Raw genomic sequence first — 57,671 nt, 5'->3', positions numbered from 1 at the left:
GTGAAACTGACTTCGTAGCTAAAAACGCAGACTTCGTAGCTTTCGCTGAAAAAATCGCAGATCTTGCATTAAACAATAAACCTGCTTCTTTGGAAGAATTAAAAGGTTTAGAACTTGATGGTAAAAACATCGCTGATTCTTTAATCGAGCAAACTGGCGTAATTGGTGAGAAAATTGACGTTTCTAAATACGAAACTATCACAGCTGAAAAAGTTATCGCTTATATTCACGGTAACTACCGCTTAGGTGTGTTAGTAGGTCTTTCTGCTGATGCTTCTGGAGCTGAAGAAGCTGGTAAAGATGTAGCAATGCAAATTGCCGCAATGAACCCAATTGCAATTGACAAAGATGGTGTTGATCAAAACACAATCGAGCGTGAAATTGCTATTGCTAAAGAGCAAATCATCGCTGAAGGCAAACCTGCTGAAATGGCTGAGAAAATCGCTCAAGGTAAATTGAACAAATTCTTCAAAGATACAACTTTGTTAAACCAAGAATTTGTAAAAGACTCTTCTAAAAACATCGCTCAATTCTTGGATTCAGTTTCTAAAGGATTGACTGTAACTGCTTTCAAACGCGTACAATTAGGCGCATAAGCATACCTCCGTTCCCTTCAGAATGGAAATTTTTAAAACGGGAGCTATTCGATGAATAGCTCCCGTTTTTTGTTTATCCATCTACCTCCATTAGTCTCCCACTATTTTTCTCTGCTCCATCGTGGCTTTTATTTTATCCCAAATTTGTGTAACTTAAGGATACATAAAAACTGGACAGCATATGGGCATGTTAAAAGAAAACGCGTTAAAAGGAAAACGAATTTTGATCACAGGGGGTGGTACAGGTCTGGGAAAAGCCATGACAGATTACTTTCTTGAGCTTGGCGCTTCTTGCCTGATCACAAGCCGCAAAGATGATGTTATTCAACATACAGCAAACGAATTGTCGGAAAAACATCAGACAAAATGCCTTGCCGTAGCTGGGGACGTCCGTAATTATGAAGATGTCGAACGCATCGTTTCCTATGGATATGAACATTTGGGGGGGATAGACATCCTCATAAACAATGCCGCTGGAAATTTTATCTCCCCTACAGAACGTTTAAGCCATCGAGCCTTCGAATCTGTTATTGGTATCGTTCTCCAAGGGAGTATAAATTATACCCTAGCACTGGGCAAGCGATGGATTGAAGCCAACGAACATAATAAAGCGATACTAAGTATCGTCACAACCTATGCTTGGACGGGATCGGGCTACGTTGTTCCTTCCGCAACAGCTAAAGCCGGAGTTCTTGCATTAACCCGATCGCTAGCTGTTGAATGGGGAAAAAAAGGGATAAGACTCAATGCTATAGCTCCGGGCCCATTCCAAACTTCAGGTGCTATGGAACGGCTACTTCCGGGTGAATTAGGCGAACTTCTCTCACCTACCAAACGTATCCCACTAGGCCGCCTGGGCAAACTGGAGGAATTGGCCAACCTCGCAGCCTATCTGATATCCGATTATGCCAGTTATATTAATGGGGATGTTATCACGATAGATGGCGGAGAGTGGCTTAAAGGGGCTGGAGAGTTCAATGGATTGGATATTATTCCTGAAGATCAATGGGATGCTATTGAAAAGATGACCAGAAATGCAAAAAGCACCTGATAATCGTTTAAAACAACGAATGATTTATATTTTATGGGAAATACGCAACTGTATTACATATAGATTTAAAAGAGGAAATAGTAAGGTCTTTAATCCATTTTTCTTAGGTTTGTAGCGATTCTTTTCCAATAGGGCTGTACATATGATGAATTTATCTTTCGAATTTCAAAAAATCAAACACAAACAAAAATTAGAACTAACTAAAACGGCTTTTGATTTTGCATTAGTCTATATATCGGAAGGCACACTCGTATCAAAAGAGAATAACTTAAAATTTTCAAAAGAGAATTTACTTTTTTTGAATAGAGATTTCGAAACACTTGAGACAAAAAAAGATTCAATAGCCTTTGTACTCTACTTCTCGAACTCCTATTTTAAAGACCTGCACTTTATACAGCAAAATTTCAGACTTTCTCATAACCCGGTTGATATCTTCAATTCGAAGACTTTATTAAATAAGAGCTTATCGCTTAAAAAGGAAAATAAAAAACTAATTGAGCGGGTTATATCTCTCATTCAACAATATGAAAGTGAAGATGCAGCAGCATCAATTTTTATATTCCACCAAATCATGTCGCTTTTCGCTTTAGTCGAAAATATATTGAAGGACCTAGAGCTACGCATTAACGAGTCTTATGAAATGTCTCAAGAGATCGAGCAATACGTCCAACAAAATATTTATTTCCCGGATAAGTTACAAATTAAGTCGATTGCAGATCAATTCCAGATTTCAGCAAATTATTTTGGGGCATTTTTTAAAAAAAAATATTCAAAAAGCTACAAGGTATATATAGACGATATTCGTATTAAACTGGTTGAGGAGAGATTAACATCCAACAGATACACAATGAAACAAATTGTGGAGGAACTAGGATTTAATGATGAAAGTCACCTGACCAATTTCTACAAGAAAAAAAGAAATATTACGCCTAGCTCTTACAAAAGAGCTAAAAATAGTACTTAATTCTCAAGCTGGATTATACCATTAAGATCATGATTTAAGGAGCGTTGAATAGCCTCATCCAAAATTAGAAACTTCTTTCCTTGAAAGCTCGCAGTAACATCACTTTCAAAATTTGAGCTACTGGAATTAAAAGAATCCAATTTCATTGGGAAATAAATTGGATTTTCATCTTCAGCTCGACCAATGGTCAATAAAATATTGTAGCCCTGTAGGCGTAAACTCTGTAAAGTCTGATAATTTAAGCGCTTGAAGATCATAATTCCCATTTTAAGATAAAACAAACATATAATTACATTGTTTTGCGGCTTTAATCATTTTTTGTGTTTTTATCTTTCCAAAAGATATTCGCCCCCTTGACCTCTTTACACCTTTGGAATAACCGTTTTGCCGAATAAATCCAAAACTTTTTTTTTTGAGAACTGTTTTAAAAATGAATAACATGAGTAGGATTATGTCGAAAAAAGAACGTAAAAATGGGAAAGTCGAAGAAGACTATCCAGACAAAGAGCAGGATCTAGCTTTTAATGAAGAGCTTGACAGTTATGAAATGGATGTTGATGACAATGATCCAGACTATGATCACCCAGCTGACTACGATACAGTAGCTGAGGGTGCAATTGATGATGATTCAACATACGATGATTCCAATCCATTTGTCGGGGATGAGTATGCAACACAAGGTGAACTCGAAGAGGAAGATCTAGATAATGCTAACATGCGAATCGAGACTTTTGATCATGAGCGCTTATCCCCCTTAGACAAGAAATTAGCCCAGAACGAAGAAGATTTGAGAGATGATCTCGATGAAGAGGGATATCCGAAAAACGACAGGTAGTTTTTCTGAAAATAACATAATTTTAAGGGGCTGGAAAGGCCCCTTTTCCATGGATTAAAATAAAGGCCTTCTTCTCAAAATTACAAAGCACCTACTTTTCAATTCGAAACTATAACTCCATTTTTTTATGTAAGTTTACGTTGAAGACTATAATCATATGGAAAGTATATTACCTCTCATCCGGATTGTTGACCTAAAAAAATCATACGGAGAAAAAGAAATATTGAAAGGAATCAACCTTGACATATTCCCAGGCCAAGTTATCGGTTATATTGGTCCAAATGGTGCCGGCAAATCCACTACCGTTAAAATATTAACAGGACTTATCGAGGATTTCACAGGCACTGTAGCAATTAATGGCATCAATATTCAAGAAGATCCACTTGCAGTAAAAGCATTATTGGGATATGTTCCCGAAAACGCAGAATTATATGATGTCCTGACCCCCGTGGAATACTTGGATTTTGTAGGTAAACTCTATGGGATGGAAGATAAAGTCATTTTAGAACGTTCCCTAAAACTTTTAGCAGCCTTTGGCCTTGAATCTAATTCAAATAATAGGATGGATACCTTCTCTAAGGGAATGCGCCAAAAAGTACTTTTGATTTCAGGAATTATTCATAACCCACAAATTATCGTCCTGGATGAACCCTTATCCGGACTTGATGCCAATGCCGTTATCTTTGTTAAAGAACTTATCTCATTACTTGCAAAAGAAGGGAAAACAATTTTCTATTGTTCACATATGATGGACGTTGTTGAAAAAGTGTCTGATCGGATTTTACTGATAAACCAGGGGAGCATCATTGCGGATGGCACGATTGAGGAACTAAAAACAGATCCAAACGAATCATTGGAGCATATATTTGCTAAACTAACCAATACGGGCAGCAGTGCATTAGACGCTTCCAATATCATTACAGCAATTCAATAACATGGAAAAATTTATCTTAAAATTTATCCTTCTTTTTCGTGGGGTTTGGAAAGGCTTAGGCATCAATTATGAACAGTTTAAGATCATCTTAGAAACCAAAATAATCTTAGATAACCGAAAGCCTATTAGCTTTCGGAAACGCAGCTCCGGAAAATCATCTTCTTCGTCATCGATTTTACAATTCTTATTGTATCTCATCTTTGGCCTGATATTCATGGTCATTATTTTGTCGATTCCAGATAGATACTTAGCCATTTCGATCATGCTACTCAGTTTCATTAGCATGTTAAGTATTACACTGGTGTCCGATTTTTCGCCCATACTATTAGATACTCGGGATCAGTATATCATTATGCCCAGACCAGTTAATGATAAGACTTTAGCTATTTCCCGAATAACTTTTATTGCAATCAAGCTTTTTAATCAAGTAATTGCGTTGACCTTACCTGTGCTTATTTATGTATCTTTCAATTGGGATATCGTCTCCGTCCTTCTTTTATGTCTGCAGCTTATACTAAGCACATTGATCGCGCTGATATTTGTCAACGGATTTTATCTGATTAGCATCAAATATCTCCCCATACAAAAGTTTAAAGATGTAATTACTTATATACAGATCGGTCTCTCACTGGTTCTTTTCCTCTCCTATTATGTTGGCCCTAATTTGATTCAATCTATTGTAGAATCTCATTTAACGATGGAACAACTCAGATTTCTTTGGATATTCCCAAGTACCTGGATTGCATCATTTCAACCATTACTCTTTGGCAACCACAGTGTACATATGGTCATCTTATCAATACTGGGAATACTAACTCCTCTTGCTGGTATCTATGCTTGTACTAAGTTGTTTTCACGTGGATTTAATGCAAAAATAGCCGCGCTGGCAAGTGCCGATAACCTACCTAGTGAGAAATCACAATTAACGCGAGATAACCCGTCCAAATTACCGCTATATAAAAGGATCTCTTCGAACGTTTGCACATCCCCCATTGAAGAGGCTGGATTTGGCATTGTATGGCTCATAAGTTCCAAAACAAGAGAATTTAAGCAACAGCTATACCCTTCGTTGGCTTATCTACCTATTTATTTTGTTTTTTTATTTCTACGTTCAGGAGATGATCTCCCAATAGCTGGAAAAATAGCGAAGCTTCGTGATTCAGGCTTGTATATCATTATGTTTTATCTTTCGTTATTAACCATACTAACCGTTTTCCAGCTTATTACGCAAAGCAATAAATATAAAGCGGCCTGGGTCTACCATGTGACTCCCATACAAAAACCGGGACAACTGATGACTGGAGTTCTTAAAGCATGTCTTATCAAATATGTTGTACCGTTCAACATTCTGTTTCTTTCTATCTGCGTACCGCTATTTGGTCTCAGTTCTATTAATGATCTGCTATTATCTTCCGCTATTGGCGGTATCGAAAGTATTCTGATTATGCTTTTTATTGTCAAAAGCTATCCGTTTTCGAAGGCTAGTCAATCCAATTCAAAGGCAATAACTAATCTACTGATATTAGGTCTGTTGGGTCTTTTGGGATACTTACATAAAACCATTTTCCACTATGAAACGCTAATTTGGATCTTAGCTGGACTTGCATGGTTCATTTTCTTTTTAATGCTGAAGTACTTACAGCGAGAAGACTGGAAAGGGGTAGCTTACGACGACAATTGATTAAACAGATAAAAAAAGCTCCATAATGGAGCTTTTTTTATCAAATTCTTCAAAATCTAAGCACAAAATTGCTGTGCTTTTTTCTTTTATCCGGTTATCTTTTATTTATCCGTCCTTTAAATCGGCTAATACCATCCATCAAAACTTCTACGATTATTCTTCCCGAAGGTAAATGACTCACATCATAATTCAGGACAGCCTGTTGAATGGATCTGTATTCGTGTTTTTGCCACAAAACGCCATCAACCATAAAAAGGACAGTCATCTCATTCGGTTTATTGGACACTACGCTCAGTTGCGTTTTATCCACAACCGACCTTGGATAAAGTGAGAAGGCATATTGCGTTGACGTTGTGTTCATCTCAAAACCACGTTTGGCATTGAAACTAAACATTTCGCCATTTCCACAATCGCTTTCAAAAGCATGAATAAGGTTTCCTTTCAGATCGAAGATCCGTAAATGGCCATCACCATTTTCAGGCTGTGCCCAAAACTGCAGTCCATTACCTGCGGTATCAACCAAAGAGAGTGAGTGATTTCCCTCACTAAGGTGTAAAGTATCTCTATACATCGTTACCGCATCCAGTTGAGAGCCGTTCTTACGAAAGACCGTATCCTGCTTGGCATTAATTAGAAATATACGATTATCCGCAGGCTTATTATTGGTCATAAACTCCAGAACAAAGTCAGTTGGAAATTTCTGCAGCGCGGTAAAAATGCTTTCCGCCTTATTGTCCAGAGGCCAGGCATCCGACTTCCCATTAGGTTTTAGAAGTGACACCATAAATACATTCTCCTGATCTTTTTCCTGAATTTCTCCAGGTAGTATAACTTCTGCTACTTGGTTAAAAGAGAGATTACCTTTCCAATGAAAAGTTCTGACAGGAAATCCTTTCGTGCCATAAACAATTTCTAGGGATCGAATCGGGTCAGCACCTAAATTTCTGAAAGAGATTCTTGGGACAGCGCTTGCCGGGTTTAATCGAGAAAAACGCTGTTCATCACTTGGAACCATTATTGACTCGACTGCGACATCTACTTTTTGTTTGGGAGCTGAATATTGAAACAAGTAAGCGGATATATTTTCGACAGCCTGTACATTATCTGTCGCTGTATAGGGCTCCATCTGCAAAGCAACTTGATGAGTTCCAACTTTAGTAAATACATCAATAAAATCAGGCTGCTGCAAATCTCCAGGGCACCAATATGCGCGGTCATGTACCCAGGTTCCACCCTGCGGATAAAGCGGATTACCACCACATTTCTTCCACATATCACGTTTGTCTACAGTTTTTCCATCTAAGGTCAATTCACGCCATCGGCTACAGAATTCGCTACAGCCACGTGGTTTATCCATACCATGCCCCGTATGCTGAATACGTATTCGGCTCAATGCTGCTCCCGGACTCAAGGTATATGTTATCGGCAACAGATGCTCCTCTATCTTCTCATTGGCGTCCCCATAGCTATAGGCTTTATTCCACAGTGTTGTTATTCCTAGTGGCGTAACTACTGGTGGGCCTGATAAAATTTCAAAATCTACAGTAAGTGCCCACCCTACAGTCTTGTCCTCAAAACCAGAATGAGTATAGACAATTTCCACACTATCCCTTAAAAAAGGAGCAAAATCAGTCACATCGACCTGCCACTTCCAACTCCATCCTTTATTGTAGATACTACCATATGGCGTGAGCATTCTTCCTAATTCATAGTTTAGCACAGGTCCGTTTTTCCCTCCTTTACGACGCAACACGATGTGATCCAAATAGTCCCAATGCGCTGTCCGCAAACTATCTGGGCTACCCAGCGTAACGAACATGGTAATCTTTCTTACAGGATAGTTTTCTTTTGGAAATACACCCCAAGCCGGATAAGAATTCTCGCCATTCTGTGCATCACACAGAATGGTTTTCCGTTGATGCGTAACGACATGGCTTATTGTGCCTTGTTGTGCAAATACATGATGGCAGATCAAAAAGCAGAATAGGGCTAGTATAGGTCTTATGTTCATTATTTAAATATTATCCATGAAACAATACAAAGATAGATGTACTCTTGTCAGCGGTAAGAGGTAATGCGATAAAAAGGAGATACATGCAATCATAAAAAAAGCATCAATCTTAACAGACTGATGCTTTTGGTAGCGGGGAGCAGAATCGAACTGCCGACCTTTGGGTTATGAATCCAACGCTCTAACCATCTGAGCTACCCCGCCGTTTCGGTATGCAAATATACCACTTCGTATGTCAATTCAAAAGATTTTTTTATTTTTTTACCAATTCTCGCCTATTTAAAACCCGCATTAAATACAACAAACTCATTTCTAACTCAATAAATTTATCATTGAAAAATAGAAACTAAAGGTGAAAAAATTGATAGCCCTAAAAACAACATGTTTATTAAAAAACAGGGGCAACTTTTTACAAAAAAACTTGCAATAACAAAATAAATATGTATTATTACAAATAATAAGTTGATGCAGTAAAAAGCAATTTTGGAAGAGATTTGTAGCGGGGAGCAGAATCGAACTGCCGACCTTTGGGTTATGAATCCAACGCTCTAACCATCTGAGCTACCCCGCCATTTTGGGAATGCAAATATAGCTTATTTTTGATTTAAACAAACTAAAATTTTAAAAAAACATTTTTATGGCAGATAAAATAAAATTCCAACTAGAATATATCATCAACTCTTCACCTAGAATTTTATTTCCGTATTTGCAAGAACCAAACGAATTGGCACAATGGTTTGCAGATGATGTAAACTATAAAGACACCGTTTATACTTTCATTTGGGATGATGAACCTCACCGAGCAAAAATTGTAGCATCGAGAGAAAATAAATCTGTACGCTTTAAATGGCTCGATGATGATCCCTATTATTTCGATCTGGAGATCGATCAAGACGAGCTAACAAATGATGTTGCTCTTAAGATAACTGATTACGCTAAAGAAGAAGACCTTGAAAATAGAAAGTTAATTTGGAAAAATTCAATAGTCTATCTACAAAGTGTTATAGGTGCATAAAAAAGCCTATCTTTGCAATATATTTCCGCTAAGGGCTCCTGCGGGAGCTCCTTAGGTGGAAGATGCCTTAATGTAAAGGTATCAATTTGCTTTGCGTCACGGATGAAAAAAGTTCATTTACTTATTCTTCAAGCTTTCATAAAACCGTTTATCGTCACATTCTTTATTGTGATGTTTGTCTTATTGATGCTCTTCTTATTCAAGTACATTGATGATTTGATCGGAAAAGGTTTTGAATGGTATACGATCATGGAGCTAATTGGATATCAATGCGTTGTTCAAATCCAAATGGCAATGCCCTTATCCATGCTCCTTTCCTCCATTATGACTTTCGGAAATCTAGGTGAAAGCTATGAATTAGTTGCGATCAAGGCTGCGGGCGTATCTTTACGTAAAGCGATGACCCCGCTATTTATACTCGTTGCAATTTTCGCAACAAGTTCTTTTCTGTTCTCCGACTATATTCTCCCCGTAGTGAACCTAAAAATGGGTACGCTACTTACAGATGTACGTAATAAAAAGGCAGATTTTCTCATCAAACCCGGAATCTTTAATAACACCATTCCAGGTTATTCGATCCGCGCCAAAGGAAAAAACAAAGCGGGAACAATTCTCTATGACTTGATGATCTATGATCACCGTGGCGGTAATACAGCCAATAATGTACTTATGGCTAAAGAAGGGTATATCTATAACTCTCCTGACAACAATTATATGATCCTAAAACTTAAGGATGGTATCCGCTACGAGGAAGCTCGGACTAAAAATTCCAAAACCTACGATCCACGTCAGCAATTTACGCGATTTAAGTTCAAGGAAACAGAGCAGAAGTTTGATATGGGAAGTTTTCAACAAGGTAAAACTGATGAAAATCTCTTCAAGAGCCACCATGCCATGTTAAACCTGAAACAGTTAGACATGTACATCGATTCCAACCATATTAAGATAGACAGTATGGGAAAAGCAATCGTACGCACATTAGACACCAGATATAATATTTATTCGAAATATTTTAGCGCGAATCAACCCGGACAGCCAAAGGTCAAAGAGGCTAAGATCAAACCTTTTAAAAATTTGCTTACCGATCTCGTTCCCCAAGAACAACGGGCACAGATTACCATGAATGCGCTAAACCAGTTGAATTATTTAAAGGAAGATCTGAACGGCCGTACACTTGAATTTAAAGATTACAAATCGAAAGATATCCGCTATCGTATTGAATGGCATCGCAAATTTACCCTAGCCGTCTCCTGTCTTTTACTATTTGCAATCGGAGCTCCACTAGGAGCCATTATCAGAAAGGGTGGACTTGGTCTTCCCGTGGTCATGGCTATCATTTTCTTTCTCATCTATCACATTATTTCTACAGTAGCAGAAAAAACAGCTAAAGATGGTGCTATATCGTCAGCCGTAGGTATGTGGATGGCCATTATTGTCTTAACACCATTGGCGGCTTTTCTAACATACAAGTCCACAACAGATTCCGCCCTATTTGATATTGATCAATATAAATTAAAAGTAGAAGCCGCTTGGAAGTGGATTAAGGAAAAGCTTGTAAAAAAGAATAAATTAAAAGAATCACATTAGATTGTGACAACGCTATTATAAATAAATTTATATTCTACACTAACTTTGTACCAATTACAATATATCAATAAATGGATTTCAAATTAAACACGATCGAAGAAGCGATCGCTGATATACAAGCAGGAAAAGTAGTAATCGTCGTGGATGACGAAGATCGCGAAAATGAAGGAGACTTTGTCACAGCTGCCCGCAATGCAACTCCCGAAATCATCAACTTTATGGCGACTCACGGTCGTGGACTAGTATGTGCTCCAATTACAAAAGAAAGAGCAGATGCATTACACCTTGACTTAATGGTGGGACAGAATACAGCGGTATATGAAACGAACTTTACAGTTTCCATTGATTTACAGGGATATGGTTGTACAACCGGTATTTCTGCATCAGACCGCTCGAAAACAATTAAAGCAATGATCGATCCCAATATTCATTATGAAGAATTGGGCAGACCGGGACATATTTTCCCGCTAATAGCTAAAGATGGTGGTGTATTACGCCGTACAGGACACACTGAAGCTACAGTTGACCTTGCTCGATTAGCAGGATTTGAACCAGCGGGTGTATTGGTTGAGATTCTAAAAGAAGACGGTGAAATGGCCAGACTTCCGGAACTAATGGAAGTTGCTAAAAAATTTGATTTAAAGATCGTTAGTATTGAAGATCTAATTGAATATCGTCTTAAGCACGACTCGTTAATCAATGAAGAAGTCACCGTTAATATGCCGACGCAATATGGTGATTTTAAAATGAAAGCATTTACACAAAAAGACACTGGCGAACAACATTTAGCACTTTACAAAGGCGATTGGAATGAAGATGAACCTATTTTAGTGCGCGTGCATAGCTCTTGTGTTACAGGTGATATTTTTGGTTCCTGCCGTTGTGACTGCGGCCCTCAATTGCACAAAGCAATGGAAATGATCCAGCAAGAAGGCAAAGGTGTTATTGTCTATATGAATCAAGAAGGTCGCGGTATTGGACTCATCAATAAATTACATGCCTACAAATTACAGGAAAATGGCTTAGACACAGTAGATGCTAATGTACAATTAGGATTCAAAGCTGATTTGAGAGATTACGGCGTGGGAGCGCAAATCCTTAGAAATCTTGGCGTTACTAAAATGCGCCTTATGTCAAATAATCCAACCAAACGTGCTGGTTTAGTGGGCTATGGACTTGAAATTGTAGAAAATGTGCCCATTGAAATTACTGCAAATCCCTTCAACGAGGAATATCTAAAAACAAAGAGGGATCGTATGGGACATACGATCATGAAAAATCTATAAAAAGAAAATTACGAAAAAGCGGTGTTCCAAAAAAACACCGCTTTTTTTGGCATCATAGCAAACATAACGTTGCGTGGTAATATAATCGCTCCTTTTTTATGATCTTGTAATGGCAGTACTTTCAACAATTAGAAGTAACTTTATTATATGGAACAACAAGGGAAACATATCATCTTTTTCGATGGTGATTGCTTGGTCTGTAATCGCTTTGTTCAAATACTATTAAGGATAGATCGTAAAAAAAAATTCTTATTTAGTTCGCTGCAATCTGAATTTGCCAGAACCGCGCTAGTAAATATTCCCCAAAACATTGATTCCATCGTTTACCTCTCTCCAACAGGTAGCTTTGTCAAAAGCGAAGCTGTTCTTAAAATATGTGAGCAATTGGGTTTCCCTTATATGACATGTTATTTACTAAAAATTTTACCTCGCGGTTGGAGAGATGCGCTTTATGATTATTTCGCTAAAAACCGCTATCGTTGGTTTGGAAAAAATGAATTTTGTACGATACCTTCAAAATCTGAACGAGAAAGGTTCATTTAAACAAACTACAATCATTTTGAAGTGACATTTAGTTCGGAAATCTTCTAATTATACTTGTGACCATTAAATTTACATCGATGAAAAATACACTTTTAATTGACAGCGCCTATATCAATGGGAAATTTATCAAGTCAAAACACACCTTTGACGTTATAAATCCCGCTACAGGAAAAGTTATTGCTTCATTGCCAGATTTAAAAGTGGCAGATTGTACTAAAGCAATAGATGCTGCTAACAATGCCTGGGAAAGTTGGAAAAATACAACTGTATTGGAACGATGCAACATCACCCGCAAGTGGTACGACCTTATTCAACAGCATAAAGACGATCTTGCGGAAATCATGACCTTAGAAAGTGGCAAACCGCTAAGCGAATCCAAAGTCGAGGTTGACTATGGTAGCTCCTTTGTTGAGTGGTTTTCAGAAGAAGGAAAGCGGGCCTATGGTGAAACGATACCTTCCCATAAAAAAGGAACTAGAATGCTTACTATTAGGCAAGGCATCGGTGTTGTAGCCGCCATTACTCCTTGGAATTTTCCCTTAGCGATGATTACCCGAAAAGTAGCTCCTGCTATGGTTGCTGGTTGTACCGTCGTACTTAAGCCTGCATCACAAACCCCTATTTCTGCTATCGCATTGGCTAAACTCGCTGAAGAAGCAGGTGTCCCGAAAGGCGTGTTTAACGTTATTACAGGAAAAGACAGTGCTGGTATCGGAAAAGAATTAGCGACGAATGGTTTGGTAAGAAAACTTTCCTTCACAGGTTCTACTGAAGTTGGAAAAACGCTACTAGAACAATCTGCTTCAAATATAAAAAAGGTATCCATGGAACTCGGTGGTAATGCACCTTTTTTGGTTTTTAACGATGCCGATATTGATGCTGCTGTTGATGGAGCTATTGCTGGAAAATTTAGGAACTCAGGGCAAACTTGTGTTTCCATCAACAGGTTTCTAATTCAAGAAGATGTCTATGATGAGTTTTCGATGAAACTTAGCCATGCTGTCAGTAAATTGAAAGTTGGCAATGGGCTCGACAAAGGTATTCAGGTAGGCCCCTTAATCAATGCAAAAGGTCTAGAAAAAGTTCAGCATCATGTTCAAGACGCCTTAAATCATGGTGCCGAATTGGCTACTGGAGGAAAGGTCATCAAAGATCTATTTTTCCAGCCAACCGTACTGGCCAACGTCCCAAAAGAAGCGCTTATATTTCGCGAGGAGACTTTTGGTCCGATTTGCGCCCTTTTCAGTTTCAAAACAGAAGCAGATGGAATAGCAATGGCCAATATGACTGAATTTGGCTTAGCCTCTTATTTTTATAGTGCAAATATAAATCGCTGTCTTCGTGTCGCTGAACTACTAGACGCTGGTATGGTTGGTGTCAATACAGGTCTTATTTCAAATGCAGCAGCTCCTTTTGGTGGAGTAAAACAATCTGGTGTAGGCCGTGAAGGATCTAAACACGGGTTGGATGAGTATATGGAATTAAAATATATCTGCTTCGGCGGTGAATAAAAAAAGGAGCAAAATGCTCCTTTTATTTTTTTAAAAAATCAACTAGCTTTTCCCGTGTTGAGCTGAACGATAAGGCCTCTCCTACTCTCTCATAATTCTGTTTATCCACACAGGTTGGATAAGCATATTTGGCAAAAGCCAGTTTATTATCATCTCTTATAAAAAGTTCCATTAAATCAACAATTTCAGTCACACTTAGGCGCATACTTTTTAACTCTTGAGCAGCTACTGCCAGTCTATCCTGATCGTTTTCCTTCTGATTCAACAGGTCATTCAATCGATTGGAGTTTGTCTTATTCATTCCACCGTCATCGGACCGCACATTATCGTCATTGTCATCATATCCGCGTTGATTGGCTACGTCGTCACGATAAACGTTAGGGTTTCCTGACTGTTTATATCGATCATTATTATATCTGTCCCGATTATTATTTGGTAAATCTTTACGACTTTCTGAACGCCTATATGGATCATGATATTGTTCTTCATTATAGCTATCCGGATCATCATACAGTAAATTCTCTCCATAACTACCATTGCTATAACGATCAACAGGACTCATGGATTCCAAGATAATGCCCCTATTTCCCCGTCTGCTACTGACAGAAAACACAACATTCATGTATTGTCCATTTCTATTGACAAGTTGCACGCCACTACCACTCAGTGTACGCCGCTGCCGATCAGCAAATACGATACGCAGATCATAACGCCGACTCTTCAGATTGGATACTCGAATATCCGTTGAAGCCCTATTGTTGTACAAAATGTTGTTGATATAAAGAAAAAAGGGAACATCTGTAGAGTAGATATTTAATGCTCCACCAAAAGGCCTGTAACGCTGACCAAAGCCAGCCGTTGCAACACTAAGCAACAAGACCACAACGAGAATTTTTCTGTACATAATCCAATTCAATTTATATTCCTTCGACTACACAGCATAAAAAAGGATTAAGAAATCAGAGAATTTAACATTTTGTTATACTTTCTTGTTCCGGTACTTTTTATAAAGTTTTACGGCCATCATTAAAGCGATAGATAAAATTAAGAGCCCCAAAACGCCAAATATCCAGTTCAGTGCCGATTTTAAGACAACAGTAAAAACGATCGCGAATAATAAAACTGTCGCAAGTTCATTCCATAGTCTCAATTTTGTTGACGACCACCTAGACGACTCACCCTGTAATTGGAACATGATCCGCTGGCAGGAGAAATGATAAAGAATTAATCCTAATACAAACGTAAGCTTAACATGCATCCAGCCCATCATAAGCAAACCGGGATTAATATAGAGCATAACGAGAGCTGCGACAATAGTGAGGTACATGGAAGGTGTTGTGATGATCCACCACAATTTACTTTCCATTAAGGTAAATTGCCTATGCAAAATCCCGTACTCTTCTGTCGACTTAGATTGTGCTTCTGTATGGTAGATGAATAGTCGAACAATATAGAACAATCCAGCCATCCAACAAACTACAAAGATAATATGAATCGCTTTCGCATACAAATAGACCATAGTTACAAAAATAAGAAAAGTTAGTAGCAATCAATATATTCAATTGCCGATTGAACAAATCTTACATCCAATACACAAAAGTATACTATCAAACCTACTGGATTAGACTATTTTAGAACGAAAAAAGACCCGCCAAAGGCAGGTCTTTTTTCGTTTTAAATAGCAAGCAGTTAATAGCTAAATTCCTTTACCACCTCAATGGCATATTTTACATTATCAAAAGGAATATCGGGCATAATACCATGACCCAAGTTAAAGATAAAACCATTTTCACCTCTCATACGCTCAAATAGTTCGATAATCTTCTTTTTGATAACAGGTTTATCTGCATACAAAACAAATGGATCCAAATTTCCTTGAACAGCAATACCTTGCGGCAAGGATTGTTTAATATTTTTTAAATCTGCATTCCAATCGATAGAAACAACATCAGGTTGCGCTTCGACCATCATTGGTGCAAAAACTGAAGATCCTTTGCAAAAGGAAATGACCGGAATATCCTTACGGTTCAATTTAGCAATAATCTGTTTATTATAATAATGTGAAAAATCACGGTAATCATTCCATGATAATGCCAAGGCCCAGCTATCAAATAATTGAATTGCATTTACTCCAGCTGCGATCTGCATGTTAAGATATTCAACCGTTACATCCGCAATCTTTTGAAGGATCAGGTGGGCCAGCTCAGGTTGATTATTCAACATCAACTTTGTTAACTTAAAATCTTTTGAAGATCCACCTTCAACCAAATAACTTAAAATTGTAAATGGCGCGCCCGCAAAACCAATCAAAGGGATACGGCTGTCAAGACGTTGTTGAATGACCTTGATTGCATCAGCAACATACTGCAATTTATCCAAACAGTTGATAGACAAAGCTTCAGCATCCTTTACAGAGCGCACAGGATTAGAAAAACGAGGACCGACACCTTGCTCAAAGGACAGATCCCCTCCCATAGCTTCTGCTGTAACTAAAATATCAGAAAATAAAATAGCGGCATCAATGCCTAGCAAATCTACGGGGAGCATAGTGACATCCGCAGCAATTTCTGGTGTTTTGCACATCTCCAAAAAGGAATATTTATTCTTGATATCCCAATATTCCTTCATAAAGCGTCCAGCTTGACGCATCATCCACACAGGAGGTCTTTCCGTTTGCTGCGAGAATGCAGCTCTAATCAATAAGTCGTTTTGTAAAGTAGTACTCACTATAAATGTTTTGAAATTTCGTTTTCTATTTTTGTAATAATGCTGTTCTGTCTAGCCGTCAGATGTAACTTATTGGCAACATCTGTATAGGCTCTCGCTCTTTCATAATCCAACTTTCGCAACGCTATATTTGCCAGATTAATCATAACCATCCCCTTTTCATTATCTTTTTTCCAAGGCAGACGAGAAGCGAGCTGAAAATGATACTCAGCTTCATCGACGCGTTCCTCTTTAAGCGCAATATTTCCCATCATAAATTCATAGAAATTGCGTCTGCCTTTACGGAGCGCATCTGGGTTCTTGATCTCAGCTAGCAAGTTTTTTGTCTTCTCATAATCTTGTCTATGAAAAGCCTGCGTTGCCAAAAAAACGGACCCTTCCCTAAAATGACTCCAAATCAAGTAGCCTATTCCTCCTGCTATTAGTACAGCAGTTTGATAATGTCCTTGATACAAGCCATAACCCAAAAATAATGCGGCAATAAAAATAACGGCTATTCTAGCCCTGATTGTCATCATCTCTTTCTATCTCTATGCGTTATTGTCGGTAAACTTATAACCAACACCCCTGATAGAATGGAAATAAATCGGATGCTTTTGATCTGGTTCGAAATATTTTCGGAAGGTTAAGATAAAATTGTCGATGGTACGTGTCGATGGGTAAACATCGTAATTCCATACGGTCTCCAATATTTGTTCCCGCGATACAGCCTCATTACGTCGTTCAATCAACAGTTTCAACAACATGGTTTCCTTCTTTGTCAAAGAAGTAATCGTACCATCCGCATGATGTAGCTCGTATGAATTAAAATAGATCGTTTTATCACCGATTTGATAAGAATTCAGTTCTTTCAAATCGTCTGGTTTCATGCTACGACGCACCAAATTTCCAACACGAAGAATCAATTCTTCTAAGTTGAAAGGTTTTACCAAATAATCATCCGCCCCTTTCTTAAGACCCGTAATTCGATCCTCACTGCTATTTTTCGCAGTTAAAAACATGATAGGAACTTCAGTGTTTTGCAGTCGAATAGTTTCAGCTACTTGGAATCCATCAATTTCGGGAATCATCACGTCCAAAACCACCAAGTTGAAACGTTCCTCCTTGAAGACTTTTAGTGCTTTTTTTCCATCGGTAGCCGTAGTAACACGGTAACCTTCCATTTCGAGATTCAACTTGATAGCTTCTAACAAGTGTTCTTCATCTTCGACAAGTAATATTCTTTGTTTACTTTGCATTTCTTTCAAATGTTACTTCAAAAATACTCCCTTTAGGAGTGTTATCTTTAACTTTTATGGTCGCGTCGTGCTTCTGCAATACGGTTTTCACGATATATAACCCCAAACCTGTACCTTTGGTTTTTCGTGTTGCCTCACTTCCCACGCGATAAAACTTATTAAAGATAAGTTTTTTCTCTTCATCACTGATACCGATACCATGGTCAGCAACAGAAAAAATTATTTTATTATTCTCCGTATATAATTTCACATCCACCATAGCACATGCCGGTGAATACTTAATCGCATTTTCTATCAGATTAGTTACCACATTACTGATCGCAAACTTATCTGCATGAATAATGATATCCGCCTCCACATAAGGTTTCAGTACTTGTGAACTACAGGAATTCTTCTGAAGCCTATCCACAACCTGTTCTACCAAAGCAGTAAAATTAAAATCCTCTTTCGGCATACTGTAATTACGGCTGTCCAACTTGGTTGTCATTAATACATTTTCAACCAGATCATCCAAACGCTCAATATCCTTCAGCGAGTTTCTCAAGAACGTTTGTTGTTGCTCCTTGTCAAGATCACGTCTCAAAATAGTTTGAATATACAATTTGACAGAAGCCAACGGTGATTTAAGCTCATGCGTGATCGCCAAAAGAAAGTTCTGCTGTTGCTGCAGCAGTTTCTGTTCCCTTTCAACCAGTCGCTTCAATCGCCAGGCACCCCACAAGAAAATAATCAAAAAGAATATTCCCTCTCCTATGATCATGTTCTTTTTGCTCGGATCAAAACGAATAAACATCACCCCCCACCATATCAGTTGCATAACCGCATAGAACAATAGGAAATAAAAGAGTAACAGCGCTTTCTTCATGTGACAAAAATAGGTATTCACCCATGTATTCGGAAATATCCGAAGGATTATGACACAAAGAAGAAAATTAACCGATTCGCAATAAGACTAAAATCACCAAACAGTCATATAAACGATCGTAGACCCGATATCGATAAAAGTAACCGTTAATTTCATCACAAGATAACCCAACGGACTTGGAACTTCAGGTTAATTTGTTTTAATTTTGCATATGTTTAATCATGATAAAAAAGACATTTTCTTCGATCTTGATCATACAATATGGGATTTTGATAAAAATGCTGAAGAAAGTCTGCACGAGCTATATTTTAAATACAAGTTTGATCACTTGTTTAATCAAGAGTCATCCACCCGTTTTATAGAAACTTATACGGTTAACAATCATCGACTTTGGGGGCTCTATCATCACGGAAAGATTTCAAAACCAGAACTCAGGAAAGCACGCTTTGCCGATACCTTCACTGATCTAGGTGTAGAGCCGGAGTTGTTTCCCGAAGAATTTGAACTGGAGTATCTCGCTATCTGTCCCCAAAAAACAAATCTATTTCCCCATGCACATGAAACCTTAGCTTATTTGAGCAACAAATACAATCTTCACTTGATATCTAATGGTTTCAAAGAGGCCTGTGAGACCAAACTGGAAAAGAGCAACCTCAACAAATATTTCAAACATATTTTTATTTCAGAAGTCATCGGCGTAAACAAACCGGACCCCCGAATATTTGAGTTCGCAATGACAACTGCTCAAGCGCGAGCGCAGCAATCACTGATGATTGGAGATAACCTTGATGCCGACATCCGTGGAGCCGCAAATGTAGGCATGGACGCCATTTTCTTTAACCCAAATGTTGTTGAAAAACCGGATGATGTAGCACATATGATTATCGACTTAAAAGAATTACAGTCGATACTGTAGAAAATAGAAAAAGCAGCTTTGAGCTGCTTTTTCTATTTTAGAACCTTAACGGTAATATTCTTAAACCAGACATCATTTCCATGATCCTGAAGACCGATAAGTCCCGATTTGCTATCTCCACCGACATGGCTCAACAATTCAAAAGCCAAAGGCCATTTTTCCGCACTGAATTTACTCTTTTGCAATAAATCAATCCACGACTTATCCCATAATGTATATTCAACGACCTTTACACCATTTTGAAAATGCTCCACCTTGCCATTGTTTACTCTGATCTTAACCTTATTCCACTCGCCATAGGGTTTACCATTCTGTGGTTTGGCAGGAATCATATCGTACAATGAAGTCGATTTACGGTTCCCATCTACACCCATTTTAGCATCAGGATGATTTTCATTGTCCAAGACTTGGCACTCTGGAGACGAGATATAAATCGGCTGTCCTTCAACTTCCTTCGCTAGAAAGAAGATACCCGAATTTGCTCCTTTAGCAACTTTCCATTCCAACTCCAATTCGAAATTCTTGAAATCATGAGCAAAAACCAGGTCTCCACCTTCTTCTTTACCAACATTGGCTTGGCTATCAAATTTGATCGCGCCCTCATTGATTACCCATCTTTTTGGGACTACGGTCTTATCATATCCTCTCCAGCCTTCCAGCGAAGTACCATCAAAAATAACATAGGCTCCGGCTTTATTCTTTTTAAATTTTTTGATGTCTACACGGGGTAAATCTAAGATTTTGTAAGCAGGAACCTCCTTTTTTGCTTGTGCTACGGCAGTATTAAGATGTGCTGAAAATGCAATCACCGATACCGCAAGAACTGTTTTTAATAACTTCATTCTTTTTAGTTTTAGGTTTGTTTTAAAATTAAATTTAAGCATTTGAGTGTATAAAGAGGAATATTTTTTAATATTCCTCTCCACCGCCCATTTCATTTGTATTTGACACTTTCTTCTTTGATTTGTTTAAATCTTGGCTACCAAACCGATAGGAAAGGGATAAAGTTACCATCCGCTTCATCCAACGGTGCTCAAAATTGGATATAAGTTGAGCCGTCTCCGTCACACCATTCATTTTTCGCGAATTAAATACATCTCTCACATTCAACATAATTGAAGCTTTCTTCTTCAACACATCTTTTTTCAAGGCTAGATCCATACCTTTCATTGCATTCATCTGTCCCTGAGCCATTACACGGGAAGAATTATACTCGCCGCGCACTTGTGCAGAAAATGTTGGCGTAAAACGATAATTAGCGGTCAGATTAGCATTATAAGCGAAATCCTTTTGTTCTTTAATATCATAGTCCGGGTTTGCATTATACTGAATGTGGATCAAATTGAGATTAAATGTAAAGTCAAAATCCTTCGTTGCGTTGACTTTCGAGATAAACTCAAAACCCGAAAGATTACGACTGGTCATATTTTCCCATCTACTATATGTTCTTCCATCTTCGATTTTGTACACAAACGGCTGAATAACCTCACTGGCGTGATTGAAATAAGCCGAAGATATCAGGTTTACTTTACCGAAGGTTTTGGCAAAGCTCATTTCCAAACTGTGTACATCTTCCGGTTTCAGATTTGGATTTCCCTGACGATAATTCAAATCGTCAGATACATTTAAAAATGGGTTAACTTGCCAACCACGAGCGCGTTGAACACGGCGCGAGTAGCTAAATTGAACTTTATCTCCATTTTCACCAACATCATAGGTTAAAAACAGGGTTGGATATAACCTAAAAAATTTCTGTTTAGCATTGGATTCCGGTTCCACAGCAGCTGGATCCTTAGAGAAATAGGTGGACTTGAGTTCAAATTGTTCTCCCCGCAGTCCGATTTGATAACCGACTTTATCCGTTAATTTATTTTGATAATTCGCATAGATCGCATGAACTGTACTCGTGAAATCAAAATCGTTGCTGATCCTATAATCTGGCACATAGTTGCCAATCGAATCGAGTGATCTGGAAAACTGGGTATCAAATGACTTTCTGATTTGAGAACGGTAACCCGCCTCAAATTTGCTTACTTCAGAGAAAGGTAAAACATAATCTAATTGAAGGTTGATATTCTTGCCATCCTCAGACGTAACATTCTTCCGTGAAGTGGCCTTCCGTCCATCGGTATAATTTTGAGAAAAATCATTTGTACCATCTTCCTTGTCTCTCCCATAACTTGCATTCCCCGTCAACTCCTCTCCTTCTCGCTTAAATTGATGTCTAAAATCAGCATTTAATTCATAACCAAGATCGTCTTCAAATTGTGTTGAATTTCGCACGCTCGTTCCCGTCATCTGCGATTGCTTAAAGAACTCATAATTCAAGTCCTCTATTCGCTTATTATCACGTATACTTAAATTACCCGAAAAACTCAATGAAGTGCGATCTGACATATTATAATCAAATCCGGCTTTTACCGTATGGCTGTTGCCCTTCCTTGACGATTCGGATTTGCTATAATTGCGTGTCGTATCACCAAAAAAGGTATTGTCCGTTTCCCCACTACCAACCATATTGCGCTTGTTGAAATTATAGGACCCAAAATAGTTAAACTTCTTATCTCTATAATTCAAGGTCAATCCCGCCATATAGTTATCATAGGACCCTGCAGATGTATTTACAGAGCCATTTAGTCCCGTCCTAATATTCTTCTTTAAAACGATATTGATAATTCCTGTTTGTCCCTCCGCGTCATATTTCGACGAAGGGTTCGTGATCACTTCAACTTTTTCAATCGAATTGGCAGGTAGACTCTGAAGCAAAGAAGTTACATCATTTCCTGCTAAAGCAGACTCCCGGCCATCGATTAAAATCTTCACACTACTTGATCCCCGCAAACTGACCGATCCATCCTGATCAACTTGCAAAGTGGGAACATTCGCAAGCACATCGGTCGCTGTTCCACCCGCGCTGACCAAACTCTCGCCTACATTGAAGGTTTTACGGTCTATACCAATTTGCATGGCTGGAGCTCGTCCTTCAATAACAACTTCGTTCAACATATTACCTGTAGGTTTCAAAGCAATTCGGCCTAAGTCCTTACTTTTACCCCCTAAGACCTCTATACTATCAATAGTATGTGTCTCGTAGCCAACATAAGTGATACGGACATTATATTTACCAGGTTTAATATCTGACAATAAAAGAAATCCTTGGGATACAGACTGTCCTCCCTTAATCAAGACGTTACTATTGGCGTCCAAGAGTGCGACACTAGCTGATGAAATAGGTTTGGAAGTTTCGCTATCGACTAAAATAGCTTTGATTTGACCGGTCTGAGCAAAAAGGACAACAGGTAAAAAGAATATAAATAAGAAAGATTTAAACGATTTAGCGTAAAAAAACATGCTTCAGCTTAGTTTATAGTTATACTGCAAAGAAAACTAAAACTTACAGACAAAATTGAAGCGTAACCATATTATTACGGTAACAAAAGAATGGCAAATTATTCCACAGAAACGGTCAATCCCTCGGCTTTCAGGATTTTACGATAAATCTCCATCTCTGTATAAGTACCTTCTAATACAGCACATTTCCCTTCAGTGTGTACTTTCCAGGCAATCTTCTCAGCTTGCTTCTCGGTATATTGTAAATGATAGATGAGACAATGAATCACATGTTCAAACGTATTGGTTTCATCATTCCATAAAATGAGTCGATTAGACTCTTTCACAGAGGCTAATATCTCTTCTAACGTAAAGGTTTCTTCAGCAGTTTGGGTACCCATGCTGCAAAAATAGAATATTTTTTTCTAAATTAACGATAATATAAAAGGGAAGAATACAATCAATTAGAGGAATTTATTATGTTACAGTCAAAAATAGCAGGAATTGGCTATTATGTTCCAAAAAACGTATATACCAATAATGACCTAACACGCTTTATGGATACCAGTGACGAATGGATTCAGGAGCGAACCGGTATAAAAGAACGTAGATATGCAGACCGAATTGGCGAAACTACCACCACCATGGGTGTCGAAGCAGCTAAAATAGCCATCGAACGAGCTCATATCACACCTGAAGACGTCGACTTCATCATTTTTGCCACCCTATCACCAGATTACTATTTTCCAGGCTGTGCCGTTCTGCTTCAGCGGGAAATGGAAATGAAAGAAGTCGGAGCCCTGGATATTAGAAACCAATGCTCGGGTTTTATCTATGCGCTTTCTATTGCCGATCAATTTGTCAAAACAGGGATGTATAAAAATGTGCTCGTAGTTGGTTCCGAGAAACACTCTTTTGCACTTGACTTTTCGACTAGAGGACGATCCGTTTCTGTTATTTTCGGTGATGGTGCCGGAGCTGTGGTTGTGCAGCCCACAACCGAAAATGGCAAAGGCATCCTGAGCACACACTTACATTCAGACGGAGCCGATGCCGAAAAGCTGGCTATGTACTACCCCGGAGCATCCAGTGGTATTTGGTTGGATAAAATGCCTGATTGGCCGGACCAGGAGTTGGGTGGACTATTGATGACCAAGGAGATGCTCGACGATGGGACTGCATTTCCAAATATGGATGGGCAGGCCGTCTTCAAAAAAGCTGTTGTCAAATTTCCGGAAGTCATTCATGAAGCGCTGGCAAAAAATAATTTAAAAACCAGTGATATAGACTTATTGATTCCACATCAGGCCAATCTTCGCATTTCGCAATTTGTACAGAAAACACTTGGATTAGGGGAGGATCAGGTATTCAACAATATTCAGAAATATGGTAATACAACTGCAGCCTCTATACCGATAGCACTCTGCGAGCCTTGGGAAGAAGGAAAGATTAAAGACGGTGATCTTGTATGCTTGGCGGCTTTTGGAGCAGGGTTTACCTGGGGCTCAGCCTTAATTCGATGGTAGAAAATAGTATACATAGAAAAAGCGCTAATCAAATGATCAGCGCTTTTTCTATGTATTTCCGAATAAAAATTATCCGTTTGATAATGCTGCTGCACCGGATACGATCTCCGTCAATTCTGTTGTAATTGCAGCTTGACGTGCCTGGTTGTAAGATAGCTTAAGTGATTTGATTAAGTCACCAGCATTCTCTGTAGCTTTATCCATTGCTGTCATACGTGCTCCATGCTCAGAAGCATTCGAGTCTAAAACAGCCTTGTATAATTGAATCTTAATTGCTTTAGGTATCAATTCCTCGATAATCTTCTCTTTGGAAGGCTCGATGATATAATCCACCTCAGCTTCTATTTTTGCTTTATGCGTATGTTGTTTGTTTTCTTCCGCAGGTAATAATGGTAAAATCTGCTCTGCAGTCAATTCTTGAACTGCTGCATTTTTGAATTGATTATAAACCACTTCAACACGATCAAAATTACCTTCTTTGAATTGTTCCATGATAAATTCAGTCACCACAGATACAGAACCAAAATTTAACTCAGAAAACAAATCAGAGTGGTTAGCTACCACATTGAAGTTACGTTTCGAGTAGAAGTCATAACCCTTTTTACCAATACCAATGATACTCAAATTACCCTTTGCATGTTGCTCGGCATATTTGTTAAAGATCAAGTTATTAGTCGCTTTGATAACATTTGCGTTGAATGCTCCAGCTAAACCTCTATTAGAAGAAACAACAACGATCAATACCTTATTTGGCTCACGATCTACTGTAAAAGGAGAGTTACTTCCCTCAACACTCGCAGAAACATCCGCCAAAATGTCTCTTAATTTATTCGCATATGGGCGCAATTGTAAGATAGCGTTAGTAGCGCGCTTCAATTTAGCAGCCGAAACCATTTTCATAGCTTTCGTGATCTGCTGTGTTGATGATACCGAGGTAATCCGGTTTCTTACTTCTTTTAAATTTGCCATATTTGTTTTAAGTATTAAGTACCTAGTATTGAGTATTGAGCCTCGTCAATAGACTCAATACCAAATACTCATTACTATTAATATTTTGATGCTAAATCCTTAGCTACTGTTTCTAACACTGCAGTTAATTCATCGGAGAACTTATTAGCTTTAAAAGCTGACAATACTTCTGGATGACGTTGTTCCAAATGTGTTAAGAATTCTTCTTCAAATTCTCTCACCTTATTTACAGGAACATTGCGCAATAAACCTTTTGTTCCGATATAAATAATCGCAACTTGTTTCTCTACAGAAACTGGAGAATATTGACCTTGTTTCAAGATCTCAACGTTACGAACACCTTTATCTAAGACAGATTTAGTAGCAGCATCTAGATCAGAACCGAATTTCGCAAAAGCTTCCAATTCACGGTACTGAGCTTGATCTAACTTTAATGTACCAGATACCTTTTTCATCGGTTTGATCTGCGCATTACCACCTACACGAGATACAGAGATACCTACGTTGATCGCTGGACGAATACCTGCGTTAAACAAGTTAGACTCCAAGAAAATCTGACCGTCTGTAATTGAAATTACGTTCGTTGGGATATATGCAGAAACGTCACCAGCTTGAGTTTCGATGATCGGAAGCGCGGTTAATGAACCACCACCTTTCACCAAGTGTTTGATCGACTCAGGGAGATCGTTCATATTGCGTGCAATATCATCTGAAGAGTTGATTTTCGCTGCACGCTCCAACAAACGGCTGTGTAGATAAAATACGTCACCTGGATATGCTTCGCGGCCCGGTGGACGACGTAACAATAAAGAAACCTCACGGTAAGCTACAGCTTGTTTAGACAAATCATCATAAACGATCAGTGCTGGACGGCCTGTATCACGGAAAAACTCGCCGATAGCAGCACCTGACATTGGTGCATAGAACTGAAGTGGAGCTGGATCAGCAGCAGATGCAGCCACAACTACTGTATAAGCCATAGCACCTCTTTCCTCCAATGTACGCACGATATTCGCAACTGTAGAATTCTTTTGACCTACGGCAACGTAGATACAAAATACAGGTTCTCCTGCATCATAGAATTCTTTTTGGTTCAAGATTGTATCGATACAAACAGCTGTTTTACCTGTTTGACGGTCACCAATAACCAACTCACGTTGACCACGACCTACTGGAATCATCGCATCGATCGCTTTGATACCTGTTTGTAATGGTTCAGTTACCGGCTGACGGTAGATAACACCAGGAGCTTTACGCTCGATCGGCATTTCATACAAATCACCTGGAATAGGGCCTTTACCATCGATTGGTTGACCTAAAGTGTTTACAACACGTCCCAACAAGCCTTCACCAACTTTGATGGATGCAATACGGTTGGTACGTTTAATGGTATCTCCTTCTTTGATCTCATCAGAAGGACCTAAAAGTACAACACCAACGTTGTCTTCTTCTAAGTTTAATACAATACCTTGTAATCCGTTATCAAATTCAACCAACTCACCGGACTGAACTTTAGTTAAGCCGTAAATACGAGCAATACCGTCACCTACAGCAAGTACGGTACCCACTTCCTCTAGTTCGGCTTCTGATTTAAAGCCCGACAATTGCTCTCTTAGAATTGCCGAAACTTCATCTGGTCTTACCTCTATCATTTTAATTATTATAAGGGGTTTTTTGATTTATTTTACTTCAAGTATCAGAACAAACTAGTTATTCTGATTCAAATATCTTTCCAATTTATTCAACTTACCAGCAATACTTGCATCAATTTGGCGATCACCGATATTGACTACAAATCCACCGATCAAACTATGATCAACTTTATTGATCAATATCACTTGAGCGTTGGTTTCTTTCGCAAGTACATCTTTCATCGCTGCCAAATTAGCTTCAGAAAGCGGTGCTGCAGATGTAACTGTAGCTTTGACAATTCCTTTTACCTCGTTATACTCACGAATAAATTCTTGAGCAGTCGCATATACAATCTCGCCACGACCTTTGTTGATCATGATCTTAAAGAATGCCAAGATATTTGGATTGATCTTATCTTTAAATAGCGCATCCAATATGTTTTTCTTCTTGTCCAAAGGAACAATAGGATTGGCAAAAACAGCTTGCAATTCTGTACTGGATTTTAAAACAGCTGCGAATGAATCCATATCCGCTTTGATTGTTTCCAGTGAGCCTTGCTCGCTAGCCAAGTCAATTAATGACTTAGCGTATCTTGATGCTACTTTAAATACTGACATAATTCTATTTCGTAATTTGAGTGACCGGATTAGTTCAATTTAACGTCATTAAGCAAATCTGCTACTAGAGCTTCTTGCTTTCCTTGGTCCTCAAATTCTTTGTTTAACACTTTACGAGCAATATCCAAAGACAAAGAAGAAACTTGAGACTTAACCTCAGCCAAAGCTTTGTTCTTTTGTTCGTTGATCTCGATTTTTGCTTGTGCAATCAATTTTGCGCCTTCAGCCTGTGCCTGAGTTTTTGCCTCAGCTACAATCTTATCTTTAAGTTCTTTTGCTTCCTTAAGGATAACATCGCGTTCTGCGCGAGCTTCTTTTAGTAATTGTTCGTTTTCATTTGTTAAACGAGCCATTTCTAATTTAGCTTTTTCAGCAGCCTCCAAAGCACTTGCAATACCTTTTTCACGTTCGTCTAGGGCATCAACAATTGGTTTCCATGCGAATTTACCTAATAAAAAGATAATAACCACAAGGACGATGACCATCCAAAAAAACAAACCGTACGAAAACGAATGTATTAATTTATCCATTGTTATACTATATAATGATAATTCTTATTTTTTAAGATTCAGGAATAATATAACCTGCAACCAACCGTTACAGGTTATACCATTAAACCGTTGTGACTATTTACCTAATAATAAAGCACCGAATGCTAAACCTTCAAGTAAGGCACCAATGATAATCATTGCAGTTTGGATTTTAGATGCTGCTTCTGGTTGACGAGCGATAGCTTCCATTGCAGAACCACCAATTTTACCTAAACCTAAACCTGCACCGATAACGATTAAACCGGCTCCAATTAAATTGTACATAATGTATGATTTGAATAATTAAAAAATTTACTAATTAATGATCGTGATGTTCTTCAACAGCCATACCGATAAATAAGGATGACAACATCGTAAAAATAAATGCTTGTAAAAATGCTACCAATAGTTCGATAACCATCAAGAAGATTGTCAAGAACATGGAAACACCGATACTACCCACTACTGTCAATTGGTGTTGCAATAAATAAACAATTGCAATCAGTCCCATTACGACAGTGTGACCAGCTGTAATATTTGCAAACAAACGTACCATCAAAGAGAATGGTTTTGTAAACAATCCCAATACCTCAATTGGTGCTAAAACAAATTTAAATGGAACCGGAACGCCTGGCATCCAAAAAATATGCTTCCAGTAGTTTGCGTTTGCTTTGATATTTACAATTAAGAATGTAAAAAGTGCCAAACATAAAGTTACTGTAATGTTTCCTGTAACGTTAAACCCTAGTGGTGTCAAGCCAACCAAGTTTAAAATCCAGATCAAAAAGAATACAGACAATAAATAAGGCATGAATTCCTTGTAACGATGGCCAATGTTTGGAATAGCCATCTCATCACGCACATAGATAACCAAAGGCTCCAACACACGCCCAACGCCCTTAGGCAAATTGTTAGCACCTTTTTTATAGGTTTTAGCCAAGCTAATAAATGCCCAAAACATTAAAAATGCAGCCAAAAACAAACCGACAACACTCTTAGTGATCGAGAAATCTAAAGGCATCGCTACAGATGGATGAAAATCGACAGCTTCATGAAGCTCATGAGAACCAATCACATAAGAAGTTTCAAATTCCTTTTTCTCTTCTTTCCCATCTTCATTTATCGTCATAATATAACTACCATCAGCATTTTTACGATACTCATGACCAATCAAATTACCTGTAGCATCAGTCTTATAAATTTTCCCGTGGTATAATGCATAATACTGACCATCAACCTCAGCAACTTTATTACCGTGGTCGAATGCCGAAGCCATAAAAACTTTCAAGCCATTATCGATCAAAATAACAGGCAATGAAAAACCATAATGTTTACCTGTCTCTTCATCCGAAAAGAAGCTAAAATAATAATCATCTTGTAAGTGATGCTCAATATGGCTATTGATTTCCTCAGCCTGCGATTTTTCTCCGTGTGCATCCTCATTCGCCTTTGTTAAAAATGGCGCAACTGCAAACAGAATAACTGCTAAAAATTGAAGTGTTCTTTTAAGACTCACGATACTACTATTATGTTATTTAAAATTTTTTGCGAAAATACTATATATAAAGCACAAAAGCTACTTTAATATTACATTTTTTTGAAAAAACCATCGTTTTCTTCCTTAGGATTTGTTTAAAGCCTTGTAAGCAAATATAACATCGTAAAAAAGGAATAAAACGACAACGATCAAATAGTTATATTTTAAAATATCAGCCTGCGGTTTTGCCAACCCATTATGAATGTATACATAATTTAAGACAAACTTTAAAGTCAATAATCCCAAGAAAACAAAACCAACATACTGTGGAAATTTCTGCGAACAGTAACTTATCCCCACCATGATGATCACGGATAATATCAGTTGAAAAATATAAATTTCATACAATGGAAAATGTAGATCCTCCAAGGAATGTATACCATCAAAAGATTTTAACAAAAAGAAATGAACGGCAAAAATCAAAACCGCAACAAAAAATAAAATAAGGGTCTGCTTTATATATACTATCATCTATCGTTTATTCGATTCACTTGTCTAATGACTTGATATAGAGAAATTCCAATCCCGCCAAGGGTACAGATCTTCATCCATAGTTGGTTCTCCGCATGAAACTTACCGTCCAGCCAATCCCCTAATAAATAAAATACGTAAATGGTAAAAACCATCTGGGTTGAAATAGTCGTCAGCACAAGCCACTTGTTAGGATCTTTCTTGTCTTCCATAAGCAATCTTAAGGTTATCAATGGGCTTTCAACAAACTATATCACACAATTTGTTACAAATATACGCTATAAATTTTTATTGCCTACAATCCCAAAACTTTTTGTCCAATTTTAATATCCGGATAATCAATATCCACGCCCAAAAGCATCTTAAGTTCTGAAGAGGATTTATCCGGATTTGCACGAATAACACCAAGAATACGATCCAACTTTTCCTGCTCGATCAACTCTGTTGCTTCCACTTCCGTACCAACAAAGTTAATTAAATGTCCATATATCGTACCAGCGACCATCCCGCGCTTAACCGCTATATCAGCAATGCTCATACCATCCTTAAACATTTCTAAGGAAATTTCCTTTGTATCCAACTTCTTCGGTCCTTCTTCATCTGCACTTTGCGCAGCCAATTCATCTTTTTCTTTGGTCTTCACACTTGCAGCAACATCGAGCATCGCTGTTTGAAAATCTTCCCGTTTTGAAAGCGTATCAGCAATAAGTAAACAATGTTGCAACTGCTCGCGTTTTCGCTTGTAATCAAGCAATAGTGCTTTTAACTCGTCAATATATTTCTTCGTACGTTTTCGTATCTGGTACTCCTCAATATGCTTGGTTAAAGCCTCAATCAGATCTACATCCATTTTCGGTAAAAACCAATTGACCGCAGCAGTAGAACGTTCACAGATGACGTCATAATCGATCGCGTTTTTATCCCGCAACAAATCATATAGTACAACAATAAACTTATGGGCAACTTTCTCTTGGGTCTGAAGGTGCTTGACCAATTGTTGGAAAAATAATACGGCTTGTTCCTTTCCGTCAATATTACGCTCTTCCAGTGATTTCAGTAACTCCGAAGTCTCGGCCAATAGTCCGTCCCAACGGAAACCGTGCATTAAAATCTGGCCAAGATAATTCCGTTGACATTGCTCTAAAATCTCATTGACGTCAGCCTGCCCCTGAGCACGCTGTGCAAATTCGACAACCTGGTAATCGGTACGAATGGCGTAAGAAGGGATAATGGATTTTAAGACTAGCCCATCTAAACTCGTTAAACGACTCAATGCAACGTAGACCTGCCCCGCGGCAAAAGAGGTACCAGCGTCAATGATTGCTTTTTGAAAGGTCAACCCCTGACTTTTATGGATAGTGATAGCCCAAGCCAATCGAAGTGGAAATTGCGAAAATGTACCCAATATCTCCTCCTTAATCTGATCTTGCCCCTTATCGTAATTGTACCGAATATTCTCCCAGGTCTCCCTTTTTACCGTTACAGATTCCGACCCATCAGGAAATGTAACCGTTACCGTTCCCTGTACCGTATCGATGTCCTTTACCGTACCGATCTTTCCATTGTAATATTTACGTTCATCACCGGAATCGTTTCGAATAAACATCACCTGAGCCCCTATCTTTAAGGACAACGTTTCTTCTGCAGGATAGGAACCCTGCGCAAAATCGTCCTTTACAACTGCTTTAAGATTTAACATTTTACCCGATAATGATGCCAGCTTGGCTCCATTTATTTCATCCGCATTTCGATTATGGGAGGTCAATGTAATATACTGCTCCTCTTCATTTGGAACAAAGTCCTGTTGATAGTAACTGTTTAAGGTCGTGAGCATGTCACTTGTACACTGATTATTTCTTATCGCATTCAAAATGGAAATAAAACCTTCATCTTGTTGACGATAGATTTTATTAAGCTCTAACATCACCAGCGGATTATCCCTCAATACTTTAGCATTAAAAAAGAAAACAGAAGAATAATGATCCCGTAAAACATTCCATTCAGCATCTTTCACAACTGGCGGCAACTGGTACAAATCACCAATGAACAGCACCTGCAACCCACCAAAAGGCCGCATATCGCGACGAACAGATTGCAGGATCACATTAATCGCATCCAATGTATCTGCACGGACCATCGAAACCTCATCAATCACCAAAAGCTCAAGTTCTTGTAAAATGGCCCTGCGTTGCTTGGTCAGTTTAATCGTGCTGAATAAACGTGATTTATTGTAGATATGACTATCCTGTTCGTCCCAGCGTAACTCATAATCTTCAATAAAAGTCCCAAAAGGAAGCCAAAATAAAGAATGTAAAGTTGTTCCGCCCGCATTCATTGCCGCAACGCCCGTAGGTGCCGTAATAGCCATCTTTTTGTAGCTATGCTCACGGATATACTTCAAGAACGTCGTTTTTCCTGTACCCGCCTTTCCTGTAATAAATACGTTCTGGTTCGTTTGGTTAACAAAAGCAACAGCCTGCATAAATGCAGTATTTTCCCGATCGACTTGAAAGTTTGACATATCCTGAAATTAGATTGAGCACAAAATTAGCAATTTCATTTTTAACTTCACGCGGCACATAATAGCTTACGACAGCTAGAACAGCTCAATTATAACGTATCTAGATAAAGCTAAAACGGTTAACTTAAAATATTAATGGATTTTTTTTATATTTAGCAACTGAATTAAGGAATATCAAATTTTTAGAATTTTTAATATGGCTATAGATAAAATCGCATTGTTTGAAAAAGTACAGGAAATGCTGACATCCAAAGGTTTTCGTATTGATAAATCAGATGCTGCACGCCCGTGGGGAGGATTTTTCGTGATCGACGAATCCCAAGCACAAGAATTTGCCGATGAATACTTCGGTGGAATGGATGTACAAGAATTAAGAATTTCAGGAAAACTAAGTCCAAAAATTTTAATTGTTGCACCAGAGAAAAGACTTTCATGGCAATATCACCACCGCCGTGCCGAAATCTGGCGTGTTATCCAAGGTAACGTTGGCGTTATGGTTTCTGATACAGATGAGGAATCGGTTGTTTCAACATTAAAAGAAGGCGAAACAATTAGATTACGCCAAGGGCAACGTCACCGTTTAATTGGATTGGATGGCTTCGGTATTTTAGCCGAGATCTGGCAACACACAGATGCCAACAACCCTTCGGATGAAGACGATATTGTTCGCGTACAAGATGATTTTGGCAGATAGTCCAACAGGACCATTATCATCAAAACAAAGATTCCCAATCAACAATTGGGAATCTTTGTTTTACCACCCCAACCTAAAGCGCGATAACAGCTGATGCACCGCTCCCCTCGCTGGTATGTCATCGCTTCATCTCAGCTCATATCGCCCAAATCCATTTCACGTGTTCCGTAGCGCAATTCATTAGAAGAGAATATTAATTTTTATTATTTTAGTAGAGATATAATCAACTATGATATGATGAGTAACGACGATACTAAAAGAGGATCCAGTATATTAAACAGTCTAAAGAAATTAATTTTTGAGGACGATCAGCCGCAGCAAACGCCACCGGCACAAGCCCCTCCCGCACCAGCTACTAACGCTGCTCCAGAAAGACCCCATGTACCACCGGCATATCCATTGCCCACGGCCCAGGCTACAACTGGAAAAACACCTCCCCCAATCCCCCTAACAGCCAATGACGGAACAACCGACCTCAAAGAAATGAAATTAAAGGTCTATGCCATTCTTGAAAAACTCAACGAGCAGGGTGTCGATTTTTTCGAAGTATGGAATGCTGCTGCCGCCATGGGAAAAGTAGAGGAAAACACATTAAAAGCGGCCTATACTTCACTGAAATTTGTAGACAGTTCGTTAACCAAGGATAAACTGGTAGCAACTGGCACAAATTATGCTAATAAATTGAAAGAAACCATTGCCAAAGAATCGGAACAAAAACAGGCTGAAAAGAAAAAGACTGAGCAAGACCGAACCATGGAGATTGCAAATCTGAACACTGAAATCAAAACAATAACGGAGAATATCACCAGATTGCAAGATGATCTACAGAAAAAACAACTCGCTTTGGCACAAATTAATGAAAAGTACGAGCCAAAGATTAAAGATATCGAACAAAAAATAAACATCGGCAACGCGGCCGTTGATGAAGTGGTAAACGAAATCAACACTGCATTGCATATGATTAATCAATCAATAACATAAAAATAAATCAATGGAAAGAAAAGATCAGTATGTTAATATTCCCGCTGAAATAAAGACGCAACTTCCGATATTTCAAGTACTGGGCGATCATTTGCCCGCACAATTAAAATCACCAGAAGCAAAGAAGACGGCCTCGTCAATCTTCTTTTGGGCACTTTTACTTGGCGGAGCCTTTGCTTTTTTCAAGTACTTACCGATTATGTTGGAATATGCCGGAAAAAGTATACTTTTTGTGCTATTCAGTATAATCCTGATTACCTTGTTATTGCTAGCGCCAAAAATAATTGCACTATTGCACCGACTGGGTACAGTTCTACTTTTTAAAGGTGAAAAATCCATTATTAGAAATAACCCCATAGAAACTTTACAACTGTTATCAAGAGATGCGAAAGATACCCTGAAGCGTGTAAAGGAGAAAATCAGCAATGTGGATGGTGTCCGCATCGACATGATTCAAAGCGGTGAAACTGCTCAAAAAACAGCAGAAGAAAAATATACCTATGCGAAACGTTTCACCGCAGAAGCGGCTAGTCTCGACGAAAAATCAAAGGAAGAAACGAGCAAAAATAATGCAGAGAAGGCAAATGCTTATGCAAGAGATGCCAAAGAAACTCGGACCAAAGCATTTCTCTTAGGAAAAGAAGGTGAATCTGAAGAGCAAAATGCGCGCAGTTATGTACAATATGCCAATCAATTTGCAAAAGTTTTGGAAGTCTTAAAAGATAATGAAAGTGCAGCACGTATCTATGTCAGCACCTTGGATAGCAGCATTTCCATTATTTCTAAGAAGCTAGAAGCCACTCAAAAGATGAAAAATGCAACCGATGGCCTAGCCGATGTGTTCAATATCAAAGATGGCTGGGCATTTCAAGAGGCCATGAACGCAGCAACAGGTGCCATTAGTCAAAATATTGCCTCTATCCGATCCAATCTGGATTTCCTGGATCAAAACAATAACATCACAGTGGGTGGTACGCCAACTCAAGGTGAATTGGAAGAGTTTATCCGCAAAGTTGACGAACGTAATCTAAATGTATTGAACGTAACGCAAATGGCCGATGCCAGCTATGAGCTCAAACCCGAAGAAAAAGTAGACAAAGGATTTACATTACTCGACTAATATTAACTGAAATCAAACTTACTATACAAACATTATGGAAGAAAAATCAACATGGGCAAGATTAAGATGGCCAATTAAAGCAATTATCATCGCCTTACCTATTCTCGCAATCGGTTATTGGGCCATTCAATCGGGCAAATTTGATGCTAATTCGAGAGTCCAAACAACGGATTCAACAAGCAATAACAGCCATGCGATCACGCCATCATCCGGCTCCGAAACGACGCGCTCATTTAACTATCAACCCGAAAAACCAGTCGATGGCGAATACAAAGGTGTCGTCGAAGTTGGCGCTTCTGGTTTCAATTCCTTTGTCGTCAATATGGACAAAGAAAATCGCTGGGAGATCATTTCCAAAGACTTTGGAAAGTCATTTGCATACGAAGGATTGGCAAATACAGAAGACATCCGTAAGGGATTAAAAGATTATATAGGCATGATGCTCGATAAAGGCGTCAAATCCAAAAACATCCATTTTGTCATTAGCTCAGGAGCCCAAAAAGAACCTAAAACAGCTGTCATCAGCAGTGAACTTAGAAAAATGGGCTTTGTGGTCAATTTGGTTACAGCAGAACAAGAAGGAAAATTGGCACTAAAATCAGTCCTGCCGAAAGCTTATGAAGACAATTCATTTGTTGTTGACATTGGCTCCGGTAACACCAAAATCTCCTGGATCGACGGTGACACAAAATCGGTAGAAGCACCTGGTGCGAAATATTATGAAAAAGACCTTAAAGATGATGCGGTCTATACAGAAGTAAAAAAATTAGGCGAAAAAATTCCGGCAAATAAAAGAGAGGTTTGTTTTATTATAGGCGGGGTTCCTTTTGAATTAGCATCGCAGACACGCCAAGGTGAAGAGCGTTTTACCGTTTTGAACGATCCAGCATCTTACAAAACAGATAAAGTAAAAACAAAGAGCGGTGTCAACATCTATAAAGCAATTAAAGATGCGACCAATTGCGACACCTTCGTATTTGATTGGGACGCCAATTTCACGATTGGGTTCCTGCTTTCACTAAACAAATAGTCAAGACGATTAGCATAAAAAAAGCGCTGTCTCAGTAAAAAAGACAGTGCTTTTTTTTATAACCTTTTTCTTATCCCATAAAACTCAATAGATACAAAACAATAAGGATCGCCAATACCAAAAAAGCTATTTTCCAAAAGCTATAAGGCCGTTGTCCATAAACTTTACCGTTAAATGCATTGACCATGATCTGATAACTTTTTCCTTTATACTGATAAGCAGATAACCACACAGGTAAAAGAATATACTTCAATCGAATGGATTTAAAATCGCTATCAATAGAATCAATATCCTGTGTGTCACCACCGATGTCATGCTCAACCTCACGTTCGATTTCCCGATCCATTATAGCCCGGGCAGTTTCCGCCGCTTTTACATGATCCACGCTAAAAGTTTCAGCGATAAAGCCACTTAAGTAGTGCTCATTGAAAGGTTTTAGATAGCCCAAATTCCAAGGTCCGATTTTATCAGAGAACTTTTCCGGAAGAGATGTTGATCCCGATATAACAATATCCTTAAATTGGCTATAGATACTTCCTGAAGCCGGATACCAATTTGTGCGTCTTTCTTCATATTCTTCAGTCTCACCATCCGAATTGCGTCTTGTACGCGTCACATAATAATACTCCCCACGTGACCCTACGTAATCAGAATGTACATCTGCATCATAAGACCAAAAAGGTACATAGACCCCTTTTAAACGATCGTTTCTGGAATTAAAAATTCGCTTAAAGTCATTTGGAGCGAACCATATCTTTCCGGCCCATTGTGTCAATAGCCCAAAAGCGCTTCTATAATCAACGGAAAATGGGACGAGGCCATGTGGTTTTACTATACGCTTTTGCTGATGATCAATCACCAAAGGTGATGCACAAAACGCACATAAATCGGCTGTAATATGTGGATTCAAACGCGAGTTTGCACCACAGTTACTACAATGCACAACTTCAGCCAAATAGCTATAGCGCTCATCGGCGAGTTCTTCCATGGCTTGTCCAAAAACTTTATAATCTGTAGATTCAATATGCCCATCTTCCGGTAGCTGATCCGCTATTTCATTCCTGGTTCCACAATAGGAACACGCTAAATAGGACGTACCGGGCTGATAAGTCAAAATAGCACCACAGCCCTGACATTTTAACCCCTGCTCTATTTCGGAGGTTTTTTCTTCAAAACTCATAAAACTCGGTAATGCATTTTACCCTAAACTCCTGGTATCGGTGGCGGGTTCTGCGAAAACAGATCCTTTAATTCACCTACCTTTTCAGCCTCAATCCAGTTTTCAAGTCCCTCTTTCCAGACCAAGGTAGCAAGTGTCATCGTCCCCTCTTTTATCAGAGCGCGCAGCTGTTCCGAATCAAAGGGCCCTTCCTGTTTACCTTTAACGGCCAGGTAATAAGCGACCGCTTTGGGCAATGGAGGCGGCCCAACGGCCCCTGCAGACGAAGCCGCAGCGGCTGATCCCGTACCAGTAGGATTATTCCCATCAAAACTATTTTGCTGAAATACATTACCCATTTGACCAACCATTCCTGCTCCCAGCCCAGCACCAAATCCAGCACCTACAATCCCGCCACTACTGGGATTCTCAGCAGCTTTCTCCATTGAATTTGCGGCTTGGAATTGGGCATAGGCCCCCAGATTACCAACGACCCCCATACTGCTCCGCTTATCAAGGGCTTTCTCGACTTCTTCTGGGAATGAAATATTTTCAATTAAGAACTTCGTTAAGCTCAAACCCAACTCATCAAAATCAACCCCAATTTTTTGCTGTATCAAGGCCGAAACTTCATCATAGTTGGATGCAAGATCCAAGGCCGGTATCTTCGACTCAGCAATAGTGTCCATCCCCCGCGATACCGCAATGTTTCGAAGCTGCTCTGTGATATCTTCAACTGTAAATACAGGCGTCGTCGCAACAAGCTGTTTCATAAAAACAGTAACATCCTTCACCTGAAAAGAGAAATTACCGAAAGCCCGAAGTCGAATAGGACCAAATTCAGGATCCCGCAACATAATCGGATTTTTAGTTCCCCATTTCTGATTGACAAATTGCCGAAGGTTGACAAAATAAACATCGGCTTTGAATGGACTATTGAACCCATATTTCCAACCTCTGAGGGTTGTCATGATCGGCATATTCTGGGTCGTCAGTTCGTAACGACCAGGCTGAAAGACGTCCGCAACCACGCCTTCATTCAAAAATACCGCAGCCTGCCCTTCCCGCACAGTCAATTGCGCCCCCATCTTTATTTCATTCTGATACCGGGGAAATTTCCATACAATTGTATCTGTACTATTATCGACCCATTCGATAATATCGACAAATTCATTCCTGATTTTATCAAATAATCCCATAAATTATTCTCTTTACAATTACTTACACTAAATGTAAACATTTCCCTGCAAACCAACAATTTTCTTCGCCAGCTCACAAACTGACGATATCTAAAAAATTTAGCCTTTTAAACTACTTATCGTAGTTTATTTTTTTTACTTTTGTTAGCTAAGTTCTACAAAAATTTATGAGTACATATAACGAAGACAGCATTAGGTCCCTGGATTGGAAAGAGCATATCCGCCTCCGTCCGGGAATGTACATTGGAAAGTTGGGGGACGGTTCGGCCTATGATGATGGTATTTATGTTTTATTGAAGGAGGTCGTTGACAACTCGATTGATGAGTTTGTTATGGGCGCAGGTAAAACCATTGATATCACGGTAAACGAAAATAAAGTTTCGGTACGCGATTATGGCCGTGGAATTCCAATTGGTTCCGTGGTTGATGTTGTTTCTAAAATCAATACGGGTGGTAAATATGATAGTAAGGCTTTCCAAAAGTCCGTCGGTTTAAATGGTGTCGGTACCAAAGCGGTGAATGCACTGTCCAGCCAGTTCACCGTCCAGTCATACCGTCAAAATATAACACGCATTGCCCAATTCTCCAAAGGAGAATTAGTCAATGATGAACAAAAAGATACCACGCAACGGAATGGTACAGCTGTAACATTCTATCCAGACGATTCTATTTTCAGAAATTACAAATACCGTCCCGAATTTGTGGAGAATATGATCTGGAACTATGTTTTTCTAAATTCAGGTCTTACGATCAACTTCAATGGCCAAAAATTTGTTTCTGAGCACGGACTAAAAGATCTGTTGGAACGAAATATTGATGCCGAATCCATGCGCTACCCAATTATCCACTTACGGGGGGATGATATTGAAATCGCGATGACTCACGGCCAGCAATATGGAGAAGAATATTATTCTTTTGTCAACGGTCAGCATACCACGCAAGGTGGAACACACCAGGCAGCCTTCCGTGAAGCACTTGTCAAAACAATCCGCGAGTTCTATAAAAAAGAATTTGATGCATCGGATATTCGCTCCTCGATCATTGGCGCCATCGCCATCAAAGTGCAGGAGCCTGTTTTTGAATCTCAAACCAAAACCAAACTAGGCTCACAGAGCGTGGGCCCTGATGGACCCACGGTAAGAGGATTCATTAATGACTTTGTCAAAAAAGCATTGGATGATTACTTGCATAAAAATCCAGCTACAGCAGATGCCCTTCAAAAACGTATCCTACAGTCTGAGCGTGAACGTAAGGATATCGCCGGCATTAAAAAACTAGCCAACGAAAGAGCGAAGAAAGCCTCTTTGCACAACCGTAAACTACGTGACTGCAAGGTGCACTTCAGCGATAAAAATGAACGTAACCAAGAAACAACCCTGTTTATCACCGAAGGGGATTCTGCATCCGGTTCCATTACCAAATCGCGCGATGTACAAACTCAGGCCGTATTCAGTCTAAAAGGAAAACCGCTAAATTCCTACGGTATGTCCAAAAAGATTGTTTATGAAAACGAAGAATTTAACCTCTTGCAACATGCGCTTAATATTGAAGACGGCCTCGATGGACTACGCTATAACAATATCGTAATCGCTACCGATGCCGACGTCGACGGCATGCACATCCGTCTGTTGTTATTGACATTTTTCTTACAGTTTTTTCCAGACCTTGTCAAAGCTGGCCACGTTTCCATCTTACAGACACCGCTTTTCCGTGTCCGCAATAAAAAGGAAACGATCTATTGCTATTCCGACGAAGAACGACAAAAAGCAATCGCAAAATTAGGCGCTAAACCTGAAATTACCCGATTCAAAGGTTTAGGTGAGATATCACCTTCCGAATTTGGATTGTTTATCGGAAAAGATATCCGTCTTGACCCGGTTATCTTGTCCAAAGACAATAAGATTCAACAGCTATTAGAATATTACATGGGCAAAAACACACCAGACCGACAAAAGCATATTGTCGAAAATCTACGTGTTGAAGTTGACCTTGAAGAAGAACTAACAAAAAAAGCGGGTTAAAATAACCCGCTTTTTTACCAACCTACAACCACCTTTCATGCACAACCAAACCTTAATTCTGATCCAATGTCAAGATGCCGTAGGATTAGTTGCCAACATTTCAAATACGCTGGCAAAATATCAACTCAATATTGTCACCATGCGCGAATATGTGGATGAAGAAGCCAACAAATTTTTCGTGCGTGTCGTGTGTAACGGTCTCGTGCCTGAGCAAAAACAGCTTTCCGATTCCCTTACCGAAGTACTTCCTCCGTCCGCTCAGATACAGATAAACCCCAATAACCGCAAAAAAATCGTCGTCCTCGTAACCAAAGAGCATCACTGCCTTGCCGATATCCTGGTACGACAACACTTCGAAACATGGGGAGCGGAAGTGCAGGCCGTAATTGGTAATTATGAATCACTACGCGCCTTTACGGAAAAGTTTGATATCCCATTTCATTGTATCTCACATGAAAACCTGACAAAGGAAACATTCGAGAAACAACTGATCGCACAAATCCAAAACTATAATTTCGATTACATCATTCTGGCGAAGTTCATGCGGATCTTATCTCCTCAGTTTGTCAGTACCTTTGAAAATAAACTGGTCAACATACACCACTCATTTCTCCCTGCTTTTATTGGTGCCAATCCGTACAAGCAGGCGCATGCAAGAGGTGTTAAGATCATCGGTGCCACAGCGCATTTCGTTACCGACCAACTCGATGAAGGCCCCATAATCGTACAGGATATACGGCATGTCAATCACACCTATACTGTAAAAGATATGATTACTGCCGGAAAAGAAATAGAGAAGGCTGTTTTAAGCCGAGCAATTCGTCTGCTTAGCGAAGATCGTGTGATGCGTAATGATTATAAAACCATTGTATTTGAATAATGATTACAATCATTTCCCGATAAAACAATCATTACTTTTTTTTAGCGTTATTCTCCATTATTTCGTAAAAGAAATATTTAAGAATGACGCATACTTTTCATATCCCCGTATTAGGCTTAGCTTTCTCCATCGACTCAGCACTTAAGGTCGGACAATACGGCATTTCTACCGTAATGTCTATTGTTGACGATGAACTAATCGAGCGCATGCGCCGCTATTACTGCGGACAATATCAAATCCCCGATCGCCCGATCGCCAAAACCGAAGAAGATTACCGGGCAAAAAGAATTACGGCCTATCTCAATCTTGTACAGTTTGTAGTGAATAAGCAAGTCGCCGCCTTGAAGCGTCAACCCTTTACCGAAAATTCGGAACTTACCAAATATTTTCAGCTCTTACCCGATTCACATCCTTCAAAACCGATTTATCATGCAATGGAAATTGAAACCAATCGCGCGATTAAAACCGAACTGCAAGATCTATTGATCAATTACGTCAAAGCGGGAGATATCGATGTTAATATTATGTCCAAGGTAGATAAAATGAATTACCAGGATGGCAACCTATTGGATCAGCGTTATTCTGATGCTTCAGCAGCCTTACGTGGTTTCGCAAATTCCACTTTACATTCCTCGCTTATCCTTTCCGCAGGAATGAATCCACACCTATATGCTTACCTCGCTGAATTACCGGCTTTCTTCCCGAATAGTGAAGGTCGTTTTGACAAAAAGGTCGTTTTGAAAGTAAGTGACTTTCGATCGGCACTCATCCAGGCAAAATATCTCGCTAAGCGCGGTGTTTGGGTGTCCGAATTCAGAATAGAATCCGGTTTGAACTGTGGCGGTCACGCTTTCGCAACCGATGGTTTCCTTCTGGGACCAATCCTTCAAGAATTTAAAGAGAAAAAAGAAAGTTTGAAAACCGAACTTTTCGAGATTTATCACGAATACTGGTCTTCCCAGGAGCGCTCAGTAACGACTCCTCCCATCATCAAATATACAGTTCAAGGCGGTGTGGGAACCGCTTCAGAACATCAGTTCTTGCTAGACTATTATGGATTCGATGCTGTAGGATGGGGATCCCCATTCCTGATGGTCCCTGAAGCAACCACAGTAGATCAAGAAACCCTGAAAGCATTGGAAACCGCCGAGCAAGAAGATTTCTACTGTAGCGGAGCATCTCCATTGGGAATTCCCTTTAACAACTTTAGACAAAGTAGCGCGGAGTACCTACGATTGGATCGTATAAAAAAAGGTCGCCCCGGTAGCCCGTGTAAAAAAGAATACCTTATTTCGAACACAGCGTTTGGGGATAAACCGATCTGCACCGCATCACGTGCCTATCAACATCAAAAAATCCAGGAACTGCAAAAACAAAACCTGTCCGCTGCAGAATACGATAAAGCCTTTGACGCTATTACAGAAAAAACCTGTCTTTGTGAAGGACTCGCAGCACCCGCCTATCTCAAGTATAATATCCAAAAGAACAAAGAACAAACAGCTGTATCCATCTGCCCAGGCCCAAATCTTGTCTGGTTCAAAAAACAATATTCTTTGCGGGAAATGATCGACCACATCTATGGCCGTATTTCAGTTTTCGAAAATGACAACAGACCCTTTGTTATGATTAATGAACTCAACCTTTATATCGATCATATTCAAAAATATGTCACCGACAATAAAAATATCATGAACGATAAAAAAATAAAATATGTAGCCAAATTCAAAGCACAATTACAAGCTGGAATAGCTTATTACAACGAACTTACCCAGCACTTATCACTTATTCCACACGACATCAGCACAGCGATACCCAGACAACTTGAATTGGCATCACTACGTTTAAAAAACATACCTATATAACCCCCTAATATAACTTTAAACAAACACGGGGCGCTTGTTTAAGCGCCCCGTGTGTTATGAGGAATCTTTTGATAAGCCTTACTTCGCTATTTTACGGAATTTACCAAATACGCCAAGTGGAAGTTTTGGTCCTGCAGTTGCCTGTAAAAACAACTCGCCTATTTCTAAGTTCTCCACTTTTGGAAAAGCCGTCTTAATTAAATTTTCAACAATAACAGAGGAAAAACCTAATGAATACGTATTTAAAATCAAGAAATGTTCTTTAGGATCCAGTAGTTGAACGACCTCAGTCATCATTTCCATAATATGGTCTTCCAATTTCCATTTCTCGCCCTTCGGTCCATGCCCGTACGCCGGGGGGTCCAAAATAATCCCATTATAGGTATTGCCTCTTTTCAGCTCACGTTTTACAAACTTCAAAGCATCTTCAACTACCCAACGAATGTTATCCAAATTGGAAATTTCCATGTTTTCATTCGCCCAGGTAACCACCTGTTTAATTGAATCTACGTGAGTTGTATCCGCACCTGCAGCTTTCGCTATTAAAGATGCTCCACCAGTATATGCAAAAAGATTTAGAACCTTCGGTTTCTCCGTCTTAAATGAACGAACAGATTCCGAAATATAGTCCCAATTTACAGCCTGCTCCGGAAATATACCAACGTGTTTAAAAGATGTCAGGCCCAATCTAAATTTGATGGCCACATCCTCATTTTTATATTCGATATGCCAACGGTCTTGGATCTTTGGATTTTTCTTCAACCATTCTCCAGAAGTAGCCGAACGACCTTTGAATTTGATATGATAACGCTTATTCCACTCCGCATCACTTAATGCCTTAGGCCATACAGCCTGAGGTTCTGGCCTGATTAAAATTAAATCACCAAAACGCTCCAGTTTTTCAAAATCACCACAGTCAATGAGTTCATAGTCCTTCCAATGCTGTGGGGTCAATAGTTGTATATGTGTTGCTGCCAAAATCAAAATTTTCCGACAAAACTAAGCTAAATTTCAATATAAAAGAAATCTGCATAATGCTAACGCAGATCAAACACATAAAATTACGCGCAATAAGGCCCTGTTCTCAACCGTTATTGACCCATAGAAGCCTTTGCACTTTTCATTAATGGGCTTGCAAAAACAAAATTGTTCAATTCCGCCACATCCGATCGCATCATATCCTTATTGGAACCTTCCCAGAATTTCTCGCCCTTATAGAGAAACAAAATATACTCACCGATTCCCATCACTGAATTCATATCATGTGTAACAACGACTGTCGTACATTTCAACTCTTGCGTAATTTTTAACACCAATTCATCAATAACAATCGATGTTTCTGGATCCAATCCCGAATTGGGTTCATCACAAAAAAGGTATTTGGGGTTCATACTAATTGCACGTGCAATTCCAACCCGCTTTTTCATCCCTCCCGAAAGCTCCGCAGGGAACAATTTATTTCTTCCCTCCAGATTAACCTGTTCCAGACAATGATTTGCCCGGTCTAATTTCTCCGATTTGGACATCTCCGTAAACATGTCCAACGAAAACATAATATTCTGTTCGACGGTCATCGAATCAAACAGGGCTGAATTTTGAAAAAGCATCCCTATTTCTTTTCGAATAGGAACACGCTCTTCAAAATTCATCCGAGTAAAATCCTTGCCATCAAAAATCACCTTTCCTTCTTCCGGTTGGTGCAGGCCCACGATACATTTCAATAAAGTACTCTTTCCCGAACCCGATCCTCCAATAATCAAACTCACCTTTCCAGGTTCGAAATTTGCACTGATACCTTTCAGCACATGGTTGTCCCCAAACGACTTGTTAATATCTTCGATTTGAATCATAAAATCTTTTTAAAGCATTAATGCGGTTATCACATAATCCGCCGCAAGAATAGTTATACAGCCAACGACAACTGCTTCCGTACTAGCTTGCCCCACTTCCAAAGCTCCCCCCTTCACATTATACCCTTTATAAGCTGATATCGAGGTAATAATAAACCCAAAAACAACAGCCTTAACAAGGGCAACAGTGACCGTAAAACCGTTGAAGCCATCTTGAATTCCTAAAATATAATCCGCCTGTGTCACAGCTCCCGAAAGGGATCCACCTAACAAACCACCCACCAAGGCGCACACGATGGAAATAATAACCAACATCGGAATCATGGTGATACCCGCCAATATCTTGGGTAATATCAAATAACCAGGAGCATTGATCCCCATAATTTCCAAAGCATCAATCTGCTCTGTAACACGCATGGATCCAATCTGTGAAGATATAGACGACCCAATTTTCCCCATTAAGACCAATCCCGAAATCGTTGGCCCCAATTCCAAAATATTTGAATCCCGGTTGATCGAACCTATAATAGAATTTGGGATCAAGTCGGAAACCATCTGAAAGGCAATTTGCATCGTCATAACAGCTCCAATGAAGGTGGAAATAATAACGATAAGCCCAAGAGATCCTATACCAATATCGGTCATTGCCAATACGGTTTCCTTCCAATAAATTCGACCTTTCTCCGGTCTTTTAAAAACTGATTTCAGGAGTATGAGGTATGCACCAATGTGATGAAAGATCATATAATCTATTTAATTTCAATGTAATACGCCAATTCAACGGCTATACTGAGCCAAGCTATCCATTAAAGGTAATTAATTCCAGCAAATATATAAACAAGCAAAAACCCAAAAAGTATACGAAAAACGAAATTACTTACCGATCAATTAGTCACATTTACCGATTTTTTATGTATAATAGCCTAAACATTCATACGGTATCTCCCAAAGCGACTTACTTTTGAGATATATTAACAAACGGAATTAGTTATGAATACACGAAGAATAACAACTGGTATCACCATTCTCTTTATAGGAGTTGTCTTATTATTATCACAGCTCGACACGATTTCTTTCAACTGGGCAGGTATTTTTAGATACTGGCCGCTGTTTATTGTGCTTGCCGGAATTCGTATGCTGGTACCCAAAGACCAACAGATTGGACAGTTTGTCGCCATCGGTTCTACCGTCGTAATTTTAGGCTTTTTGACTTACATAGGGCTGTCTACACCAAAGGAACCACTTTTAACACAGCTTTTAAAAAGTAAAGGCGTCAACATCAATGTCGACGATCCCAACGATAAAACAAATTATACAACAGAAAAATTAAACGTCCCGCTAGACGATAAAATCCATAGTGCTACTTTAAACCTCGATTTGGGGGCAACTTCATTAAGAAATGATAGCAGCACTACTTCAGAAATCTTCTCGGCATTTAACACATCAAAAGAATATCTACTGGGCATAACTGTACATGGAGAATCTGCAGACAAATTAGATATCAACCTAAAGGGAAAATTCAAAGACAAGGATTTTAACAGCAAAAACAACAATACGTTTATCGCTTTAAACCCCAACATCCTATGGAATCTGAATTTTGATGTAGGTGCAATTGATGCCAGGTTGGATCTTTCACCCTACAAGATAGAAACATTGGACATCGATGCTGGAGCGACTAGCCTAAAGTTAAAATTAGGTCAACCGCTGGCAACAACTAAAATTTCCATGGATGCCGGAGCCTCCTCTATTGAAATCTCCATCCCAAAAAATGCGGCCTGCCGTATTACAAGTGACAATGCATTATCCTCGACAGATTATGAGGGTGATTTACTAAAAAGTGAAGGCGAAGTAAAATCGACAAATTACGACTCTGCTGCTCAAAAATTCGATTTCGACATCAACGGTGGCATCGCGTCAATAAAAATTAGAAGATATTAATTGACACCCAATTTTTAGTCAAGAAAAGCTAACTTTGTGTTAGATATGGACACAAGTAATATGTTGACATTACCTGGAATCTATTGCAATTCCAAGGTAGATTATTCGAGATGGAAAACAAGGGAAATTCAGATCGGTGATATTCCCATGGGTGGCGATAATCCCATTCGTATTCAAAGTATGACTACGGTAGATACAATGGATACGATGGGCTCAGTTGAGCAGACCATTCGAATGGTAGAGGCGGGCTGCGAATACGTTCGTATTACCGCTCCAAGTATTAAAGAAGCACAAAATTTAGCTAACATAAAAAATGAACTTCGCAGAAGAGGCTATAAGGTCCCTTTAGTCGCTGATATTCATTTTACACCAAATGCTGCCGAGGTCGCTGCGCGTATCGTCGAGAAAGTAAGGGTCAATCCCGGTAACTATGCAGACAAGAAGAAATTTGATCAGCTATCTTATACCGATGCTGAATACAAGCGCGAGTTAGATCGCATCTATCAAAAATTCACTCCGCTCGTAAATATCTGTAAGGAAAATGGTACCGCCATGCGTATTGGTACCAACCACGGCTCGCTTTCGGATAGGATCATGAGTCATTATGGTGACACCCCGGAAGGGATGGTCGAATCTGCCATGGAGTTTATCCGGATGTGTGAAGATCTGAGTTTCTACAATCTCTGTATCTCCATGAAATCGTCCAATCCGCAGGTCATGGTTAAAGCCTATCGATTGCTGGTCGAAAAAATGGTTTCCGAAAACATGAATTATCCCCTACATCTCGGTGTAACTGAAGCTGGAGACGGTGAAGATGGTCGTGTAAAATCTGCCGTTGGTATCGGAACGCTTTTGGAAGATGGACTGGGCGATACTGTACGTGTATCATTAACCGAAGAGCCTGAACGGGAAGCTCCAGTTGCTATAGCAATTGTCAATAGATATAGCAAAAGAAAGGCAAACATCGCGAGTCAGCCCAAACAAGAGATTGTTCAGCTCTCTCCGGAGACACCTCATATTCCTTATGCCAGCCAAGAAGTAAATACTTTCATCGGTGGCTCTTTGGTCCCAAGGATTGTGGTCGACATTTCTAAGGAAAATCTGAAAGACGCTCAGATCCTTACCAAAGTAGGCTATCGCTATGATATTCTATTAGATAAATACCACATGGGTGAGCAGTCGGTAGACTTTGTTTATCTCGCAGACAGTTTACCATCCTTTACGATGCCGGCAAATCTGAAGCAAGTATATAACTATAATACTTGGTCAAAACTTACCGATCAAACCAATATTCATCCCCTCTTTACCTTAGACGAATTCGTCAAGTCAGATACAGACAATAGGGATAAAGTCCTGAATATGGTCAAAATCTCTAATTCGGACCTATTAACCCCATTGTTTGAATCCTTACAGCTAGACAAAACTGCCGTATTTATACTAGAAACCGATTACTTGCACGGTATGGCAGATCAAAGACAGTTTTTTCGAAATCTGCAGGAAATCGGCATCGACAATCCCGTCATTATCAAACGTTCTTATTTGCCAGAAGATTTCTCAGGGCCCATTGGTGATTTTATGAATCCCGAGGAACCGATATCAAAAATACAGCTGTATGCTTCTACAGATCTAGGCGCATTATTAATCGATGGTTTAGGTTCAGGAATTTGGATTGACTCTCCGGCAACGGCATTGGAAAATATCGCCTCACTTTCGTTCGGAATTTTACAGGCGACACGATCCAGAATATCCAAGACAGAATATATTTCCTGTCCAAGCTGTGGCAGAACCTTATTTGATCTCCAAGAAACCACGCAGATGATCCGAAGCCGTACCAATCACTTAAAAGGTTTAAAAATTGGAATCATGGGCTGTATTGTTAATGGCCCTGGAGAAATGGCAGATGCAGACTATGGTTATGTTGGGGCGGGCCCTGATAAAGTGACATTATATAGAGGTCAGCAGGTGGTTAAGAAAAATGTGAGTTCAGCCCATGCCTTAGATGAATTGATCAAGATCATTCAAGATGATGGACTGTGGATCGAAGAACTACAACAAGACTAAAATTAACAGATCAAGCCATACATAAAACAGCAAAGGGAATCAAATGATTCCCTTTGCTGTTTTATGTATATGTGTAAACTTACCTTACAAGTTACCTTTTTATCATAATATGTTACATTCTTATCGAACAGAAAATCTTTTCACCACAGTTTCAGAACCAGCAACTACCCGTACAAAATAAAACCCTGTCGTTAATTTTCCGCCATGCTCAAAGGAAAGATTTTGAATTCCTGAATCTAGATTACCATTCATTAATTGGAGAATCTCATTGCCCAATGCATCCATTACTTTGATAGACACACTCGACGATTTTGCCAATTTAAAAGAAAGATTTATCTGTTCCGCAATCGGATTGTAGAAAACCTTTACATTATTGATAAGTTTCTCTGTCTCCTTGATGTTATTATCTTCTCCGAATGCCTCACCGCCGTTCCAAATATGTTGCGAAATAGTATGGTCATAAGGAGACTTTGCATACACCCGAGCCACTCCGTTGCACCATGTCAGTGCGGATATAAGTGTTAAACAAGCTGCTTTAAGTAGATTTCTCCCCATAGTGTTAAATTAGACTTCAAATACTGGTTACGGTTTAATCAAATATAACGCTAACTATTTGAATTATCAACAACAAAGTTAGTATTTTGTTTAAAAGTTTTTCAGCAAATAGATTCATTCTAAGTTTCTTTTAACAAATTTTAACAGCTCTTGCGCATGTCAAAGTAAATGCTAAAATTTGGCGCAGGAAATGTACCTACTTAAAGTACAGGCAAAAAGTATATTTTTGCAGTATATTTTGAAATAAAATAATTGATAAATGGCAGACAACAGTCATCACAACAGTATCAATAAGGTGAGTTTCGCCGGATTATTGATCAGTTTAGGAATCGTTTTTGGAGATATCGGAACTTCTCCATTGTATGTTTTCAAAGCAATCATGGGACAAGGAGCCATTCAAAAAGACTTAGTCTTGGGCGGACTATCCTGTGTTTTTTGGACACTGACCCTTCAGACAACAGTAAAGTATGTTTGGATTACACTCCGGGCGGACAATAAAGGTGAAGGCGGTATCCTATCCCTTTATTCCTTGGTACGCAAGCGTGCTCCTTGGTTAATTTTCCCGGCGATGATCGGTGCAGCGACCTTATTAGCAGACGGAATGATCACCCCTGCCATCACAATATCCTCGGCTATTGAAGGTTTGGATCTCAAATTCCCAGGATTACCTACAGTACCTATCGTAGTTACGATTATCTCGCTATTGTTTATTATTCAACGATTTGGAACATCTGTAGTAGGAAAGGTTTTTGGCCCATTGATGACCATCTGGTTTACAATCATTGGTGTAATCGGTTTATCTCATCTTCACCTTGCACCAGAAGTAATGAAAGCAATAAATCCCTATTATGCTTTCCATATTTTGATTACCTACCCCCATTCACTATTACTGATCGGTGCCGTATTCTTGTGTACTACAGGTGCCGAAGCATTGTATTCGGATATGGGACACTGTGGTAAAAACAATATCCGCATCAGCTGGATCTACGTAAAAATCACACTTATACTAAATTATTTCGGACAAGGAGCCTGGTTATTGACACAGGAAGGACGTGTCCTTGGAGGTGAAAATCCGTTCTACTCCATCATGCCCGATTGGTTTATCGGTTACGGTATCGCCATTGCGACGATTGCAGCGGTCATCGCCAGTCAAGCCATGATATCCGGATCTTATACCCTAATTTCGGAAGCAGTACGGTTAAATATATGGCCTAAAGTGGCTATCCGTTACCCCAGTGAACATAAGGGACAGTTGTATGTACCATCCATCAATTTAATTTTATGGGTCGGTTGTATGATTGTCATCTGGGTTTTTGAAGAATCAAGTCGAATGGATGCAGCCTATGGTCTTGCGATCAATTTAACGGTATTGATGACCACGATCTTGATGGGATACTTCCTCGCCATGAAAAAAGTCAACCGTGTACTAATTGCGGTATTTTTGATTGCTTATTTTGTTATTGAACTAACTTTCTTAATAGGAAATGGTGTCAAAATAGCCCATGGTGGTTGGCTGACCCTTCTGCTTGCAACTGCGCTATATATAACAATGTATTGCTGGTACACGGCGCGAAAAATTAAAAATCGTTTTGTTAACTTCATTAACATCAATAAATACTACCCTATAATCTCCGAATTGAGCGAGGACAAATCGGTCCCCCCTTATGCATCACATTTGGTCTATCTGACAAGTGCAAATTTCAAATCCGAGATAGAGGCTAAAATTATTTATTCAATTATTAATAAAAAGCCAAAGCGTGCGGATGTATATTGGCTGGTCCACGTTGATGTGATGGATCATCCACATACAAAAGAATATTCAATCGATCAGCTTATCCCAGGTAAATTAATACGGGTTGATTTTAAACTTGGCTTTAGAGAGGAACAGCGCATCAGTCTACTATTCAGAAAAGTAGTTGAGGAAATGGTGAAAAAAGGTGAGATTGACATCACCAGTCAATACGACACCCTACGTAAACACAATATTCCCGGTGACTTTAAGTTTGTTGTTTTGGAAAAAGTACTCTCCAAAACCAATCAGATGACATGGATAGAAAAAGTAATTATGGACATCTATGGTTACCTCAAAAAAATGAGTTTGTCCGAAGAAAAAGGTTTCGGTTTAGATTCAAGCTTTGTTACAATTGAACGGGTTCCGCTCAATTTTCCACAGACTTCAGAGGTCCATCTCATACGGAAAGATTAAGACTCCTCAAGGTGATGCTCAAGCATCACCTTTTTTATTCAATAGAATTGCATTACTTTTGTTGCAAATAATACATCATGGCAGACGCTAATCCAAAAAAGAAATTACATCCTAGAAATAGACATCTCGATAACTACAATTTTGAAGAATTGAGCAAAGTGGAACCTTCGCTCAAAGATTTTGTTATAGAAAATGCATATAAAGTAAAGTCCATCGATTTTAACAACCCCGATGCTGTTAAAACGTTAAACAAGGCACTTCTAAAAAAATATTACCACATTCAACACTGGGATATCCCCAAAGAGAATCTTTGCCCCCCTATTCCGGGCCGGGCAGATTATATTCATTATATCGCAGACGTTCTTGCAAGGGACAATAATGGTGAAATTCCAAAAGGCGGAAATATACATGTCCTCGACATCGGTGTTGGTGCAAATTGTATCTACCCCATCATAGGACATCAGGAGTATGGATGGAGCTTTGTCGGATCTGAAATTATCAAGAGCGCATACAAAAATGCGATCGAGATCACACGGACAAATATGAGCTTAAAAAAGAGCATACAAATCCGTCTTCAAAATAACCCGAAAGCCATATTCAAAGATATTATTCTTCCAGGTGAGAAATATGATGTGGTGATCTGTAATCCCCCATTTTTTAGCTCTCAAACCGAGGCTCTACAGCAATCTATCCGTAAGACCACAGGTATTAAAGACGCTAAAATAAACGAAAAACCTGTCACACAGGCATTTTCTGGACAAGGAAGCGAGTTGTGGTGTGATGGTGGTGAAAAAGCGTTCTTGTCACGCATGATCTTTGAAAGCCAATTTCACAAAGATCAAGTAAAATGGTTCACAACATTAGTTGCCCACCGTGAAGACATTCGCTTTCTACAGCACAAACTAAAGAAAATAGACGTAAAAGAGAGCGAAGTGATCCGCATGGAACAAGGCAATAAGGTAAGCCGAATCCTTTTGTGGAGATTCTAAGACGTCATGATATTCAAAGAAAAGGAGCTATCTTTTATCAGATAGCTCCTTTTCTTTGATCCATTATTGTACAAGATCTCTCCTAACTATACTTGTGGCTGTTTATTTAATTTCGAATGCTTATAGCCATACATAAAATATACAGCCAATCCAATCACAAGCCAGATCACAAATATTATCCAGTTACTTGCCCCCAGTTCAGTCATTAAATACAGATTGATCAGGATACCAACGACAGGCAATAGAGAAAAGTTCATTTTAAAGCTATAAATACCCAATCCAAGCCACGTTAACCAAAATATAATGACCAACATTTTATGTTCTAGAATTTCAAGGATGGTAAGCGATTTCCACTCCTCTACCGTCTCCTGCGCATAGCTAAAAATAAACACAATAGCAATCAGTAGCCCTGCACCAACCAAATACTTACCGTTGATGTAAGGAACTTTAAATTTGGATTTTGCCGATAAGCCCGAATAATCCATATACAATACACCAGCACACACAAGGATGAAGGCAAAAAAGGTACCGACGCTCGTTAGATCCACAAAGAAATCCATTTTAAAAAATAACGAAGGGATAGCAACCACCAAACCCGTTACAATAGTCGCAAATGAAGGTGTTTTATATTTTGGGTGGATGGTCGCAAATTTTTTCCACAACAAACCATCCCGACTCATCGTCATCCAGATTCTTGGTTGCGCCAATTGATACACCAGCAAGGCACTGGTGATGGCAATCACAGAGGTCACCGATATAATTCCGGCCATATGGTCAAAGCCCACATATTTAAACACGAAAGCAAGCGGATCCTTCACATTTAATTCGGTGTAATTAACCATCCCCGTCAAGACCAAGGTAATAGCGACATACAACACTGTACAAATCAATAGACAATAAATCATGGCCTTAGGCAGATCGCGCTGTGGGTTTTTACACTCTTCGGCAGTTGTGGAGATCGAATCGAATCCGATAAATGCAAAGAAAACCGCGGCCACACTCCCAAGTACACCTTTGAGGCCGTTCGGCGCAAAAGGTGTCCAATTTTCAGGTTTGACGAAAAAGATACCCCCAAAAATTACGGCCAAGATAATCGCTACCTTGATCATAACCATGATCATACTCGCTTTCTGCGACTCTTTGATTCCGATATAGACCAACCAAGTAACCAAAAATGTAATAATTCCTGCTGGTAAATCGAAAATAATAGGCATTCCCCCTATTCGCGGTGCACTATTAAAAGCATCCAGACCATGCTGGTCGATTGCGGTCAAGGCCGCCGCACCATGTTGGTTCATCTTCTCTACAGCATCATACGCATAGCCTGGTGCCATGGACAACCAAGCCGGTATGTGAAGTCCAAAACCTTCCAGCATAGAGACAAAATACTGTGACCAGGAAATAGCAATAACCGTATTGGAAACAGCATACTCCAAGACCAATGCCCAACCTATAATCCATGCAAACAACTCGCCAAAGGCCACATAAGCGTATGTATATGCTGAGCCCGAAACAGGAACTGTACTGGCAAATTGGGCATAGGCCAATGCCGTAAAAACACAGGCAAAAGCCGTAAAAACGAAGAGAAGTGATACCGCTGGTCCACCTTCATAACTCGCCAATCCAATTGTGCTGAAGATTCCAGCCCCTACAATAGCGGCGATACCCAACGAAACCAGATCTGTTACCCCCAATACCTTTGCAAGGCCTGTCCCCCCCTCTTTTTGGGTGTCATGCAGAATCTGATCAACACTTTTCTTCCGAAAAAGTCTATGTGACATGTAAATTTAGTTTTTGATACTTAAAATTATGCGAAAATAAATATTTTCAAGGTCTTATACTATTGGTATTTTCTGTTGGACTAATTAAAGTCCACCAGCTCATAGTGAATATACTGGTAAATTTCCTGATAATCGGTCATCTGCGTATGTAAATAGGATATCAGCTGTTCTGTCAAAAGCTGTCTTTGCTCCGCTGAAACTTCAAATTGCCACAATCGCTTACAAATATTGAAAAGGGCGCCCGCAATTTTTTCCACCTGTGCATAGTCATAAATATACTTCCACTCAATAAATTGATGATAGAACTTTTCAAACTTAGGAATATCATTCAGTTGATTAATTTTCAAAAACTTCCGAACAGCATCATCATTGACATGCATTAGCGCAGCATAGAATTTATCGATGGAGACCGCTTTATTTTGTGTCAGGATATGATCCAGCAATAGCTCCAACGCAATATGAGCCATAAAAGACGGTCGTATGGGGAGTCCAGCTAAACTAGACTGGATTTTTAGTTTTAGTTGATGTGTATGATGAAAAAAGTAAGGTGAATTGTGAAACAGGCGATCGACCTCGATATGACGATTCCAACCTATATACAATTGCTCCAGTAAGGGATTGTCCAAGAGCTCATCTTCATACTGACGCGGTTTTAGCATAAAGGATTTATCCGCATTTTTTAATAGATCGGGTAACAATCCACCCACCATACGTTCGGGATTGGTTGCAAACCGCTCAAAATAGAAATGTGATAAAAAATTCATACCAGCTTATTAGCGTGTGCTTTTATAGGAAATTATTCGCTCAATATACGCTTAATCTCCTATCTTTGCATCTTGTAAATTAAAAAATTAAATCCATTTAACAATGAGCTTTGTAGAAGAATTACGTTGGAGAGGCATGTTGCAAGATATTATGCCAGGCACTGAGGACTTACTGAATAAAGAAAAAGTCGCTGGTTATATCGGCTTTGATCCCACAGGCGACTCTCTACACGTAGGACACCTGACGCAAATCATGACGTTGATCCATTTCCAAAATGCGGGACACAAACCAGTTGCTCTGGTTGGCGGAGCGACAGGAATGATCGGAGACCCTTCTTTCAAATCTGCAGAGCGTAACTTGTTGGACGAAGCTACGCTACAGCATAATGTAGCTTGTCTGAAAAAACAGTTAGGCAAATTTCTTGAGTTTGGAGAAGGTGAAAATGATGCCCAAATGGTTAATAATTACGACTGGTTCAAAGACTTTAAATTTCTGGATTTTATTCGTGATATCGGTAAAATGATTACCGTTAACTATATGATGGCAAAAGATTCTGTAAAAAAACGTCTGGAAGGCGACAACGGTCTTTCATTTACAGAGTTTACCTATCAATTGATTCAAGGTTATGACTTCTACTACCTTTGGAAGCACCACAACTGTAAAGTTCAAATGGGTGGCTCCGATCAATGGGGTAATATTGTAACAGGAAGCGAAATGATTCGTCGCCAAGATCAGGGAACAGCCTATGCCATCACCACACAATTAATCAAAAAAGCCGATGGTCAGAAGTTTGGCAAGACCGAATCTGGTGCCGTATGGTTAGATCCAAAGAAAACCTCTCCGTATAAATATTACCAATTTTGGTTGAATACATCAGATGATGATGCCAAAAACTGGATCAAAATTTTTACACTCAAACCTCAGAACGAAATAGAGTCCATTATTGCAGAACATGATGCAGCGCCACACTTACGTTTAGTTCAAAAGGCATTGGCAAAAGATATCACCATTCGTACCCACTCCGAAGAAGCCTATGAAACTGCGATCAAAACTTCTGAATTTCTTTTTGGAAATGGCTCTTTAGAATTCTTGAACAACTTAGATCACGAGGCTGTTCTAGAGGTATTTGAAGGCATTCCTCAGTTTCAGGTCGCTAAAGCGGACCTCGAAGCAGGCATCAATATTCTTGATTTACTAGCTGTTCAGACACAGGTATTCCCTTCCAAAGGGGAAGCCCGCAAAATGCTTCAGGGCGGTGGCGTTTCTATCAATCGAGAAAAAGCAACTGATATTGAAGAGTCAATTACGGAAAATCACCTTGTAAACAATAAATACATTGTTGCACAACGCGGTAAAAAGAATTACTACTTGATTATCGCAGATTAATAATCAGCAGTATTCAGATTTAATTAATCCATAAACATAAAAAAGTCCCTATTGAACAAATCAAAAGGGACTATATTATGTTTATCCCAAGCTCTGCTTCCTCCGTTGAAGAAATCGGTTCGGTTATTTTAATAGTTTTTCAAATGCCTTACGTGATGCGCCTCTAAAATGTACCTCCCCACTATAATGATAACCAAACTTTTCAAACACATGCAACATACCTCCATTGTCAAAATTAGTATCCACCTTGATACTATAAACGCCGTGATCAACTGCGATCTCCACCACTCCGGACATAATA

The 57,671-nt window shown here is 39.2% G+C and carries 52 protein-coding genes and 2 tRNA genes (1 of these 54 running past the window's edge); 25 read left to right on the top strand and 29 right to left on the bottom strand.

Annotation, left to right across the window (positions count from 1 at the left end; translation table 11 throughout):
- The 3 genes from tsf to AAW12_RS02200 form a co-directional block, all read left to right on the top strand.
- Nucleotides 1-596, top strand: the 3' portion of a protein-coding gene (tsf, locus tag AAW12_RS02210) for a translation elongation factor Ts (protein ID WP_046671990.1). 241 nt of this gene lie to the left of the window's left edge; the window shows 596 of its 837 coding nt (coding positions 242-837); the start codon falls outside the window, past its left edge; the stop codon is at nt 594-596.
- 187 nt (nt 597-783) lie between these two features.
- Nucleotides 784-1,647 carry an SDR family oxidoreductase gene (locus tag AAW12_RS02205; protein ID WP_084823046.1) on the top strand — a complete coding sequence of 288 codons (864 nt, stop codon included), beginning with the start codon at nt 784-786 and terminating at the stop codon, nt 1,645-1,647.
- Between the two features lie 142 nt (nt 1,648-1,789).
- Entirely contained in the window at nt 1,790-2,611 is an 822-nt protein-coding gene (locus AAW12_RS02200; RefSeq protein WP_046671988.1) for a helix-turn-helix domain-containing protein, read from the top strand.
- On the opposite strand, the gene AAW12_RS02195 is transcribed toward AAW12_RS02200, so the two are convergent.
- On the bottom strand, nt 2,608-2,868 hold the full coding sequence (locus AAW12_RS02195; RefSeq protein ID WP_156167507.1) for a hypothetical protein: 261 nt from the start codon (nt 2,866-2,868) through the stop codon (nt 2,608-2,610). The genes AAW12_RS02200 and AAW12_RS02195 overlap by 4 nt on opposite strands.
- 182 nt (nt 2,869-3,050) lie before the next feature.
- On the opposite strand from AAW12_RS02195, the gene AAW12_RS02190 reads away from it, so the two are divergent.
- From AAW12_RS02190 to AAW12_RS02180, 3 genes are all read left to right on the top strand, one after another.
- A complete protein-coding gene (locus AAW12_RS02190) occupies nt 3,051-3,446 on the top strand; it encodes a hypothetical protein (protein WP_156167505.1) in 396 nt (131 codons plus the stop codon).
- A gap of 157 nt (nt 3,447-3,603) precedes the next feature.
- Nucleotides 3,604-4,380 carry an ABC transporter ATP-binding protein gene (locus AAW12_RS02185; protein ID WP_046671986.1) on the top strand — a complete coding sequence of 259 codons (777 nt, stop codon included), beginning with the start codon at nt 3,604-3,606 and terminating at the stop codon, nt 4,378-4,380.
- 1 nt (nt 4,381) lies between these two features.
- Complete coding sequence (locus tag AAW12_RS02180; protein ID WP_046671985.1) at nt 4,382-6,061, top strand: hypothetical protein; 1,680 nt, start codon at nt 4,382-4,384, stop codon at nt 6,059-6,061.
- A 94-nt stretch (nt 6,062-6,155) separates the two neighbouring features.
- On the opposite strand, the gene AAW12_RS02175 is transcribed toward AAW12_RS02180, so the two are convergent.
- The 3 genes from AAW12_RS02175 to AAW12_RS02165 all read right to left on the bottom strand — a co-directional run bounded on the left by AAW12_RS02175 (nt 6,156) and on the right by AAW12_RS02165 (nt 8,643).
- Entirely contained in the window at nt 6,156-8,072 is a 1,917-nt protein-coding gene (locus AAW12_RS02175; RefSeq protein ID WP_053003493.1) for a peptide-N-glycosidase F-related protein, read from the bottom strand.
- Between the two features lie 127 nt (nt 8,073-8,199).
- Nucleotides 8,200-8,276, bottom strand: a tRNA-Met gene (locus AAW12_RS02170).
- Nucleotides 8,277-8,569: 293 nt separating this feature from the next.
- Nucleotides 8,570-8,643, bottom strand: a tRNA-Met gene (locus AAW12_RS02165).
- Nucleotides 8,644-8,709: 66 nt separating this feature from the next.
- On the opposite strand from AAW12_RS02165, the gene AAW12_RS02160 reads away from it, so the two are divergent.
- The 5 genes from AAW12_RS02160 to AAW12_RS02140 all read left to right on the top strand — a co-directional run bounded on the left by AAW12_RS02160 (nt 8,710) and on the right by AAW12_RS02140 (nt 14,014).
- Complete coding sequence (locus tag AAW12_RS02160) at nt 8,710-9,087, top strand: START-like domain-containing protein (protein WP_046671984.1); 378 nt, start codon at nt 8,710-8,712, stop codon at nt 9,085-9,087.
- 102 nt (nt 9,088-9,189) lie between these two features.
- Nucleotides 9,190-10,674, top strand: a complete 1,485-nt coding sequence (locus AAW12_RS02155) for an LptF/LptG family permease (RefSeq protein WP_046671983.1) — start codon at nt 9,190-9,192, stop codon at nt 10,672-10,674.
- A gap of 71 nt (nt 10,675-10,745) precedes the next feature.
- Complete coding sequence (locus AAW12_RS02150; protein WP_046671982.1) at nt 10,746-11,960, top strand: bifunctional 3,4-dihydroxy-2-butanone-4-phosphate synthase/GTP cyclohydrolase II; 1,215 nt, start codon at nt 10,746-10,748, stop codon at nt 11,958-11,960.
- A 147-nt stretch (nt 11,961-12,107) separates the two neighbouring features.
- Nucleotides 12,108-12,503, top strand: coding sequence for a thiol-disulfide oxidoreductase DCC family protein (locus AAW12_RS02145; RefSeq protein ID WP_046671981.1), 396 nt, complete (start codon nt 12,108-12,110; stop codon nt 12,501-12,503).
- Between the two features lie 77 nt (nt 12,504-12,580).
- Nucleotides 12,581-14,014: an NAD-dependent succinate-semialdehyde dehydrogenase gene (locus AAW12_RS02140; protein WP_046671980.1), complete on the top strand. Its 1,434-nt coding sequence runs from the start codon at nt 12,581-12,583 to the stop codon at nt 14,012-14,014.
- A gap of 22 nt (nt 14,015-14,036) precedes the next feature.
- Here the strand turns inward: AAW12_RS02140 and AAW12_RS02135 are convergent, their stop codons facing one another.
- The 6 genes from AAW12_RS02135 to AAW12_RS02110 all read right to left on the bottom strand — a co-directional run bounded on the left by AAW12_RS02135 (nt 14,037) and on the right by AAW12_RS02110 (nt 18,844).
- Nucleotides 14,037-14,918, bottom strand: a complete 882-nt coding sequence (locus AAW12_RS02135) for a DUF4476 domain-containing protein (protein ID WP_046671979.1) — start codon at nt 14,916-14,918, stop codon at nt 14,037-14,039.
- 75 nt (nt 14,919-14,993) lie between these two features.
- The gene (hemJ, locus tag AAW12_RS02130) at nt 14,994-15,533 is read right to left on the bottom strand and encodes a protoporphyrinogen oxidase HemJ (RefSeq protein WP_046671978.1); all 540 of its coding nucleotides are present in this window, start codon (nt 15,531-15,533) and stop codon (nt 14,994-14,996) included.
- Between the two features lie 170 nt (nt 15,534-15,703).
- On the bottom strand, nt 15,704-16,741 hold the full coding sequence (gene hemE / locus AAW12_RS02125) for a uroporphyrinogen decarboxylase (protein ID WP_046671977.1): 1,038 nt from the start codon (nt 16,739-16,741) through the stop codon (nt 15,704-15,706).
- Nucleotides 16,741-17,259, bottom strand: coding sequence for a hypothetical protein (locus AAW12_RS02120; RefSeq protein ID WP_231585185.1), 519 nt, complete (start codon nt 17,257-17,259; stop codon nt 16,741-16,743). The genes hemE and AAW12_RS02120 overlap by 1 nt, the downstream gene beginning before the upstream one ends.
- A gap of 12 nt (nt 17,260-17,271) precedes the next feature.
- Nucleotides 17,272-17,979, bottom strand: a complete 708-nt coding sequence (locus tag AAW12_RS02115) for a response regulator transcription factor (RefSeq protein ID WP_046671975.1) — start codon at nt 17,977-17,979, stop codon at nt 17,272-17,274.
- Complete coding sequence (locus tag AAW12_RS02110; RefSeq protein WP_046671974.1) at nt 17,969-18,844, bottom strand: sensor histidine kinase; 876 nt, start codon at nt 18,842-18,844, stop codon at nt 17,969-17,971. Before AAW12_RS02110 ends, AAW12_RS02115 begins: the two co-directional genes overlap by 11 nt.
- A 211-nt stretch (nt 18,845-19,055) precedes the next feature.
- Between AAW12_RS02110 and AAW12_RS02105 the strand changes: the two genes are divergently transcribed.
- Nucleotides 19,056-19,760 (top strand): YjjG family noncanonical pyrimidine nucleotidase, encoded by a 705-nt coding sequence (locus AAW12_RS02105; protein WP_046671973.1) that lies wholly within the window; start codon nt 19,056-19,058, stop codon nt 19,758-19,760.
- A 32-nt stretch (nt 19,761-19,792) separates the two neighbouring features.
- Here AAW12_RS02105 and AAW12_RS02100 read toward each other — a convergent pair whose 3' ends face one another.
- From AAW12_RS02100 to AAW12_RS02090, 3 genes are all read right to left on the bottom strand, one after another.
- Entirely contained in the window at nt 19,793-20,602 is an 810-nt protein-coding gene (locus AAW12_RS02100) for a DUF1080 domain-containing protein (RefSeq protein ID WP_084823045.1), read from the bottom strand.
- Between the two features lie 67 nt (nt 20,603-20,669).
- On the bottom strand, nt 20,670-23,111 hold the full coding sequence (locus AAW12_RS02095; RefSeq protein WP_046671972.1) for a TonB-dependent receptor domain-containing protein: 2,442 nt from the start codon (nt 23,109-23,111) through the stop codon (nt 20,670-20,672).
- A 98-nt stretch (nt 23,112-23,209) separates the two neighbouring features.
- Nucleotides 23,210-23,491, bottom strand: coding sequence for an ATP-dependent Clp protease adaptor ClpS (locus tag AAW12_RS02090; protein WP_046671971.1), 282 nt, complete (start codon nt 23,489-23,491; stop codon nt 23,210-23,212).
- 78 nt (nt 23,492-23,569) lie between these two features.
- Between AAW12_RS02090 and AAW12_RS02085 the strand changes: the two genes are divergently transcribed.
- On the top strand, nt 23,570-24,616 hold the full coding sequence (locus tag AAW12_RS02085) for a 3-oxoacyl-ACP synthase III family protein (protein ID WP_046671970.1): 1,047 nt from the start codon (nt 23,570-23,572) through the stop codon (nt 24,614-24,616).
- A gap of 69 nt (nt 24,617-24,685) precedes the next feature.
- On the opposite strand, the gene atpG is transcribed toward AAW12_RS02085, so the two are convergent.
- From atpG to AAW12_RS02040, 8 genes are all read right to left on the bottom strand, one after another.
- The gene (gene atpG / locus AAW12_RS02080) at nt 24,686-25,585 is read right to left on the bottom strand and encodes an ATP synthase F1 subunit gamma (protein WP_046671969.1); all 900 of its coding nucleotides are present in this window, start codon (nt 25,583-25,585) and stop codon (nt 24,686-24,688) included.
- Between the two features lie 77 nt (nt 25,586-25,662).
- Nucleotides 25,663-27,237, bottom strand: coding sequence for a F0F1 ATP synthase subunit alpha (gene atpA / locus AAW12_RS02075; protein ID WP_046671968.1), 1,575 nt, complete (start codon nt 27,235-27,237; stop codon nt 25,663-25,665).
- A gap of 54 nt (nt 27,238-27,291) precedes the next feature.
- Nucleotides 27,292-27,834 (bottom strand): ATP synthase F1 subunit delta, encoded by a 543-nt coding sequence (gene atpH / locus AAW12_RS02070; protein ID WP_046671967.1) that lies wholly within the window; start codon nt 27,832-27,834, stop codon nt 27,292-27,294.
- A 29-nt stretch (nt 27,835-27,863) separates the two neighbouring features.
- A complete protein-coding gene (locus tag AAW12_RS02065) occupies nt 27,864-28,364 on the bottom strand; it encodes a F0F1 ATP synthase subunit B (protein ID WP_046671966.1) in 501 nt (166 codons plus the stop codon).
- Between the two features lie 96 nt (nt 28,365-28,460).
- Nucleotides 28,461-28,649, bottom strand: coding sequence for an ATP synthase F0 subunit C (atpE, locus tag AAW12_RS02060; protein ID WP_021188666.1), 189 nt, complete (start codon nt 28,647-28,649; stop codon nt 28,461-28,463).
- 34 nt (nt 28,650-28,683) lie between these two features.
- On the bottom strand, nt 28,684-29,880 hold the full coding sequence (atpB, locus tag AAW12_RS26580) for a F0F1 ATP synthase subunit A (protein ID WP_231585184.1): 1,197 nt from the start codon (nt 29,878-29,880) through the stop codon (nt 28,684-28,686).
- A 488-nt stretch (nt 29,881-30,368) separates the two neighbouring features.
- Nucleotides 30,369-30,584 carry an AtpZ/AtpI family protein gene (locus AAW12_RS26795; RefSeq protein WP_046671963.1) on the bottom strand — a complete coding sequence of 72 codons (216 nt, stop codon included), beginning with the start codon at nt 30,582-30,584 and terminating at the stop codon, nt 30,369-30,371.
- Between the two features lie 83 nt (nt 30,585-30,667).
- Nucleotides 30,668-32,893, bottom strand: coding sequence for a helix-turn-helix domain-containing protein (locus AAW12_RS02040; RefSeq protein ID WP_046671962.1), 2,226 nt, complete (start codon nt 32,891-32,893; stop codon nt 30,668-30,670).
- 196 nt (nt 32,894-33,089) lie between these two features.
- On the opposite strand from AAW12_RS02040, the gene AAW12_RS02035 reads away from it, so the two are divergent.
- The 4 genes from AAW12_RS02035 to AAW12_RS02020 all read left to right on the top strand — a co-directional run bounded on the left by AAW12_RS02035 (nt 33,090) and on the right by AAW12_RS02020 (nt 36,718).
- On the top strand, nt 33,090-33,587 hold the full coding sequence (locus tag AAW12_RS02035; RefSeq protein WP_046671961.1) for a cupin domain-containing protein: 498 nt from the start codon (nt 33,090-33,092) through the stop codon (nt 33,585-33,587).
- A 234-nt stretch (nt 33,588-33,821) separates the two neighbouring features.
- Nucleotides 33,822-34,568 (top strand): hypothetical protein, encoded by a 747-nt coding sequence (locus tag AAW12_RS02030; RefSeq protein WP_046671960.1) that lies wholly within the window; start codon nt 33,822-33,824, stop codon nt 34,566-34,568.
- A 10-nt stretch (nt 34,569-34,578) separates the two neighbouring features.
- The gene (locus AAW12_RS02025; protein WP_046671959.1) at nt 34,579-35,688 is read left to right on the top strand and encodes a hypothetical protein; all 1,110 of its coding nucleotides are present in this window, start codon (nt 34,579-34,581) and stop codon (nt 35,686-35,688) included.
- Between the two features lie 34 nt (nt 35,689-35,722).
- The gene (locus AAW12_RS02020) at nt 35,723-36,718 is read left to right on the top strand and encodes a hypothetical protein (RefSeq protein WP_046671958.1); all 996 of its coding nucleotides are present in this window, start codon (nt 35,723-35,725) and stop codon (nt 36,716-36,718) included.
- A gap of 70 nt (nt 36,719-36,788) precedes the next feature.
- On the opposite strand, the gene AAW12_RS02015 is transcribed toward AAW12_RS02020, so the two are convergent.
- Nucleotides 36,789-37,898 (bottom strand): zinc finger domain-containing protein, encoded by a 1,110-nt coding sequence (locus AAW12_RS02015; protein WP_046671957.1) that lies wholly within the window; start codon nt 37,896-37,898, stop codon nt 36,789-36,791.
- 23 nt (nt 37,899-37,921) lie between these two features.
- A complete protein-coding gene (locus tag AAW12_RS02010) occupies nt 37,922-39,076 on the bottom strand; it encodes an SPFH domain-containing protein (protein ID WP_046671956.1) in 1,155 nt (384 codons plus the stop codon).
- Between the two features lie 167 nt (nt 39,077-39,243).
- On the opposite strand from AAW12_RS02010, the gene AAW12_RS02005 reads away from it, so the two are divergent.
- The 3 genes from AAW12_RS02005 to AAW12_RS01995 all read left to right on the top strand — a co-directional run bounded on the left by AAW12_RS02005 (nt 39,244) and on the right by AAW12_RS01995 (nt 43,839).
- The gene (locus AAW12_RS02005; RefSeq protein ID WP_046671955.1) at nt 39,244-41,097 is read left to right on the top strand and encodes a DNA topoisomerase IV subunit B; all 1,854 of its coding nucleotides are present in this window, start codon (nt 39,244-39,246) and stop codon (nt 41,095-41,097) included.
- 37 nt (nt 41,098-41,134) lie between these two features.
- On the top strand, nt 41,135-41,977 hold the full coding sequence (purU, locus tag AAW12_RS02000) for a formyltetrahydrofolate deformylase (protein WP_046671954.1): 843 nt from the start codon (nt 41,135-41,137) through the stop codon (nt 41,975-41,977).
- Between the two features lie 83 nt (nt 41,978-42,060).
- Nucleotides 42,061-43,839: a hypothetical protein gene (locus AAW12_RS01995; protein WP_046671953.1), complete on the top strand. Its 1,779-nt coding sequence runs from the start codon at nt 42,061-42,063 to the stop codon at nt 43,837-43,839.
- A gap of 78 nt (nt 43,840-43,917) precedes the next feature.
- Here the strand turns inward: AAW12_RS01995 and AAW12_RS01990 are convergent, their stop codons facing one another.
- The 3 genes from AAW12_RS01990 to AAW12_RS01980 all read right to left on the bottom strand — a co-directional run bounded on the left by AAW12_RS01990 (nt 43,918) and on the right by AAW12_RS01980 (nt 46,433).
- Entirely contained in the window at nt 43,918-44,823 is a 906-nt protein-coding gene (locus tag AAW12_RS01990; protein WP_046671952.1) for a class I SAM-dependent methyltransferase, read from the bottom strand.
- Nucleotides 44,824-44,930: 107 nt separating this feature from the next.
- Complete coding sequence (locus AAW12_RS01985) at nt 44,931-45,689, bottom strand: ABC transporter ATP-binding protein (RefSeq protein ID WP_046671951.1); 759 nt, start codon at nt 45,687-45,689, stop codon at nt 44,931-44,933.
- A 9-nt stretch (nt 45,690-45,698) separates the two neighbouring features.
- Nucleotides 45,699-46,433, bottom strand: a complete 735-nt coding sequence (locus AAW12_RS01980; RefSeq protein WP_046671950.1) for an MlaE family ABC transporter permease — start codon at nt 46,431-46,433, stop codon at nt 45,699-45,701.
- A 246-nt stretch (nt 46,434-46,679) separates the two neighbouring features.
- Between AAW12_RS01980 and AAW12_RS01975 the strand changes: the two genes are divergently transcribed.
- On the top strand, nt 46,680-47,627 hold the full coding sequence (locus tag AAW12_RS01975; protein ID WP_046671949.1) for a LiaI-LiaF-like domain-containing protein: 948 nt from the start codon (nt 46,680-46,682) through the stop codon (nt 47,625-47,627).
- Between the two features lie 45 nt (nt 47,628-47,672).
- The gene (ispG, locus tag AAW12_RS01970; protein WP_197083957.1) at nt 47,673-49,688 is read left to right on the top strand and encodes a (E)-4-hydroxy-3-methylbut-2-enyl-diphosphate synthase; all 2,016 of its coding nucleotides are present in this window, start codon (nt 47,673-47,675) and stop codon (nt 49,686-49,688) included.
- A 120-nt stretch (nt 49,689-49,808) separates the two neighbouring features.
- Here the strand turns inward: ispG and AAW12_RS25280 are convergent, their stop codons facing one another.
- Complete coding sequence (locus AAW12_RS25280) at nt 49,809-50,243, bottom strand: T9SS type A sorting domain-containing protein (protein ID WP_053003492.1); 435 nt, start codon at nt 50,241-50,243, stop codon at nt 49,809-49,811.
- A 259-nt stretch (nt 50,244-50,502) separates the two neighbouring features.
- Here AAW12_RS25280 and AAW12_RS01960 point away from each other — a divergent pair, with 259 nt between their 5' ends.
- On the top strand, nt 50,503-52,449 hold the full coding sequence (locus AAW12_RS01960) for a KUP/HAK/KT family potassium transporter (RefSeq protein ID WP_046671947.1): 1,947 nt from the start codon (nt 50,503-50,505) through the stop codon (nt 52,447-52,449).
- 77 nt (nt 52,450-52,526) lie between these two features.
- Entirely contained in the window at nt 52,527-53,438 is a 912-nt protein-coding gene (rlmF, locus tag AAW12_RS01955) for a 23S rRNA (adenine(1618)-N(6))-methyltransferase RlmF (protein ID WP_046671946.1), read from the top strand.
- 86 nt (nt 53,439-53,524) lie between these two features.
- On the opposite strand, the gene AAW12_RS01950 is transcribed toward rlmF, so the two are convergent.
- A complete protein-coding gene (locus AAW12_RS01950; protein WP_046671945.1) occupies nt 53,525-55,219 on the bottom strand; it encodes an amino acid permease in 1,695 nt (564 codons plus the stop codon).
- A gap of 80 nt (nt 55,220-55,299) precedes the next feature.
- Nucleotides 55,300-55,983, bottom strand: coding sequence for a hypothetical protein (locus tag AAW12_RS01945; RefSeq protein WP_046671944.1), 684 nt, complete (start codon nt 55,981-55,983; stop codon nt 55,300-55,302).
- Nucleotides 55,984-56,086: 103 nt separating this feature from the next.
- Between AAW12_RS01945 and tyrS the strand changes: the two genes are divergently transcribed.
- On the top strand, nt 56,087-57,370 hold the full coding sequence (gene tyrS, locus AAW12_RS01940; protein ID WP_046671943.1) for a tyrosine--tRNA ligase: 1,284 nt from the start codon (nt 56,087-56,089) through the stop codon (nt 57,368-57,370).
- The last annotated feature ends 301 nt before the right edge of the window (nt 57,371-57,671 follow it).

The sequence above is a fragment of the Sphingobacterium sp. Ag1 genome (genome assembly GCF_000988325.1).
Taxonomy (GTDB): domain Bacteria; phylum Bacteroidota; class Bacteroidia; order Sphingobacteriales; family Sphingobacteriaceae; genus Sphingobacterium.
Note: the sequence above shows the minus strand (reverse complement) of the source record. Positions and strands in the feature narration are given on the sequence as shown.

Coding starts and splice junctions, on each gene's coding strand:
- AAW12_RS02085 (WP_046671970.1), top strand. CDS start 23,570: ATGTTACAGTCAAAAATAGCAGGAATTGGCTATTATGTTCCAAAAAAC.
- AAW12_RS02195 (WP_156167507.1), bottom strand. CDS start 2,868: ATGATCTTCAAGCGCTTAAATTATCAGACTTTACAGAGTTTACGCCTA.
- AAW12_RS02090 (WP_046671971.1), bottom strand. CDS start 23,491: ATGGGTACCCAAACTGCTGAAGAAACCTTTACGTTAGAAGAGATATTA.
- AAW12_RS02095 (WP_046671972.1), bottom strand. CDS start 23,111: ATGTTTTTTTACGCTAAATCGTTTAAATCTTTCTTATTTATATTCTTT.
- AAW12_RS02120 (WP_231585185.1), bottom strand. CDS start 17,259: ATGATGACAATCAGGGCTAGAATAGCCGTTATTTTTATTGCCGCATTA.
- AAW12_RS02160 (WP_046671984.1), top strand. CDS start 8,710: ATGGCAGATAAAATAAAATTCCAACTAGAATATATCATCAACTCTTCA.
- tyrS (WP_046671943.1), top strand. CDS start 56,087: ATGAGCTTTGTAGAAGAATTACGTTGGAGAGGCATGTTGCAAGATATT.
- AAW12_RS02135 (WP_046671979.1), bottom strand. CDS start 14,918: ATGTACAGAAAAATTCTCGTTGTGGTCTTGTTGCTTAGTGTTGCAACG.
- AAW12_RS02065 (WP_046671966.1), bottom strand. CDS start 28,364: ATGGATAAATTAATACATTCGTTTTCGTACGGTTTGTTTTTTTGGATG.
- AAW12_RS02205 (WP_084823046.1), top strand. CDS start 784: ATGTTAAAAGAAAACGCGTTAAAAGGAAAACGAATTTTGATCACAGGG.
- AAW12_RS02005 (WP_046671955.1), top strand. CDS start 39,244: ATGAGTACATATAACGAAGACAGCATTAGGTCCCTGGATTGGAAAGAG.
- AAW12_RS02110 (WP_046671974.1), bottom strand. CDS start 18,844: ATGAAGAAAGCGCTGTTACTCTTTTATTTCCTATTGTTCTATGCGGTT.
- AAW12_RS02200 (WP_046671988.1), top strand. CDS start 1,790: ATGATGAATTTATCTTTCGAATTTCAAAAAATCAAACACAAACAAAAA.
- hemJ (WP_046671978.1), bottom strand. CDS start 15,533: ATGGTCTATTTGTATGCGAAAGCGATTCATATTATCTTTGTAGTTTGT.
- AAW12_RS02140 (WP_046671980.1), top strand. CDS start 12,581: ATGAAAAATACACTTTTAATTGACAGCGCCTATATCAATGGGAAATTT.
- AAW12_RS01985 (WP_046671951.1), bottom strand. CDS start 45,689: ATGATTCAAATCGAAGATATTAACAAGTCGTTTGGGGACAACCATGTG.
- AAW12_RS26795 (WP_046671963.1), bottom strand. CDS start 30,584: ATGGAAGACAAGAAAGATCCTAACAAGTGGCTTGTGCTGACGACTATT.
- atpH (WP_046671967.1), bottom strand. CDS start 27,834: ATGTCAGTATTTAAAGTAGCATCAAGATACGCTAAGTCATTAATTGAC.
- AAW12_RS02025 (WP_046671959.1), top strand. CDS start 34,579: ATGGAAAGAAAAGATCAGTATGTTAATATTCCCGCTGAAATAAAGACG.
- AAW12_RS01945 (WP_046671944.1), bottom strand. CDS start 55,983: ATGAATTTTTTATCACATTTCTATTTTGAGCGGTTTGCAACCAATCCC.
- purU (WP_046671954.1), top strand. CDS start 41,135: ATGCACAACCAAACCTTAATTCTGATCCAATGTCAAGATGCCGTAGGA.
- atpA (WP_046671968.1), bottom strand. CDS start 27,237: ATGATAGAGGTAAGACCAGATGAAGTTTCGGCAATTCTAAGAGAGCAA.
- AAW12_RS02100 (WP_084823045.1), bottom strand. CDS start 20,602: ATGAAGTTATTAAAAACAGTTCTTGCGGTATCGGTGATTGCATTTTCA.
- AAW12_RS02155 (WP_046671983.1), top strand. CDS start 9,190: ATGAAAAAAGTTCATTTACTTATTCTTCAAGCTTTCATAAAACCGTTT.
- AAW12_RS02020 (WP_046671958.1), top strand. CDS start 35,723: ATGGAAGAAAAATCAACATGGGCAAGATTAAGATGGCCAATTAAAGCA.
- AAW12_RS02035 (WP_046671961.1), top strand. CDS start 33,090: ATGGCTATAGATAAAATCGCATTGTTTGAAAAAGTACAGGAAATGCTG.
- AAW12_RS01995 (WP_046671953.1), top strand. CDS start 42,061: ATGACGCATACTTTTCATATCCCCGTATTAGGCTTAGCTTTCTCCATC.
- AAW12_RS02180 (WP_046671985.1), top strand. CDS start 4,382: ATGGAAAAATTTATCTTAAAATTTATCCTTCTTTTTCGTGGGGTTTGG.
- AAW12_RS02145 (WP_046671981.1), top strand. CDS start 12,108: ATGGAACAACAAGGGAAACATATCATCTTTTTCGATGGTGATTGCTTG.
- AAW12_RS02010 (WP_046671956.1), bottom strand. CDS start 39,076: ATGGGATTATTTGATAAAATCAGGAATGAATTTGTCGATATTATCGAA.
- AAW12_RS02150 (WP_046671982.1), top strand. CDS start 10,746: ATGGATTTCAAATTAAACACGATCGAAGAAGCGATCGCTGATATACAA.
- AAW12_RS01975 (WP_046671949.1), top strand. CDS start 46,680: ATGAATACACGAAGAATAACAACTGGTATCACCATTCTCTTTATAGGA.
- AAW12_RS01980 (WP_046671950.1), bottom strand. CDS start 46,433: ATGATCTTTCATCACATTGGTGCATACCTCATACTCCTGAAATCAGTT.
- AAW12_RS01950 (WP_046671945.1), bottom strand. CDS start 55,219: ATGTCACATAGACTTTTTCGGAAGAAAAGTGTTGATCAGATTCTGCAT.
- AAW12_RS02105 (WP_046671973.1), top strand. CDS start 19,056: ATGTTTAATCATGATAAAAAAGACATTTTCTTCGATCTTGATCATACA.
- AAW12_RS02040 (WP_046671962.1), bottom strand. CDS start 32,893: ATGTCAAACTTTCAAGTCGATCGGGAAAATACTGCATTTATGCAGGCT.
- AAW12_RS02175 (WP_053003493.1), bottom strand. CDS start 8,072: ATGAACATAAGACCTATACTAGCCCTATTCTGCTTTTTGATCTGCCAT.
- AAW12_RS02190 (WP_156167505.1), top strand. CDS start 3,051: ATGAGTAGGATTATGTCGAAAAAAGAACGTAAAAATGGGAAAGTCGAA.
- atpG (WP_046671969.1), bottom strand. CDS start 25,585: ATGGCAAATTTAAAAGAAGTAAGAAACCGGATTACCTCGGTATCATCA.
- ispG (WP_197083957.1), top strand. CDS start 47,673: ATGGACACAAGTAATATGTTGACATTACCTGGAATCTATTGCAATTCC.
- AAW12_RS02115 (WP_046671975.1), bottom strand. CDS start 17,979: ATGCAAAGTAAACAAAGAATATTACTTGTCGAAGATGAAGAACACTTG.
- AAW12_RS02185 (WP_046671986.1), top strand. CDS start 3,604: ATGGAAAGTATATTACCTCTCATCCGGATTGTTGACCTAAAAAAATCA.
- rlmF (WP_046671946.1), top strand. CDS start 52,527: ATGGCAGACGCTAATCCAAAAAAGAAATTACATCCTAGAAATAGACAT.
- AAW12_RS25280 (WP_053003492.1), bottom strand. CDS start 50,243: ATGGGGAGAAATCTACTTAAAGCAGCTTGTTTAACACTTATATCCGCA.
- AAW12_RS02015 (WP_046671957.1), bottom strand. CDS start 37,898: ATGAGTTTTGAAGAAAAAACCTCCGAAATAGAGCAGGGGTTAAAATGT.
- atpE (WP_021188666.1), bottom strand. CDS start 28,649: ATGTACAATTTAATTGGAGCCGGTTTAATCGTTATCGGTGCAGGTTTA.
- AAW12_RS01960 (WP_046671947.1), top strand. CDS start 50,503: ATGGCAGACAACAGTCATCACAACAGTATCAATAAGGTGAGTTTCGCC.
- AAW12_RS02030 (WP_046671960.1), top strand. CDS start 33,822: ATGATGAGTAACGACGATACTAAAAGAGGATCCAGTATATTAAACAGT.